At 52.6% G+C, this 55,629-nt stretch carries 56 protein-coding genes, 1 tRNA gene, 1 pseudogene and 1 riboswitch (2 of these 59 cut by a window edge); of the genes and pseudogenes, 22 read left to right on the top strand and 36 right to left on the bottom strand.

The genetic code is table 11. The annotated features are described in order from the left end of the window. The 3 genes from ACVLVH_RS17400 to ACVLVH_RS17390 form a co-directional block, all read left to right on the top strand. Window positions 1-22 carry the 3' end of a PTS fructose transporter subunit IIC gene (locus tag ACVLVH_RS17400; RefSeq protein WP_101763008.1) on the top strand. The gene continues 1,070 nt to the left of window position 1, outside the view, so 22 of the gene's 1,092 nt are visible here — the last part of the coding sequence; its start codon lies beyond the left edge, outside the window; its stop codon occupies window positions 20-22. Between the two features lie 9 nt (window positions 23-31). Beyond that, window positions 32-883, top strand: a complete 852-nt coding sequence (locus ACVLVH_RS17395; RefSeq protein WP_192412119.1) for a class II fructose-bisphosphate aldolase — start codon at window positions 32-34, stop codon at window positions 881-883. A gap of 128 nt (window positions 884-1,011) precedes the next feature. Next, a complete protein-coding gene (locus tag ACVLVH_RS17390; RefSeq protein WP_101763006.1) occupies window positions 1,012-1,875 on the top strand; it encodes a ketose-bisphosphate aldolase in 864 nt (287 codons plus the stop codon). Between the two features lie 61 nt (window positions 1,876-1,936). Here ACVLVH_RS17390 and ACVLVH_RS17385 read toward each other — a convergent pair whose 3' ends face one another. Next, window positions 1,937-2,698 (bottom strand): transporter substrate-binding domain-containing protein, encoded by a 762-nt coding sequence (locus ACVLVH_RS17385; RefSeq protein WP_192412120.1) that lies wholly within the window; start codon window positions 2,696-2,698, stop codon window positions 1,937-1,939. Between the two features lie 163 nt (window positions 2,699-2,861). Here ACVLVH_RS17385 and ACVLVH_RS17380 point away from each other — a divergent pair, with 163 nt between their 5' ends. Together ACVLVH_RS17380 and ACVLVH_RS17375 are read left to right on the top strand one after the other, a co-directional pair. Beyond that, window positions 2,862-3,440 carry an NAD(P)H-dependent oxidoreductase gene (locus ACVLVH_RS17380; protein WP_192412121.1) on the top strand — a complete coding sequence of 193 codons (579 nt, stop codon included), beginning with the start codon at window positions 2,862-2,864 and terminating at the stop codon, window positions 3,438-3,440. Between the two features lie 31 nt (window positions 3,441-3,471). Then, the gene (locus tag ACVLVH_RS17375; RefSeq protein WP_008103384.1) at window positions 3,472-3,780 is read left to right on the top strand and encodes a putative quinol monooxygenase; all 309 of its coding nucleotides are present in this window, start codon (window positions 3,472-3,474) and stop codon (window positions 3,778-3,780) included. Window positions 3,781-3,862: 82 nt separating this feature from the next. Here the strand turns inward: ACVLVH_RS17375 and ACVLVH_RS17370 are convergent, their stop codons facing one another. The 4 genes from ACVLVH_RS17370 to ACVLVH_RS17355 all read right to left on the bottom strand — a co-directional run bounded on the left by ACVLVH_RS17370 (window position 3,863) and on the right by ACVLVH_RS17355 (window position 11,495). Further along, the gene (locus tag ACVLVH_RS17370; protein WP_498949895.1) at window positions 3,863-6,991 is read right to left on the bottom strand and encodes an Ig-like domain-containing protein; all 3,129 of its coding nucleotides are present in this window, start codon (window positions 6,989-6,991) and stop codon (window positions 3,863-3,865) included. A 205-nt stretch (window positions 6,992-7,196) separates the two neighbouring features. Then, window positions 7,197-8,069 carry an OmpA family protein gene (locus ACVLVH_RS17365; protein ID WP_312464158.1) on the bottom strand — a complete coding sequence of 291 codons (873 nt, stop codon included), beginning with the start codon at window positions 8,067-8,069 and terminating at the stop codon, window positions 7,197-7,199. A gap of 67 nt (window positions 8,070-8,136) precedes the next feature. Beyond that, a complete protein-coding gene (locus ACVLVH_RS17360; protein ID WP_312464157.1) occupies window positions 8,137-10,329 on the bottom strand; it encodes an Ig-like domain-containing protein in 2,193 nt (730 codons plus the stop codon). A gap of 266 nt (window positions 10,330-10,595) precedes the next feature. After that, entirely contained in the window at window positions 10,596-11,495 is a 900-nt protein-coding gene (locus tag ACVLVH_RS17355; RefSeq protein WP_101763001.1) for a LysR substrate-binding domain-containing protein, read from the bottom strand. Window positions 11,496-11,644: 149 nt separating this feature from the next. On the opposite strand from ACVLVH_RS17355, the gene ACVLVH_RS17350 reads away from it, so the two are divergent. Next, window positions 11,645-13,063: a tetratricopeptide repeat protein gene (locus tag ACVLVH_RS17350; protein ID WP_498949893.1), complete on the top strand. Its 1,419-nt coding sequence runs from the start codon at window positions 11,645-11,647 to the stop codon at window positions 13,061-13,063. Between the two features lie 30 nt (window positions 13,064-13,093). On the opposite strand, the gene parE is transcribed toward ACVLVH_RS17350, so the two are convergent. Genes parE through nudF form a run of 5 tightly spaced genes read right to left on the bottom strand, consistent with a single transcriptional unit; the run spans window position 13,094 to window position 17,550 of the window. Beyond that, window positions 13,094-14,989 (bottom strand): DNA topoisomerase IV subunit B, encoded by a 1,896-nt coding sequence (gene parE, locus ACVLVH_RS17345; RefSeq protein WP_101762999.1) that lies wholly within the window; start codon window positions 14,987-14,989, stop codon window positions 13,094-13,096. Window positions 14,990-15,035: 46 nt separating this feature from the next. Further along, the gene (gene yqiA, locus ACVLVH_RS17340) at window positions 15,036-15,617 is read right to left on the bottom strand and encodes an esterase YqiA (protein WP_101762998.1); all 582 of its coding nucleotides are present in this window, start codon (window positions 15,615-15,617) and stop codon (window positions 15,036-15,038) included. Between the two features lie 3 nt (window positions 15,618-15,620). Continuing rightward, window positions 15,621-16,448, bottom strand: coding sequence for a 3',5'-cyclic-AMP phosphodiesterase (cpdA, locus tag ACVLVH_RS17335; protein ID WP_101762997.1), 828 nt, complete (start codon window positions 16,446-16,448; stop codon window positions 15,621-15,623). A 44-nt stretch (window positions 16,449-16,492) separates the two neighbouring features. Beyond that, complete coding sequence (locus tag ACVLVH_RS17330) at window positions 16,493-16,918, bottom strand: DUF1249 family protein (RefSeq protein WP_008103400.1); 426 nt, start codon at window positions 16,916-16,918, stop codon at window positions 16,493-16,495. After that, complete coding sequence (gene nudF, locus ACVLVH_RS17325) at window positions 16,915-17,550, bottom strand: ADP-ribose diphosphatase (RefSeq protein WP_101762996.1); 636 nt, start codon at window positions 17,548-17,550, stop codon at window positions 16,915-16,917. Before nudF ends, ACVLVH_RS17330 begins: the two co-directional genes overlap by 4 nt. A gap of 25 nt (window positions 17,551-17,575) precedes the next feature. Here nudF and ACVLVH_RS17320 point away from each other — a divergent pair, with 25 nt between their 5' ends. The 4 genes from ACVLVH_RS17320 (at window position 17,576) to ACVLVH_RS17305 (ending at window position 21,223) form a co-directional block, all read left to right on the top strand. After that, window positions 17,576-17,767, top strand: a complete 192-nt coding sequence (locus ACVLVH_RS17320) for a hypothetical protein (protein ID WP_225614418.1) — start codon at window positions 17,576-17,578, stop codon at window positions 17,765-17,767. Continuing rightward, on the top strand, window positions 17,764-19,236 hold the full coding sequence (gene tolC, locus ACVLVH_RS17315; RefSeq protein ID WP_277974123.1) for an outer membrane channel protein TolC: 1,473 nt from the start codon (window positions 17,764-17,766) through the stop codon (window positions 19,234-19,236). Before ACVLVH_RS17320 ends, tolC begins: the two co-directional genes overlap by 4 nt. A gap of 140 nt (window positions 19,237-19,376) precedes the next feature. Further along, window positions 19,377-20,051 (top strand): DUF1190 family protein, encoded by a 675-nt coding sequence (locus tag ACVLVH_RS17310; protein ID WP_061720467.1) that lies wholly within the window; start codon window positions 19,377-19,379, stop codon window positions 20,049-20,051. 8 nt (window positions 20,052-20,059) lie between these two features. After that, a complete protein-coding gene (locus ACVLVH_RS17305) occupies window positions 20,060-21,223 on the top strand; it encodes a glutathionylspermidine synthase family protein (RefSeq protein WP_210081101.1) in 1,164 nt (387 codons plus the stop codon). A 38-nt stretch (window positions 21,224-21,261) separates the two neighbouring features. Here the strand turns inward: ACVLVH_RS17305 and ygiD are convergent, their stop codons facing one another. Continuing rightward, complete coding sequence (gene ygiD, locus ACVLVH_RS17300; protein ID WP_312464406.1) at window positions 21,262-22,047, bottom strand: 4,5-DOPA-extradiol-dioxygenase; 786 nt, start codon at window positions 22,045-22,047, stop codon at window positions 21,262-21,264. Between the two features lie 273 nt (window positions 22,048-22,320). Here ygiD and ACVLVH_RS17295 point away from each other — a divergent pair, with 273 nt between their 5' ends. Continuing rightward, window positions 22,321-22,704 carry a cell wall hydrolase gene (locus ACVLVH_RS17295; RefSeq protein WP_110867311.1) on the top strand — a complete coding sequence of 128 codons (384 nt, stop codon included), beginning with the start codon at window positions 22,321-22,323 and terminating at the stop codon, window positions 22,702-22,704. Between the two features lie 59 nt (window positions 22,705-22,763). Here the strand turns inward: ACVLVH_RS17295 and ribB are convergent, their stop codons facing one another. Beyond that, complete coding sequence (ribB, locus tag ACVLVH_RS17290; RefSeq protein WP_312464405.1) at window positions 22,764-23,420, bottom strand: 3,4-dihydroxy-2-butanone-4-phosphate synthase; 657 nt, start codon at window positions 23,418-23,420, stop codon at window positions 22,764-22,766. Between the two features lie 105 nt (window positions 23,421-23,525). After that, window positions 23,526-23,675, bottom strand: a riboswitch (FMN riboswitch). A gap of 171 nt (window positions 23,676-23,846) precedes the next feature. Here ribB and ubiK point away from each other — a divergent pair. Beyond that, entirely contained in the window at window positions 23,847-24,152 is a 306-nt protein-coding gene (ubiK, locus tag ACVLVH_RS17285; protein WP_110867312.1) for a ubiquinone biosynthesis accessory factor UbiK, read from the top strand. A 37-nt stretch (window positions 24,153-24,189) separates the two neighbouring features. On the opposite strand, the gene hldE is transcribed toward ubiK, so the two are convergent. From hldE to ACVLVH_RS17270, 3 genes are read right to left on the bottom strand one after another with little or no spacing between them, the layout of a single operon-like run. Continuing rightward, window positions 24,190-25,614, bottom strand: a complete 1,425-nt coding sequence (gene hldE / locus ACVLVH_RS17280; protein ID WP_210081099.1) for a bifunctional D-glycero-beta-D-manno-heptose-7-phosphate kinase/D-glycero-beta-D-manno-heptose 1-phosphate adenylyltransferase HldE — start codon at window positions 25,612-25,614, stop codon at window positions 24,190-24,192. 59 nt (window positions 25,615-25,673) lie between these two features. Beyond that, window positions 25,674-28,532, bottom strand: a complete 2,859-nt coding sequence (gene glnE, locus ACVLVH_RS17275; protein ID WP_312464403.1) for a bifunctional [glutamate--ammonia ligase]-adenylyl-L-tyrosine phosphorylase/[glutamate--ammonia-ligase] adenylyltransferase — start codon at window positions 28,530-28,532, stop codon at window positions 25,674-25,676. Between the two features lie 25 nt (window positions 28,533-28,557). Continuing rightward, window positions 28,558-29,868 (bottom strand): CYTH domain-containing protein, encoded by a 1,311-nt coding sequence (locus tag ACVLVH_RS17270; RefSeq protein WP_110867315.1) that lies wholly within the window; start codon window positions 29,866-29,868, stop codon window positions 28,558-28,560. 204 nt (window positions 29,869-30,072) lie between these two features. On the opposite strand from ACVLVH_RS17270, the gene ACVLVH_RS17265 reads away from it, so the two are divergent. Beyond that, on the top strand, window positions 30,073-30,696 hold the full coding sequence (locus ACVLVH_RS17265) for a TIGR04211 family SH3 domain-containing protein (RefSeq protein WP_101762988.1): 624 nt from the start codon (window positions 30,073-30,075) through the stop codon (window positions 30,694-30,696). Between the two features lie 142 nt (window positions 30,697-30,838). After that, window positions 30,839-32,071: a multifunctional CCA addition/repair protein gene (locus tag ACVLVH_RS17260; RefSeq protein WP_192412132.1), complete on the top strand. Its 1,233-nt coding sequence runs from the start codon at window positions 30,839-30,841 to the stop codon at window positions 32,069-32,071. Window positions 32,072-32,089: 18 nt separating this feature from the next. Here the strand turns inward: ACVLVH_RS17260 and bacA are convergent, their stop codons facing one another. Beyond that, window positions 32,090-32,908, bottom strand: coding sequence for an undecaprenyl-diphosphate phosphatase (bacA, locus tag ACVLVH_RS17255; protein WP_101762986.1), 819 nt, complete (start codon window positions 32,906-32,908; stop codon window positions 32,090-32,092). A gap of 191 nt (window positions 32,909-33,099) precedes the next feature. Beyond that, complete coding sequence (gene folB, locus ACVLVH_RS17250) at window positions 33,100-33,459, bottom strand: bifunctional dihydroneopterin aldolase/7,8-dihydroneopterin epimerase (RefSeq protein ID WP_192412133.1); 360 nt, start codon at window positions 33,457-33,459, stop codon at window positions 33,100-33,102. Between the two features lie 107 nt (window positions 33,460-33,566). Here folB and plsY point away from each other — a divergent pair, with 107 nt between their 5' ends. After that, window positions 33,567-34,166, top strand: coding sequence for a glycerol-3-phosphate 1-O-acyltransferase PlsY (gene plsY / locus ACVLVH_RS17245; protein WP_061720459.1), 600 nt, complete (start codon window positions 33,567-33,569; stop codon window positions 34,164-34,166). 29 nt (window positions 34,167-34,195) lie between these two features. Here the strand turns inward: plsY and tsaD are convergent, their stop codons facing one another. Continuing rightward, on the bottom strand, window positions 34,196-35,209 hold the full coding sequence (gene tsaD, locus ACVLVH_RS17240) for a tRNA (adenosine(37)-N6)-threonylcarbamoyltransferase complex transferase subunit TsaD (RefSeq protein WP_192412134.1): 1,014 nt from the start codon (window positions 35,207-35,209) through the stop codon (window positions 34,196-34,198). Window positions 35,210-35,490: 281 nt separating this feature from the next. On the opposite strand from tsaD, the gene rpsU reads away from it, so the two are divergent. The 3 genes from rpsU (at window position 35,491) to rpoD (ending at window position 39,791) form a co-directional block, all read left to right on the top strand. After that, window positions 35,491-35,706: a 30S ribosomal protein S21 gene (rpsU, locus tag ACVLVH_RS17235; RefSeq protein WP_008103436.1), complete on the top strand. Its 216-nt coding sequence runs from the start codon at window positions 35,491-35,493 to the stop codon at window positions 35,704-35,706. A gap of 118 nt (window positions 35,707-35,824) precedes the next feature. Then, window positions 35,825-37,570 carry a DNA primase gene (gene dnaG / locus ACVLVH_RS17230; protein ID WP_192412135.1) on the top strand — a complete coding sequence of 582 codons (1,746 nt, stop codon included), beginning with the start codon at window positions 35,825-35,827 and terminating at the stop codon, window positions 37,568-37,570. A 379-nt stretch (window positions 37,571-37,949) separates the two neighbouring features. Next, complete coding sequence (rpoD, locus tag ACVLVH_RS17225; protein WP_064738465.1) at window positions 37,950-39,791, top strand: RNA polymerase sigma factor RpoD; 1,842 nt, start codon at window positions 37,950-37,952, stop codon at window positions 39,789-39,791. A 63-nt stretch (window positions 39,792-39,854) separates the two neighbouring features. Here the strand turns inward: rpoD and mug are convergent, their stop codons facing one another. Both mug and ACVLVH_RS17215 read right to left on the bottom strand, forming a co-directional pair. After that, a complete protein-coding gene (gene mug / locus ACVLVH_RS17220; protein WP_101762980.1) occupies window positions 39,855-40,370 on the bottom strand; it encodes a G/U mismatch-specific DNA glycosylase in 516 nt (171 codons plus the stop codon). Next, window positions 40,367-40,954 carry a TetR/AcrR family transcriptional regulator gene (locus ACVLVH_RS17215; protein WP_192412310.1) on the bottom strand — a complete coding sequence of 196 codons (588 nt, stop codon included), beginning with the start codon at window positions 40,952-40,954 and terminating at the stop codon, window positions 40,367-40,369. Before ACVLVH_RS17215 ends, mug begins: the two co-directional genes overlap by 4 nt. Window positions 40,955-41,088: 134 nt before the next feature. Here ACVLVH_RS17215 and ACVLVH_RS17210 point away from each other — a divergent pair. The 3 genes and pseudogenes from ACVLVH_RS17210 (at window position 41,089) to ACVLVH_RS17200 (ending at window position 42,707) form a co-directional block, all read left to right on the top strand. Further along, a pseudogene (locus ACVLVH_RS17210) lies at window positions 41,089-41,879 on the top strand (SDR family NAD(P)-dependent oxidoreductase). A 187-nt stretch (window positions 41,880-42,066) separates the two neighbouring features. After that, window positions 42,067-42,142, top strand: a tRNA-Ile gene (locus tag ACVLVH_RS17205). Between the two features lie 157 nt (window positions 42,143-42,299). Further along, window positions 42,300-42,707, top strand: a complete 408-nt coding sequence (locus tag ACVLVH_RS17200) for a hypothetical protein (protein ID WP_498949885.1) — start codon at window positions 42,300-42,302, stop codon at window positions 42,705-42,707. Between the two features lie 49 nt (window positions 42,708-42,756). On the opposite strand, the gene ACVLVH_RS17195 is transcribed toward ACVLVH_RS17200, so the two are convergent. The 14 genes from ACVLVH_RS17195 to ACVLVH_RS17130 all read right to left on the bottom strand — a co-directional run bounded on the left by ACVLVH_RS17195 (window position 42,757) and on the right by ACVLVH_RS17130 (window position 53,745). Beyond that, window positions 42,757-42,984, bottom strand: a complete 228-nt coding sequence (locus tag ACVLVH_RS17195) for an ogr/Delta-like zinc finger family protein (RefSeq protein ID WP_091003483.1) — start codon at window positions 42,982-42,984, stop codon at window positions 42,757-42,759. A gap of 68 nt (window positions 42,985-43,052) precedes the next feature. Continuing rightward, window positions 43,053-44,225 (bottom strand): phage late control D family protein, encoded by a 1,173-nt coding sequence (locus ACVLVH_RS17190; protein ID WP_498949883.1) that lies wholly within the window; start codon window positions 44,223-44,225, stop codon window positions 43,053-43,055. Continuing rightward, window positions 44,222-44,749, bottom strand: coding sequence for a phage tail protein (locus ACVLVH_RS17185; RefSeq protein ID WP_498949882.1), 528 nt, complete (start codon window positions 44,747-44,749; stop codon window positions 44,222-44,224). The genes ACVLVH_RS17190 and ACVLVH_RS17185 overlap by 4 nt, the downstream gene beginning before the upstream one ends. Before the next feature lie 3 nt (window positions 44,750-44,752). Next, window positions 44,753-47,215 (bottom strand): phage tail tape measure protein, encoded by a 2,463-nt coding sequence (locus ACVLVH_RS17180; RefSeq protein WP_498949880.1) that lies wholly within the window; start codon window positions 47,213-47,215, stop codon window positions 44,753-44,755. Then, window positions 47,205-47,330, bottom strand: coding sequence for a GpE family phage tail protein (locus tag ACVLVH_RS17175; protein ID WP_498949878.1), 126 nt, complete (start codon window positions 47,328-47,330; stop codon window positions 47,205-47,207). The genes ACVLVH_RS17180 and ACVLVH_RS17175 overlap by 11 nt, the downstream gene beginning before the upstream one ends. A 32-nt stretch (window positions 47,331-47,362) precedes the next feature. Continuing rightward, window positions 47,363-47,638, bottom strand: coding sequence for a phage tail assembly protein (locus tag ACVLVH_RS17170; protein WP_091003471.1), 276 nt, complete (start codon window positions 47,636-47,638; stop codon window positions 47,363-47,365). 63 nt (window positions 47,639-47,701) lie between these two features. Next, window positions 47,702-48,211, bottom strand: a complete 510-nt coding sequence (locus ACVLVH_RS17165) for a phage major tail tube protein (RefSeq protein WP_222210631.1) — start codon at window positions 48,209-48,211, stop codon at window positions 47,702-47,704. 12 nt (window positions 48,212-48,223) lie between these two features. Then, window positions 48,224-49,393 carry a phage tail sheath protein gene (locus tag ACVLVH_RS17160; RefSeq protein WP_498949877.1) on the bottom strand — a complete coding sequence of 390 codons (1,170 nt, stop codon included), beginning with the start codon at window positions 49,391-49,393 and terminating at the stop codon, window positions 48,224-48,226. A 123-nt stretch (window positions 49,394-49,516) separates the two neighbouring features. Continuing rightward, window positions 49,517-49,990, bottom strand: a complete 474-nt coding sequence (locus ACVLVH_RS17155) for a tail fiber assembly protein (protein WP_255606562.1) — start codon at window positions 49,988-49,990, stop codon at window positions 49,517-49,519. 5 nt (window positions 49,991-49,995) lie between these two features. Continuing rightward, window positions 49,996-51,297 carry a phage tail protein gene (locus ACVLVH_RS17150; RefSeq protein WP_498949875.1) on the bottom strand — a complete coding sequence of 434 codons (1,302 nt, stop codon included), beginning with the start codon at window positions 51,295-51,297 and terminating at the stop codon, window positions 49,996-49,998. Beyond that, window positions 51,294-51,902, bottom strand: coding sequence for a phage tail protein I (locus ACVLVH_RS17145; RefSeq protein WP_498949874.1), 609 nt, complete (start codon window positions 51,900-51,902; stop codon window positions 51,294-51,296). The genes ACVLVH_RS17150 and ACVLVH_RS17145 overlap by 4 nt, the downstream gene beginning before the upstream one ends. Further along, window positions 51,895-52,803, bottom strand: coding sequence for a baseplate assembly protein (locus ACVLVH_RS17140; protein WP_498949872.1), 909 nt, complete (start codon window positions 52,801-52,803; stop codon window positions 51,895-51,897). Before ACVLVH_RS17140 ends, ACVLVH_RS17145 begins: the two co-directional genes overlap by 8 nt. 4 nt (window positions 52,804-52,807) lie before the next feature. Next, a complete protein-coding gene (locus ACVLVH_RS17135) occupies window positions 52,808-53,158 on the bottom strand; it encodes a GPW/gp25 family protein (RefSeq protein WP_498949870.1) in 351 nt (116 codons plus the stop codon). Beyond that, window positions 53,155-53,745, bottom strand: a complete 591-nt coding sequence (locus ACVLVH_RS17130) for a phage baseplate assembly protein V (protein WP_498949868.1) — start codon at window positions 53,743-53,745, stop codon at window positions 53,155-53,157. The genes ACVLVH_RS17135 and ACVLVH_RS17130 overlap by 4 nt, the downstream gene beginning before the upstream one ends. Window positions 53,746-53,835: 90 nt before the next feature. Between ACVLVH_RS17130 and ACVLVH_RS17125 the strand changes: the two genes are divergently transcribed. Beyond that, on the top strand, window positions 53,836-54,957 hold the full coding sequence (locus ACVLVH_RS17125) for a hypothetical protein (protein ID WP_498949866.1): 1,122 nt from the start codon (window positions 53,836-53,838) through the stop codon (window positions 54,955-54,957). On the opposite strand, the gene ACVLVH_RS17120 is transcribed toward ACVLVH_RS17125, so the two are convergent. Together ACVLVH_RS17120 and ACVLVH_RS17115 are read right to left on the bottom strand one after the other, a co-directional pair. Continuing rightward, a complete protein-coding gene (locus ACVLVH_RS17120; RefSeq protein WP_498949939.1) occupies window positions 54,954-55,403 on the bottom strand; it encodes a phage virion morphogenesis protein in 450 nt (149 codons plus the stop codon). The genes ACVLVH_RS17125 and ACVLVH_RS17120 overlap by 4 nt on opposite strands. After that, window positions 55,400-55,629 carry the final stretch of a phage tail protein gene (locus tag ACVLVH_RS17115; protein ID WP_498949864.1) on the bottom strand. Its footprint extends 238 nt past the window's final position, so only the last 230 of its 468 coding nucleotides appear in the window; its start codon lies off the right edge, out of view; its stop codon occupies window positions 55,400-55,402. The genes ACVLVH_RS17120 and ACVLVH_RS17115 overlap by 4 nt, the downstream gene beginning before the upstream one ends.

The following is a 55,629-nucleotide window of genomic DNA, read 5'->3' as shown; positions in this document are numbered from 1 at the left end:
GATCAAATTCACTCTGGAATAAGGAGCCACCATGTTTGCCATGATGAACGACCTGATTCAGGCCGCCGCCCAACAGCGCTATGCGGTGTTAGCGATCAACTGCTTCAACCTTGAAACCGCGCGCGCCGCCATTCAGGCCGCCGAGCAGCAGCGCGCTCCGCTGATCCTCAATGTTTATCAGGGACACAGCGCGCACTTCCCGCCTGCTGTCGCGGTGCCGTTAGTGCGTGCGCTGGCCGAGACTGCCAGCGTGCCGGTGGCGCTGGCACTCGATCACGGCAAAGCCTTTCCGCTGATTGGTCAGGCGTTTCGCGCCGGTTTTACCGGCTTAATGATCGATGCCTCTTCTGAACCGCTCGCCGAGAACATTCGCCAGACCGCCGCCGTGGTGAAGATGGCGCATACCGCCGGCGTGTGCGTCGAGGGCGAGCTAGGACATATTGCCGATGCGCCAACCTACGAACTGGCTGATGCCTCAGTGAAGATGACGCAGGTGGCCGATGTGCTGCCGTTTATCGAGCAAACCCACATTGATTTGCTGGCGATTTCGGTCGGTACCGCGCACGGGCTCTATCCGGCGGGCGTGAAGCCAAAGATCGACTTTCAGCGCTTGCAGGAGTTGCAGGCGGTTTCTTCGCGACCGCTGGCGCTGCACGGCGGATCGGGCACGCCCGCTGAGGATATTCGCCGCGTTAGTGAGTTTGGCGTTGCCAAGATCAACGTCGGCGCGGCGGTGTTTGATGCCGGAAAAATGGCGGTGGAACAGGCCTTGAAGCAGCATCCTCACGCTGAGTTAGCCGATGTGCTTGGGCTGATGGAGTCCGCCTGCCGCGAAGTGGTGGCGGAGTACCTAAGCTGGTCGGGATCGGCGGGCAAGGTTTAGTCATCAGGTTGGTTAGTGTTCGCCATGAATGGCGACACAAGGTCGCATTATCAATTTCACATTCATATCCACTATCGGGTCGGCGCATGCGTCGGCTCCGGTAAACATCACGCTGAGGAAATATTAACATGTTGATTTCAATGAAAGAGATGTTGGCACCGACTCGTGAACACCGTTACGCGATTGGCGCTTTTAACGTGGCCGACAGCTGCTTTATCCGCGCGGTAGTTGAAGAAGCTGAAGCTACCCATACGCCGGCGATCATTTCCATCCATCCAAGCGAGCTGGAGTTTGTCACTGATGAGTTCTTTGGCTATGTGCGCGAACGCACGCTGAAAAGCAAAGTGCCGTTCACCATCCACCTCGATCACGGTGCGTCCATTGCTCAGGTGCTGCGCGCTATTCAATGCGGCTTTACCTCAGTGATGATCGATGGTTCATTGCTGCCTTATGAAGAGAACGTAGCGCTGACCAAAGAAGTGGTGAAACTGGCGCATGCGGTGGGCGTTTCGGTGGAAGGTGAACTCGGCACCATCGGCGATACCGGCACTTCAGTGGAAGGCGGCGTGAGTAAAGTGATCTACACCGAACCGGCGCAGGCAGAGGATTTCGTGCAGCGCACCGGTGTAGATACGCTGGCGGTAGCGATTGGCACCGCGCACGGCATCTACCCGAAAGATATGAAGCCTGAGCTGCAGATGCATATCCTCAGAGACATTGCGCAGCGCACCACTATTCCGCTGGTGCTGCACGGCGGTTCAGCAAATCCGGATGCCGAGATCGCGGAAGCGGTGACGCTGGGCGTGGGCAAAATCAATATTTCCAGCGACATGAAGTTCGCCTATTTCGCTAAGCTGCGCGAGATTCTGGCACGCGAAACCTGGTGGGATCCGAATGTGATTTATCCCGATGCGATTGCGGCGGCGAAGGAAGTCATTCGCTACAAAATGAATCTGTTTGGCGGGTTGGGTAAAGCGAGTTTGTATCGTTGAGTTCTGTTATCTGGTGCGCGTTATGGCGCACCAGAAACTCAGATCGCCAGGAATGGCGTCGCTACTTCGCGCCTAACCATTTCTTCGTAATCTGGGCGTATTCGCCGGTGGCGGTGCTGAGATGCAGCCACTGATCGACATACAACTTCCAGCTCATATCATCGCGCGGGATCATGTAGGCCTTCTCGCCGTACTGCATCGGTTTGTCCGGATTGATGGCGCACAGCGTGGGATAATGCTGCTGCTGGAACAGCGCTTCAGACGCATCGGTGATCATTACGTCCGCTTTGTTATCCACTAACTGCTGGAAAATCCCCACGTTGTCAGCCAGCTGCAGCGTTGCCTGCGGCAGATGGCTGTGCACGAAGGCTTCGTTGGTGCCGCCTGCCGGTTCGATCACGCGCACGCTCGCCTTGTTAATCTGCTCAACCGTCTGATATTTCGCTTTATCAGCACAGCGCACCAGTGGAATTTTTCCATCGATGCCGAGCGGCTGGGCAAACCAGGCGATCTGCTGACGCTTGAGGGTGACCGATACGCCGCCCAATGCGATGTCACACTGCTTGGCCACAAAATCATCGCTCAGGGTTTTCCATGTGGTTGGCACCCACTGCACTTTTGCACCCAGGCTTGCCGCCAGCGATTGCGCCATGCTGATATCCAATCCTTCGTATTGGCCATCGCTGCGCAAATAGCTATATGGCTTGTAATCACCGGTGGTACAGACTTTTAAGGTTTTGCTTGCGCGGATGTCATCGAGGTGGGATTGCGCCTGAGCAGCGCCCGTCACCAGAAATAATACACTCAGTATCGGGGTTTTCATGTTTTCTTCTTTTATGGGAGTTGATGTTGGTTTGCTCACGGATTGTTTCATAACCCTGCGTATTATTGCTTTATTAGCAAAAGTGTTGTGATCAATCACGCATTTTTCTCGCTGCTGCGCGCGCGTAGAGTGTGCGGCATCAACGAGAAACGGAGCGGATGACATGAACTTTTTAATTATCGATGGTGGCAAAACCTTCGCCCATTCGAAAGGCGAACTGAACCATACCTTAACTGACGTCGCAGCCAGCCAGTTGCGCGATCTTGGTCATCAGGTACAGGTAACGATTGCTGACAGCGACTACAACGTGGCAGAAGAAGTGCAGAAATACCTCGACAGCGATGTGGTGATTTATCAAATGCCAGGCTGGTGGATGGGCGAGCCGTGGACAGTAAAAAAGTATATCGATGATGTCTTCACCGAAGGTCACGGTTCACTGTATGCCAGCGATGGCCGCACACGCAGCGATGCCGGTAAAAAATACGGCTCCGGCGGCCTGATTCAAGGTAAGAAATACATGCTGTCATTGACCTGGAACGCTCCGCTGGAAGCCTTTAACGATCCTGAGCAATTCTTTGAAGGCGTGGGCGTGGACGGTTTGTATCTGCACTTCCATAAGGCCAACCAGTTCCTCGGCATGGAAGGTTTACCGACCTTTATCTGTAACGATGTAATTAAAATGCCGGACGTACCGCGCGATATCGAACGTTATCGGACTCATCTCAACCAGATCTTTGCTTAACTGTAAGCACCCAGGGAAAAGAGGAAGCATTATGTTAACCGTCGTTGCAGAGATTTGTGTCAAACCGGGCCGTCGCCAGGTGGTTTTGGATGCGATTAACCAGCTGATTCCTACCGTGCTGGAAGAAGATGGCTGTCATCAATATGACGCATTAGTTGATCATCAGGCGCAAGTGCCGTGGAAACAGAATTCACCCGATTCCATTTTCATGCTGGAGCTGTGGGAATCACTGCGTCATCTGGAGCAGCATCAGCAGATGCCACACATGGATGCGCATCGCGCGTTGATTAAAGATGAAGTGGTCGATGTGAAGATCCTGGTGCTGGAAGCGGCTAAGTAAGCCGATTTTTTCTCGTTCATCATCATGCATAAAAAAGCCCCGGTCTTTCGATCGGGGCTTTTGTTTCGCAGCTAATCAGAAATTAGTGCTGTTGTTCCTGCAGCAGGTGCTGTGGAACCATCACTTCAGCATCGCCACCGTTGTTCTGGTAAACGTTATATTCAACGCCTGCCACGGTTACGGTGCCATTTGCCTGGCTCCAGTTATTTACGTCTTCACCTTCCGGCAGGATGTCTTGCAAGGTCACTTCCTGCGCAGAATCCGAAATCATCAACTGCGTTTTACCGTTGTCGATGAATAACGAGTCATCGCTCATGGACAGAATATCCGTCAGTGACATGCTCATCAGCGCTTCGTTGAATGAGTCTGGGAACAGGTCGCCTGGATCGATAGGTTCTGGTGGCGTAACGTCAACGTTAACGTCGAACGATTCTGCACCGGCTACTTCATTGCCCGCTGCATCACGGAAACCGAAGGAGATATGGTAGCTGCCTTCAGCCAGTTCATTGGTATCCAGCGTCCATTTACCGTTGGTCACCACCGCGCTGCCGATGATTTCGGTACGCGCCGCATCGCCATAGACCACTACCACGGTGCCATCTTCTTTACCGGTACCGTTCAGCTTCATGACCCGACCGTTGATATCCGACCCGATCGGGCGGGTAAAACCTTCTACATCAAGGAATGTACCACCGGTGTAAGTACCAGCCTGTGGCGCGGTCAGATCCACATCAAAGTTGATGCCGTCATTGATAGGGCCTTTCACACCTGAAGCGCTGACAGGTTGAACGCGGATATTATGCGCACCTTCCGTCAGGGCAGGCAGATCAATACTCCATTTACCATCAACTACGGTTGCTGAACCGATCTGTTTTTCGCCATCATAGATAATGACTTTAGAACCGTTTTCACCGGTACCGCGTACGGTTGGTGATTTGTCATCAGTGATGCCGCCATCAAGGATCTGACCAGTGATGACGCCCACGTCATCCCACAATTCGAAGTCCGTGATTTCGTCCGGCACTTTGGTATCGATAATCAGTTCAATTGGATCGGAACGATCGGAGGTGTTGCCCGCCGGATCGGTAATTTCAACCACCACGTCGTAATCACCATCACCGATTGGATCGGTTGGGGTGACTGTCCAATCACCTTTCTCGTCAACGACGCCGCTACCAATGACCTGCTCTTTGCCGTCTTTATCAATGATGATGATTTCTACAACGTCACCCGGCGTTGCACCGCCACCGGTGAACTCCGGCTGGGTTTCGTCAGTTGGCGTGCCTGGCTGGATGACGCCCTGCTCATCACCGGTGTTGTCGATAATGCCCGGAGCGACCGGTTTTTCAGGTGCAGTTAAATCCACCACGATGGTGACCGGATCTGAGAAGTCTGAACTTTTGCCAGTTTTTGGATCTTCGACTTTGATCTTCAGCTCATGAGAACCTTCTTTCAGTGGATCAAGCTCGATTTCCCATTTGCCATCTTTGCCTACGGCAGCAGAACCAATGACTTTGTCTTTATCGTAAACATAAACAATTTCACCCTCTTCACCTGAACCGCGCAGCACTGGGGTGTCATCGTTGGTTGCATCACCGCTCACCAGTGGACGCTCTTCTGCACCGTTGTTGGCGACGATCTCTTCAATCTGTGCCGGAGGCAGCGTTTGGGTATCAACAATCACAATGAACTCTTCTGATGGAGTAGAAGCAGCACCACCTTTGGAGACGGAATCTACGCGCAGCGCATGTTTGCCTTCGGCCACATCCAGTTCGTAAGACCATTGACCACGTGAGTTGGCAATAACGGTTGCAACTAATTTTTCGCCATCCCAGATACGTACAATGGAGCCGGCATCCGCTTTACCCGACAGCGGCAGAGTGGTGTCGTCAGTGGTATCGCCTGATTTCAGCTGACCGGTTACGCGGCCTACGTCATCGTAAACACCTTCCAGTGAAGGCGCTTCAGGTGCAGTAGCATCCAGTTTCAGGATGAAGTTGTCTGATTTCGGACTCATACGACCGTAGCGATCCTGATACGCTACGTTGAAGATATAGGTATCATCCGTGGTCAGTTCCGGTGTGAAGGTCCAACGTCCATCACCGCCAGCGGTCACGCTGCCGATCGGTGCTGAATCAACGCCGTAAATGAAGACCAGCGATCCCGGTTTAGCCACGCCTGACAGCGTTGGGTTTTTATCATCAGTGTATTGACCCGAAGTTAAGTGATCAACATTACCTTCGTCGTCAATGACGCGCAGGATCTGTGGTGCTTCCGGAGCGCCTGCTTCGACATGCAGAATGATTGAGGTAGCGGGACCCCAGTTATTAGCGCTATCGCGAACACGCGTCTGATAGTAGTAGGTCCCATCTGGCAGTTCATCAGACTTGAAATGTAAATTGCCATCCTTATCTGCGGTAACAAGATACACTTCATTGTTCAGCGTAATTTGAACCTGTGCGAAAGGCTCGACTTTAGGTGATATCTCGATAAAGCTTTTATTGGTATATTTTTCAATAGCATTACCATGAGTACGAAAATTATTGGTATTTGCAGTCGCATCCTCAGACGGCTGCGACTCTGCAGTTGGGCCTTCGGCCATCACTACTGCGCCCGCTTCAACTTTCACAATGAATGGCGCTGAGACTGGGCTTTCATGTTTGCCAGCATCTTTAGCCACTACGGTCAGGCTGTGTTCGCCATCAGCCAATTCTGGAGTAATGGTCCATGCCCCCATGCTATTAGCTTTGACTGAAGCAATCGGATCTTTTCCACCGTTGTCATACAGGTAAACGATCGCGTCCGGCTCCGCTACGCCTGAAATGACAGGCTTGTGTTCATCGGTAATTTCGCCCGGATTCAAATTACCTTTATTACTACCGGTGTTATCTACCACACGCCAGATTTCTGGCGCTTCTGGAGCTTGGGTATCCAGATTTACAATGAAGGACGTTGGTGGTGCACGGTTACCCGCTTTATCGATGGTGATCAACTGCACGGTATGTAAGCCTTCGTCCCAGCCCGTTGGCGGTGTAAATGACCACTTACCATTTTCATCGATAGGTGCTTTGTAAACCACACCATCAATAAGAATTTCAACACGACCACCGGCATTTTTGAGATCGACTTGTTTATCTTTCCAACCAAACTTTCTGTCGGTAATAGTACTGATTTTCATTTCTTTAATTTCATTAATGCTGTTATTCGCCATGAATATATTCCTTTAAATATTTAGATTCGTGTTCCGGTTTCCTCCCGGAACGCAAGCATTCTCGACCAGTTAGTGAAATAACCAACACAGGACATGTCTTAATTAATGGTTTTTAATAGAATCATTAATTGTAAAGTGAAGTTGAAAAAAATGGCCTAAATTATAAAAAATCAGACCATTGGTTAATTTTTAGAAAGTGATAAAACTATTTATTCTCTACACTGATAATTACACGACGTTCGCCTTGATAGCATGCTTTCTGCTGCTTCAGGGAGCCCGCGCACTGCGCAGTGACCTGGCTTTCACCCATACTTTGCGATTGAATATAATCACTCGCGAGCCCGTTATTGACCAATAATTTCTTAATTGCATCCGCGCGGCGTTGGCCTAACTTGATGTTGCTTTCCTCCTCCCCAATTGGATCGGTAAAGCCGGTGACGATAATGCGCTGATCGGCTTTATTTTTGCTTTTCAACAAGGTTGCAAATTGTTGAATGGCGCTATGACCCTGAGCGGAAATATCGGCACTGTTCGCGCTACCAAAATTAAACAGCAAATCCGATGAAAACTCATAATTATCATAAGACTGTGTAGTTCCAGCCTTGCACGGCACCACCGCTGAAGCGCGGGAAAGCAAATGAGTTTGCTGACGTGTTCCCACTAATTGCTGCTGAGCCTGTTCGCTATCCATCACCAGAGGACGGCCGGAACCGTCAAGGCTGGCAATGATATAATAGGTTTTGCCCGCCGCCAGATTATCGCGCCATGGTTGTTGCTGCTTGCCCTGATAACCTGGCGCATCATCGATATAACTTCCCAACGAATGTACACCCGGTTTCAGGCAAAACACCGTGTAGCCGCCGGTTAATAATGCCGTTTGGAATTCGCCATCAACATAGATGTGTGCTGCTTTATTATTATTATCGTCTGTAGCTCGATAATAAACGATGCGGGTTTGCTCTGAGGCCGCTGCCGGCATGGATTGCCAGGCTTTGCCAAAATTCGATTGCGCTTGAAGAGTTGCGCTGATGGACAATGTCGCAAGCACCGTGGCAATAGCATATTTTTTAAGTTTCATTATAACTCCAGAAAACAGGCGCCAGACGACGCCTGTTTTTATTCTATTAATCGCAATGATGTGATAATTATTCAGATAAATAATGAATATCTAAATCCTTCAAAGCTGTAATATCGAGAGACATCACACCGTCCACTGCAGAACTCTTAATATCCGCATCAAAAACCATATTACTTAAAATGCTTTCATCAATATTATTGAGTGATGCAGATTCTTCCTGCGCTTCATTGAATAACGTGTCACCGTTTGCCGAGAGCAGCTCAGATAATTCAACATGGCTGAGTAGATCAGGGAAGAGATCGCCCGGATCGATGGGTTCTGGTGGAATCGTATCGATCTCAACTTCAAAAGCTTCGGTTTTGGCTGTTACTACGCCTTCAGCATTTTTAAATGCCGCTTCAATCTTGTAAACATCATCAGATAACTCTGGCGTGGCGATACTCCACTTCCCGTTCTCATCTACGACAGAGGAGAGGTAATAATGGTTATTGCTCCCACTGAGCCAGATATAAACGATATCGCCCGCGTTGCCGGTTCCACCCACAAAAATCGTTGAATCATTCACCGCATCGCCGTTAGCAATAGGCTGTTTGCCGATGAAATACTTTTCGCCGTTATCCAACATTTCATCACGATACACGTCGTCAACCGCGCCAGTTACCGGTACATCGGGATTCGGAATCACTTCCTTGCCGGGATCAATAGGGTTATTCGGATCGTTAATTTCGATAATGACTTTTTCTGAAGGCGCAGATTCATTACCTGCTGGATCCACTTCAATAATCTGGAATTCATGATCGCCATTACCAATGGCTTTTTCTGGGGTGAATTGCCACTTTCCTTCGTCATCGACAACGGTGCTGCCGATAACCTGGCCGTTATCAATGATTTTAATGATGTCGCCTTTTTCACCGACGCCAGAGAAGGTTGGTGTGCTGTCTTGCGTTTCGCCACCATTTTCAATCAACTTACCTTCATCATCAGCGATGGCACCAATGCCTTTATTTTCTGGTGCTACGGTATCAACCTCGATAATCCAGGCTTCGGAAGGCAGCGATTTATTCCCGACTTCATCTACGACGACGATGCTGAAATCATGTTTACCCTCTGACAGCTTCGGGCTGGTGTAGGTCCAGTTACCCTCGCTGTCTACTTTGGCAGTGCCCAGCAACTGGCCATCTTTCCAGATTTCAACGGTAGCGCCCGCTTCGGCCTTACCCGCCAGCGTCGGCGTGTTGTCTTTGGTGATGCCATCTTTCACGATCTCTTTCGGCGGATTTACGCTGTCATCCACCATGCTACCAATGGTGCCCTTGGCAGGGGCGGTCAGATCGATAACGAAGCTCCAGGCCTCGCTTGAATCGCCTACTACGCCACTTTCATTGCGTTCACGTGTGGTGATGCTGTGGCTACCGGCGCCCAATGCTTTACCGGGTGTAAAGGACCATGTGCCGTTTTCACCAACCGTGGTTTCACCAATTTTTGTGCTGCCATCCCAAATTTCAATGACATTCCCTTTGGTGCCCGTGCCGTTCAGTGTCGGCGTGGTGTCATCGGTACGGCCGCCTTTCGCGATCAATCCGGTAATGCTGCCTACGTCGTCATACAGGCCGTTAACTACCGGGACGTTTACATTGCCGCCGCCGCTGTCGCCGCCACCTTTACCGCCGTCATCACCGCCCTTCCCGTTGTCCCCACCGTTCTGATCGCTACTGCCGTTTTCGTGAGCGTTTTTATCCTGATATTGCTCTTTGGCTGCCACGTAGCCCAGGCCGGCGGCCGCAGCGATAGCCGCCAATCCGCCTAAAGCGATCAACGCCGGGGACCATTCAAATCCCGAGGCCAGCATGAAACCAGAATCGGTATCAACCGTGCTCTCTCCAAGCGCTAATGCGGTGGTTTCGCCATCAGCCAATGCGGCAGCATCGTGATCGGCATTACCATCGGTAGCGACGTATTCATGCATGGCGCCATCTTCAGCTTTACCAACTAAAGCACCTGATTTAGCAAAAAAGTCTTCGATAATCAGATCCGGTTCGCTGGCGTCGGATCCCTCCAGCATCACCAGCAGATCTTTCCCGACACGCTTAACGGTAATGTTTTCTGGTGCAACGCCGTCATTACCTTGGGTCAGCAAATATTTGCCGTTGGTAATAGCCTGAACTTTTGCAGCTTTACCGTCTTTACCTACACGCAATGCTTCCGCTTTCGTTATTGTTTTTTTATCAATAACCGCAACACTCACGGGCGAAACGTTCATGTTTAATCCCTTCCGTACATTAGATTTTGATTGTGCGATTGCGTACAAACGCAGCAATCTCCCTGGCTTAACCCACCTGTGCGGGCTCAAAGTGAGCGACATAATCGGGAAAGAGAGATTTCCGAGACATAAGAAACGTCCCGTTAGGAAAGAAAAAATTTCCCAACATTGACAGAAAAGTTATTAGTTAATTAACTATATGAATTAAAGCGTTTTTATAAATAAAGATATGAAGATGAAGGGTAAATTATTGAGCAGGAACAAGACTATAACAGATGATTTTCCTGAATTTTTTCGCGTAAAAAACTCAGAAAACAGGTAATGCGCGAGGTAAGGGATTGATTGCGATAATAGACCGCGTGGATGGGTAAACGCTGTTCACGGGTTTCCGTTGCTAAAACCTGTACCAGACGCCCACTTTCGCGATCTTCACGGCTGACAAAATCGGATAAACGTACGATACCTTGCCCAGCTAAAGCCAGTTGACGCAATGTTTCACCACTGGAGGCGGACAGCGTAGGTTTGATGCGCAGGAACTCGCCTTCGCGCTGCCAAACCGGCCAGACGTTGTGTACATCAAGTTGACTGAACCCCAACAGCTGATGGTTCGCCAGTGCATCAACGTTTTCCGGTACACCAAACTTTTCAAGATAATCTGGGCTGGCTAACAGGCGTATGGCGCTGCTTCCGAGCACACGCGCACGCAGCGTCGAATCGCGCAGTTCGCCGATGCGAATGGCGATGTCCGTTTGCTGCTCCAGCAGATCGATCACAATATCGTCGGTGTTTAATTCCAGCTGAATCAGCGGGTAGCGCTGACGAAACTCCGCCACCAGCGGCACAATGACGTGCAGGGTAAAAGGCGTATTGGCATTGACGCGTAAGCGTCCAGAAGGAATGTCCCGGCGCTGCGCGATCAGTTCTTCCGCCTGTTCAACCGACGCCAGAATCTGCCGCGCATGATCGAGAAAAATCAGCCCCTCTTCGGTCAATGCCAGGCGACGCGTGGTGCGATGCATTAAGGTGGTTTGCAGCTTACCTTCCAGCCGGCTAAGCGCACGGCTCACGCCAGAGCTGGTTTGATCTAACTGCTCCGCAGCTGATGTGATTGATCCGGTATCCACCACCGCAACCCAGGCACGTAACTCTTCCAGTGTTATTTTCAAATTCCCATCCTTAAAGATCGAGACCTGTCTTAGCGCGGTTTCTGACACTTTTGGCTTAAATTACGCCACTTTATTAGCGGCAGGATATCACAATGCGCCATAAACCTCGGGTGGCTAACGATTTACGTCAGCAACAAGCGGTAACCCAGTTGCTGCAGCAAGGGCGACAAGAAGAAGCCTGGCGTAAGATTCGGGCGCACCTGACGCTTGCTCCCTACGATGGCTGGTTCCTTCATGAAGCCGCACGGCTTGCACGGCGCAACGGCGATCTGGATACGGCGCAGCGCTATTATCAGCGGGCGCTAAAACTTGCGCCTACAGATGCGGGATTACTCAACGGTCTTGGTCTAACCCATTATGACGCCGGGTGCTGGAGCGAGGCGGAAGCCTGTTATCAGGCTGCGCTGCAATCACATATGGGCTATGCCGCCTGTCACAATAACTACGCTATTTTGCTGCATAAACAGCAGCGCTATCACCTTGCTTTAGATCAGTATCGATTGGCGCTGCAGAGCCAGCCTGATTATACCGAAGCCCGCTATGGCATAAGTACGTTGCTAGCGCACATGGGCCAGCTACAAGAAGCAGAAAGTCAGATGCAGCAAGTGCTGCAAGTGCGTGACGCCGATCAACGTTGCCGAAATTCGCTCGGCATGGTTCAGCTACAACAAGGCAACTTCGCTGCTGGCTGGTCTAACTATCAGGCGCGTTATGCGTCCGATAATCCCGATCGCTTCTTTACCTTACCGAAACTCCCTATTCGCTACTGGCAAGGAGAGGATCTGCGCGGTAAAACGCTGTTGGTAAGGACCGAGCAAGGCATGGGGGACGAAATTCAATTCTGTCGTTATCTCACACGCGTTAAAACTGAAAAGCATGCGGTAAAAGTGATCATGCTGGGTAGCAAGTCCTTAAAATCATTGATGGTTACGCTGCCGCACCTCGATAATTATCTGACACGGGAAGATGTACAACACACGTTGCCACCGGCAGATTACTGGTGCTCTCTACTGGATTTACCGCAGCACTTCCTCAACTCAACACAGCCCTTTAGCGCGCATCATCCCTATCTGTTTAGCTCTGCAGAACAACAGGCGAGGTGGCCGATTGAGGGGAACGGGAAAAAAATTGGTATCGTATGGAAAGGCTCTAGCGGGCATAAGAATGATAGCCAACGATCGCTTGCGCACCTTTCACAGTTTGCACCTTTATTTGACCTGCCTGATATCAACTGGATTAGCTTGCAAAAAGGTGCAGGTGAAGAGGAAATCGCTGACTTTCCACACATACAGCCGCTTGGTGCCCAATTCACTGATTATCAGGATACCGCCGCGGTCATTTCACAACTGGATTTGGTGATTGGTGTAGATACGTCGGTGATCCACTTAGCAGGGGCGATGGGGATACCTTGCTGGGTATTACTTCCCGCCTGGGCGCGAGACTGGCGCTGGTTGGAAAATCGCGATGAATCGCCGTGGTATCCGCAAATGAGATTGTTTGGGCGCGGGCAGGATGAAGAGTGGAGCACGGTTATTACGCGGATTAAACAGGCATTACAGCAGCAATAAAACAGGGACGCCGCGGCGTCCCTGTTTTTTTTACACTTCGAGGTCGGCTAAATCGCCTTTCTCTTGAAGCCAGTTGCGGCGGTCTTCCGAGCGTTTCTTCGCCAGCAGCATGTCCATCACGCGTAGGGTTTGATCGACATCCTCATCGCTGATCGTCAATTGCACCAGACGACGCGTATTCGGATCAAGCGTGGTTTCGCGCAGCTGCAGCGGGTTCATTTCACCCAAGCCCTTAAAACGCTGCACATTCGGCTTACCTTTCTTGCGCTTCAACTGGTCCAGCACGCCCTCTTTCTCATCTTCATCCAGGGCATAATAGACTTCTTTGCCGAGATCGATGCGATACAGCGGCGGCATCGCCACGTACACATGGCCGTGTTGCACCAACGTACGGAAATGCTTCACAAACAGCGCGCACAGCAGCGTGGCAATGTGCAGACCATCGGAGTCCGCATCCGCGAGGATACAGATTTTGCCGTAACGCAGCTGGCTCAGATCTTCGCTGTCAGGATCGATACCGATCGCCACTGAAATATCATGCACTTCCTGTGAGGCCAGCACTTCGTCCGAAGAGACTTCCCAGGTATTAAGGATCTTACCTTTCAGCGGCATGATCGCCTGATAATCACGATCGCGCGCTTGCTTGGCGGATCCGCCCGCAGAATCCCCTTCGACGAGGAACAGCTCGGTTTTGTTCAAATCTTGTGCGGTGCAGTCAGCCAGTTTGCCCGGCAGCGCCGGGCCGCTGGTGAGTTTTTTACGCACCACTTTCTTCGCGGCGCGCATGCGGCGCTGCGCGCTGGAGATCGCCAGCTCGGCCAGCATTTCAGCCGCCTGCACGTTTTGATTCAGCCACAGGCTGAAGGCATCTTTGACCACCGCTGAGACGAATGCCGCACACTGACGCGACGACAGGCGCTCTTTAGTCTGCCCGGCAAACTGTGGATCCTGCATCTTCACCGACAGCACGTACGCACAGCGATCCCAGATATCTTCTGCCGACAGCTTCACGCCGCGCGGCAGAATATTGCGGTATTCGCAAAACTCGCGCATGGCATCCAACAAGCCCTGACGCAAACCGTTGACGTGCGTGCCGCCTTGCATGGTTGGGATCAGGTTAACGTAGCTTTCTGTTAGCAGCTCTCCGCCTTCCGGCAGCCACAGCAGCGCCCAATCCACTGCTTCCACATCGCCTGCAAAACTGCCTACAAAGGGTTTTTCCGGCAGCGTGGGTAAGCCGTCAACCGCTTCACACAGGTAATCGGTCAGGCCATCCTGATACATCCAGGTTTGTTCGGTGTCGTTGACCTTGTCTTTAAAAACAATTTCAACGCCCGGACACAGCACGGCTTTGGCTTTTAACAGATGTGATAAACGAGAAACCGAGAAACGCGGGCTATCAAAGAAGCTTTCATCTGGCCAGAAATGCACGCTGGTACCGGTATTGCGTTTACCGACGGTGCCGGTAACCGTAAGATCCTGCACCTTGTCGCCATTTTCGAAGGCAATCTGGTAGATTTCGCCGTTACGTCGCACGGTAACTTCCACACGCTTCGACAAGGCGTTAACCACCGAGATCCCGACGCCGTGCAAGCCGCCTGAGAACTGATAGTTTTTGTTGGAGAATTTGCCGCCCGCATGCAGGCGACAAAGAATCAGCTCAACCGCTGGCACGCCTTCTTCCGGATGGATATCCACTGGCATGCCACGACCATCATCAATAACTTCCAGCGACTGGTCGGCATGAAGAATGACTTCCACGCGTTTAGCGTGACCGGCCAGCGCCTCATCGACGCTGTTATCGATCACCTCCTGGCCCAGGTGGTTCGGGCGCGTGGTATCGGTGTACATCCCCGGACGACGACGCACCGGTTCAAGGCCGGTCAGGACCTCAATGGCATCGGCATTATAGCTTGATTGGCTCATCGTAAATGTCTGATTAGCAATAGGAAAATGGCCCCACTTCGCAAGGTCACTGGGCGTTTAATCCCAGAAAATCAACGATCTGTGCGAAATGGCGTTCGAATCCGATATAGGCATGATTGCCGCCCTCTTCAACCGTCTGGCGGCATGCGCTGTAATACTCCAGCGCCTGGCGATAATCGAGTATTTCATCGCCGGTTTGTTGCAGCAGCCAGAGTAAATCGGGCGCTTCAAGAGGGTCAATCTGCATTACTTTCAGATCGTAAATGTGGCGAGACTCTAACACATATTGCTGGCCGGTGTAGGGATTACGGTTTTCGCCGAGGTAATCCACTAACAGCTCAAACGGCCGTACGGCGGGATTAACCACCACCGCTGGCAACATAAAACACTGCGACAGCCAGGTAGCAAAATAGCCGCCCAGCGACGATCCCACCAATCCCAGCGGTTCACCGGCATATTGCATCACCAGATCTTCCAGCATGCTGGCGGCTTCAGACGGAAACGTCGGTAGTTGCGGCACCATCACATTAATATGCGGATGCTGTTCGTTGAGCCACTGCTGCAGCTGCGTGGCTTTCGCCGATTGCGGGGAACTGTTGAAGCCATGCAGATAGATCAGCGCCGCCATTGCTTAGTAGCCCTCGGAATCAAGATCGGGGCGGAACATGTCACTTTGCAGGCGGTTCACTTCGGTCTGCAGCGTGCCGTCGGGCTGCAAGGTAAACCAACGCCAGCCCGGCGCCAGCGTATCAATGGTGAAGTTAGTGCAATGCGGTTTGAACTGGACGCAGGTTGATGGTGAAGCCATCACACGGCGACCATGCCAGTCGAGATCGAGCTCCTGATGAATATGGCCACATACCAGATTACGCGCGCGCGGGAAGTGCTGCAGTACCGCTTCCAGCTGATGCGGATTGCGCAAGCTGTGCTGATCTAACCAGGTACATCCGGAAGCCAGCGGATGATGATGCAGCAGTACCAAAGTGTGGCGTTCTGGGTACTTGCTAAGTGCGGTGTGTAGCCACTCCAGCTGGTATTCGCTCAACATGCCGTGTGGCACACCAAATACCTGGCTATCCAGCAGCACCAGTTGCCAGTGATCGCCCAAAAGAACGTGCTTGTCAGATTTGATGCCCGCGTCGGCCAGCGTATCCACCATTGCCGGCTGAAAATCGTGATTCCCCGGCAGCCAGACGCAAGGTTTTGGCAGACGATTAATGCCTGCTACAAAGTGTTGGTAAGCTTCGACGGTGTGATCCTGAGCGAGATCGCCAGTGGCGATAATCAGATCATACTGACGCTGTTGTACTTCAATAGCATCCAGTACCGCATCAAAACTCGACCAGGTATTTACCCCAAGCAGCGATTGATGTTTTCCGGCGAAAAGATGGGTATCCGTGATTTGTAAAATCCTGATATCAGACCCATCTTGCGCAGGAAGAGTTAGCAGGCTATCCAAAGCGTTTCCTTAATCTCCACGCCATCGTTGCGTTTTTTACGCTATCAGCAAACCGGTACTGCCACAGCGCCGTGCGCTAAGCAGTAACGTAACCAATCCGCAAGGAACTGGTTAATCTGATGTTTTTCATCGCGCTGATGCAGTTTTTTATTAGGATAATCATAGCGCGCTTTAAATCGGTAGATCTGTTTAGTGGAACACACTTCAGCGACCATCGCATCATGGTAGAGCCGCACCGACATAGAAGGCAGGCTCCAGTAACTCACTGCGGGCGCCACCTGACGCACTTCCACCAGCGTGGTGTAACGCGTCGATTCTTCGATGGTGAGCTGATAGCTGGCGCCATTCACCTGATAAATCACCGATGCGCCTGCCTCGTCATTACGCGGCAGCAGGCGACGCAGCTGGGCGAAATTGGTTTCGCACAGGCGCATCATTTCGGGAAAGTCAGGGGTATAGCGCTGTTTCATTTTAGCTTCCACTCTTGTCGTAGTTTTTCATGGTGCAACGCCAGCCATTGCAAGGCGATGACAGATGCCGCGTTATCAATAATCCCCTCTTCCACCCAGCGATAAGCTTGTTCGCGGCTCACCACATGGACAAGAATATCCTCATTCTCTTCCTCCAGCCCGTGATTTCCCTCTGCCAGGCTGGCATCCACTTCGCCCACCAGCACCGATAAACGTTCAGACGTTCCGCCGGGGCTGGCTAAGTAATTCACTATCGGTTTGACGCGGCCAACCTTAAGGCCAGCCTCTTCTACCGCCTCACGTCGTGCGACATCTTCTGGTGTTTCGCCAGGTTCGATGATGCCAGCCACCATTTCCAGCAGCCAGGGCGTTGGGCTGGAATCAAAAGCGGGAATGCGGATCTGTTCGATCAGTACCACTTCATCACGCAAGGGATCATAGGGTAGCAGCACGGCGGCGTGTCCGCGCTCAAAAACTTCGCGCACCACTTCACCACTCATTTCGCCATTAAAACGACGGTGGCGGAAACGGTAGCTGACGATGGAAAAAAAACCATCGTAACGCGTTTCGCGTGCAATAATTTCTACATCGTTTTTTGTGAAAGTCACAGGGGATTTTTTTTCACTCGCCATCGTCTGATTCCTTATGCAGATTGGGATGGAGCAAAGAAAAGCCAAGTCTACCGCTCCGTCCGAGTGGTTCTTTTTGAATTATTTACGTAAATTAGGGGAAGAAGGCACGTTCAGCCAACTTATCTCTGACGCCGCCTCTGTAGAATCGGCGATTATTTTTTTGGCTTACCTGCAGCACTACCAGTGCATTTTGCTGCAACAAAAGGAATGCAAATGAAAAAACTGCTCCCACTTTTTATTGGGCTGACTCTGGGCGGATTCAGCCTTGCCAGCCAGGCAGAAAACCTGTTGCAGGTCTATCAGCAGGCGCGCCTTAGCAACCCCGATCTGCGATCTTCTGCCGCTAACCGCGACGCTGCATTTGAGAAAATCAATGAAGCGCGTAGTCCATTATTGCCGCAGTTAGGCTTGGGCGCAGATTACAAATATGACAATGGCTACCGTGACAGCAGCGGACTTCATTCCAACACGACCAGCGCCTCTCTGCAATTAACTCAAACTATTTTCGATATGTCGAAATGGCGTGCGCTGTCGCTGCAGGAAAAACAGGCCGGTATTCAGGATGTTACCTATCAGGTTGCTCAGCAAGACCTGATTCTTAACACGGCGACTGCCTATTTTAACGTGTTAAAGGCAATCGACACGCTTTCTTACACCGAAGCACAGAAACAATCTATCTACCGCGAACTGGATCAAACCACGCAGCGCTTTAACGTGGGTTTGGTCGCGATTACTGACGTGCAAAACGCCCGTGCACAGTATGACACCGTGCTGGCTAACGAAGTGACCGCACGTAACAACCTCGATAATGCGGTGGAATCGCTGCGTCAGATTACCGGCATGGATTATCTGTCGCTGGCTTCATTGAATATCGATCGTTTCAAAACCGCGCGTCCAGATGCTGTGGCCAGCCTGCTGAAAGAAGCGGAAAGCCGCAACCTGACCTTGCTGTCTGCGCGTCTGAGCCAGGATCTGGCGCGTGAACAGATTCGTTCAGCCGAAACCGGCCACATGCCGACGCTGGATTTGACCGCCTCAACCGGTATGTCGAATAGCAAATATGGCGGCAGTCGCGCCAATCAGAGCGCTGGCAGCACCGATTCCATCACCGGTTCTAACCAGGTTGGCCTGAGCTTCACCATGCCACTTTACAGCGGCGGTTCGGTCACCTCGCAGGTGAAACAGGCGCAGTACAACTATGTCGCGGCCAGCGAACAGCTGGAAGGCGCGCATCGTAGCGCGGTTCAGACGGTGCGTTCATCATTCAATAACGTGAATGCCTCAATCAGCAGCATTGATGCTTATAAGCAGGCCGTTGTCTCTGCACAAAGCTCGCTGGATGCGATGGAAGCCGGGTACCAGGTCGGTACGCGTACTATCGTTGATGTGCTGGATGCGACCACCACGCTTTTCAATGCTAAACAGCAGCTTTCTGATGCGCGTTATAGCTATCTGATCAACCAGCTGAATATCAAATATGCGCTGGGTACGCTGAACGAGCAGGATCTGCAGCAGCTGAACAGCACGCTGGGCAAAGAGATCACCACGACACCAGAAGTGGTGGCGCCGGAGAATAACCAGCAGGCCGCGCGTGTGGATAACGGTCCGAAAGCTTCATCGCCTTCAACTGCCGCACAAGCCCGTCCAGCTGCCGCACGCAGCAGCGGAAATCCATTCGGTAATTAATTCCCCAGGGGGCCGTATGCGGCCCCTTTCGCATTCAATCGTATAGCTACGTAAAGATCCTTTCCCCATCTGGCTTCGCGCTTCATTTTCCACCGCTCATCCCCTATCCTTACCCCACCTTTGGGCACAGGATGAAAATAATGAAACGGACGAAAAATATTCGCCATGCCGCTTTTCGTAAAAGCTGGCAGGCACGCCACTTAACGCCAGTCGCCTTTGCCGTAAGCGCAGTGTTTATGCTGGCAGGCTGCGAGCAGAGTGACGAAACGGTGTCGCTCTATCAAAACGCGGATGATTGCGCCAAAGCCAATCCAGGCCAGAGCGCGCAATGTACCACTGCGTATAACAACGCACAGAAAGAAGCCGAACGTACCGCGCCAAAATACGCTACACGCGAAGATTGTGTGGCTGAGTTTGGTGAAAACCAATGCCAGCAAACGCCTGCACAAGCGGGTGTAGGTACCACCGCAAACAATGCTGAAGCTCAGCAAAGCGGTAGCTTCTGGATGCCGTTGATGGCCGGTTACATGATGGGACGCATGATGAGCGGTGGTGCAGGCTTTGCCCAGCAGCCCCTGTTCTCGCCAAAAAATCCGAACAGCCCGGCAAACGGTAAATTTGTTGATGCTGCGGGTAAAAACTACGGTAATGCCACATCGGGCCGCACCATCAACGTGCCGAAAACAGCAATGGCGCCGAAACCCGCGACCACTTCCACCATTACGCGTGGCGGCTTTGGTGACAGCGTGGCAAAACAAAACACCATGCAGCGCAGTAGTGCTTCTGGCACCGGCAGCCGCTCGCTAGGAGGCTAAGCCGCAGCATGCAACGTATTGCAATCCCCGAACGTCCAGACTGGCGTGAAAAAGCCGCGGAGTATGGTTTCCAGTTTCACACCATGTATGGTGAACCTTACTGGTGTGAAGATGCGTACTACCAATTCACGCTAGCGCAGGTTGAACAGCTTGAGGATACCACCGCCGAACTGCACCAGATGTGTTTGCAGGCGGTGGAAAAAGTGGTGAACAGTGACGAGCTGCTCACCCGTTTCTGTATTCCTAAGCACACCTGGGACTTTGTGCGTGATTCCTGGAAGTTGCGCCAGCCTTCGCTCTATTCGCGCCTCGATCTGGCATGGGATGGCAAAGGTGACGCTAAGCTGCTGGAAAACAACGCTGATACACCAACCTCGCTGTATGAAGCCGCCTTCTTTCAGTGGATTTGGCTGGAAGACCAGGTCAAAGCGGGCAATCTGCCGCAGGGCAGCGACCAGTTCAACAGCCTGCAAGAGAAGCTGATTGAGCGCTTCGCCACGCTGCATCAGCAGTTCGGTTTCAACTGGCTACACTTCTCCTGCTGCCGTGATACTGAGGAAGATCGCGCCACGGTGCAATATCTGCAGGACTGCGCCACTGAAGCCGGATTGCCGAGCGAGTTTCTCTATATTGACGAGATTGGATTGGGTGAAAGAGGCCAGTTCACCGACGTAAACGATCAGGTTATCAGCAATCTGTTTAAGCTCTATCCATGGGAATTCATGCTGCGCGAAGTGTTTTCTACCAAGCTGGCGGATGCGGGCGTGCGTTGGCTGGAGCCGGCCTGGAAAAGCATCATTTCCAATAAAGCGTTGTTACCGCTGCTGTGGGAAATGTTTCCTAATCATCCCAATTTGCTGCCCGCTTACTTTGCCGATGATAAGAACGCGCCGCAGATGGATAAGTACGTGGTGAAACCGCTATTTTCACGCGAAGGTGCCAATATTCGTATCATTGAAAACGGTCAGGAGATCGCCCGCGCCGATGGTCCGTATGGCGAAGAAGGCATGATTATCCAGCAGTTCTATCAGCTACCGAAATTTGGTGATAGCTATACCTTGATCGGCAGTTGGCTGATTGACGATCAACCTGCGGGCATCGGCTTACGCGAAGATCGTGCCTTGATCACACAGGATCTGTCGCGCTTCTATCCGCATACCTTCATTGAATAAAAGCTGTGCCGCCCGCACCCTTCGGGCGGCCTTGCGCATTAGCCAATCTGCACTGACATCATGCTGATCGCGCCCATCTCCATCCCTTCCACAGGAATGCTGATCGCTTCATCAGCGGCACGCGCGCCAAGAATATAGAGCAGCGGTAGATAGTGTTCAGGCGTTGGGTTCGAAAGCTGTGCATCCGGATGCTGCATAAAGTTCACCAATGGGTGATCTGCTGCCTCACCGTGGAAATCCAGATTCTCACGTACAAACTGATTAAAGCTCTCCGCCCACGGATACGCGGTTTCTGCGCCCTGCCAGCGCAGCATACGCAGATTGTGCACCACGTTACCGCTGGCCACGATCATCACACCCTCATCTCGTAATGACGCCAGCTTTTGCCCCAATGCGTAGTGCCATTCAGCAGGTTTAGTGCCGTCGATACTCAGTTGCACCACTGGGATGTCGGCATCGGGATACATTTTTGCCAGCACCCCCCAGGAACCATGATCAAAACCCCACTCCTGATCGGCATGAACGGCGATCGGAGCCAGTAAATTCATCACTTGCTGAGCCAGTTCTGGCGATCCCGGCGCGGGATAGCGCACATCAAATAGCGCCTGCGGGAAACCACCAAAATCATGGATAGTGCGCGGATTATTCATCGCCGTCACCGCCGTGCCGCGTGTGTACCAGTGCGCCGAAACCGCGAGAATCGCACGTGGACGCGGCAAGGTTGCGCCCAATTGCTGCCAGGTTTGGGTATAACGATTATCTTCCAGTACGTTCATCGGGCTGCCGTGACCAAGGAACAGCGCAGGCATGCGTGTAGTGCTCATGATTAATCCTTTGACGAAGTGTCGCTTTGTTAACCGCTACGATACGCGCTTTCACCAGGGGATTAACGCTGATAAGTATGATGATCTCTGTCAGAGAATTTGAATGATATAGGGCGGATAAATTCGACACAGGTTAGGTCTTAATATTGCACGCGAGCCTTTTAGATATCAGTGATATAGCCCGCACCTAAGACCGAGCGAGACCAGTCTTGTTACATCCAATCAATCTACTTCTTAAACTCCCCTCGGTTTTAGAAAGATGAGTTGGAATTTATGTTAATTCAGGGAGCAATATTGTGCCTGGCGATGAATATCTACCATGAAGCGCGTGGCGAACCGATTAAAGGACAAATAGCCGTTGGTACGGTGACCATGAACCGGGCCAATTGGGATGTCAAAGAGATCTGTCCTGTGGTGTATGCACCTAAGCAGTTCTCCTGGACGTCTCTCAAAAAGCATCCTTATCGTTATCCACCACATGAAGATAAAAGCTGGCAACGCGCCAGAAAGCTGGCACAGAAGATTGTTGAAGGGGAATTACAGGACGTAACGAAAGGCGCGACCTTTTTCCATGCACATCATGCTAAACCGGCCTGGCGTCATACCTTTCAGCGTACAGTAGTAATTGGCAATCACGTGTTTTATGCCAATCGTTAAAACAAAAAAAAGAGGCCAGATAGATATCTATCCGGCCTCTTTCTTCTGTATTAATTCAGTTAGCTGGCGTGACGCGTTTCACGCTGACGGCGATACGCCACCAAATCTTCAATGGTGACGACCGGCATATCATGTTGCTTAGCAAACACGATCGCTTCTGGCGCGTGCGCCATGCTGCCATCATCATTGGTTAATTCGCACAATACGCCTGCAGGTTTAAATCCCGCCAGCGTCACCAGATCGATAGTCGCTTCGGTGTGTCCATCACGTGACAGAACACCGCCTTCACGCGCACGCAGCGGGAAAACATGGCCCGGACGGTTAAGGTCTGAAGGCTTCGCGCCATCAGCCACCGCAGCGCGAATCGTGGTGATGCGATCGGCGGCAGAAACGCCGGTGGTCACACCGCTTGCAGCTTCAATTGTCACCGTGAAACCGGTGCCGTAAGCGCTGGTGTTAGTTTCCACCATCATTGGCAGCTCAAGCTGCTGACGGCGCTCTTCGGTGATGCAGAGGCACACAATACCGCTGCCGTGACGGATGGTTAATGCCATCTGTTCAACGGTCATGGTTTCTGCCGGGAAGATCATGTCACCTTCGTTTTCACGATTTTCATCGTCGAGCACCATTACACCGCGGCCGTTGCGCAGCGCATCAATGGCGCGCTCTACACGCTGTTCAGGCGTGCCAAATTCAGAAAGAAGCGTCTGATTCATGGTAAAAAAACCTTATAAAATATGAGTTACCAGAACCAGGGCGTGCTTAGGAGTGCGTACAAAACACATGGCAAAAACGTGACGCGGGCAAAGCCCGGCTGATGTCGTTACCCTCTCCCATCCGGACTCTAACCGTCGGCTCCGGAATTACACCGGATCTGCTGACCTCTCACATTACTGTGAGAGCGCTCGCGGGCTTTCAGCGAGAGCTGATTTACCGCCGGTGGGGAATTTCGCCCCGCCCTGAGAATAAGCGAACAAACTATAACGCCAATCATCTGGTCGGGCAATCGACAAAAGTGCAAATGCTTTTGCATTTCCTGCGTTGCGGATTTCAGGTTTAACCTTTTCGTTTCAGGCATTACACTTAATAGCTATTGAGTCCGAACACGCGCAGCTATCGGCCACCGTAACCAGGAAATAATCATGATCGACACGAAAAAAATTGAACAACTGGCTCGCCAGGTACATGAAGCGATGCCGAAAGGGATTCGCGATTTTGGCGATGATGTCGAAAAGAAAATCCGTCAGGTATTGCAGGCGCAGTTGACGCGCATGGACCTGGTTAATCGTGAAGAGTTTGATGTGCAGACGCAGGTACTGCTGCGCACGCGCGAGAAATTAGCTGCGCTGGAACAGCGCCTGGCGAAGTTAGAAAGTGAAAGTCCAGCGGCACCCGCGCCGGCGATCGTCACGCCAGATCCCGCTGGGAAAATCGATACTCCGCAGTAAGCTAATGGGCGGGAGTTTTCCTCCCGCCCATTCACACTTAATGACTGCGAATCGTTTTGATGATGTTGCTGGTTGAGATGCCATCTTCGAAGTTTAATACGCGCACGTCACCACCGTTTGCCCACACTTCTTTGCTACCCGCGATATCTTCCGGCTTGTAGTCGCCGCCTTTTACCAGCAGATCTGGCAGCACTCCCGCAATCAGACGCTGTGGCGTATCCTCTTCAAACAGCACCACCCAATCCACCGCTTCCAGCGCACCCAGCACAATCATACGGTTTTCTTGCGGATTGACCGGACGCGTTTCGCCTTTCAGACGCTTCGTCGAGGCATCACTATTAACGGCCACAATCAGGCGATCGCCCAGCTTGCGCGCATTCGCCAGATAAGAAACATGGCCAGCGTGCAGGATGTCAAACACGCCGTTGGTCATTACCACTTTCTCACCACGCTGACGCGCCAGCGCAACAGCGGCTTTCAGCTCCGCTTCGGTCATCACACCAAATCCCGTTTCCGGACGGGCGTGAATGGCATTTTCCAGCTCAACAGTGCTGACAGTGGAAGTACCGAGCTTCCCGACGACGACGCCAGCCGCAGCATTCGCCAGGAAACAGGCTTCTTCCAGGCTGTCGCCAGCCGCCAGCACTGCGGCTAGCACGCCAATCACCGTATCGCCCGCACCGGTCACGTCATACACTTCCTGCGCCTGCGTAGGCAGATGCAGCGGCGCTTTGCCCGGCTGCAGCAGCGTCATACCGTTTTCAGAACGGGTTACCAGCAGCGCGGAAAGCTCATAATCAGCGATTAACTGCATGCCACGACTGACAATCTCTTCCACGCTTTTGCATTTACCCACAACCGCTTCGAATTCAGACAAATTCGGCGTCAGCAGCGTTGCACCGCGATAACGTTCAAAATCAGTGCCTTTAGGATCAATCAGTACCGGCACTTTAGCTTCACGCGCTAATTGAATCATGGTCTGCACGCTGTTCAGCGCGCCTTTGGCGTAGTCAGACAGCACCAGCGCACCCGCTTGCGTCAGCGATTGACGCATACGATCGTGAATCGGCTGCGGATCAATCTGCTCAAAACCCTCTTCGAAATCGAGGCGAATCAGCTGCTGATTGCGCGAAAGCACGCGCAATTTGGTGATGGTTGGATGGCTTTGTACCGCCACAAAATCACAGTCGACGTTGACCTTTTGCAGGGTTTCGCTCAACACGCGCGCGGCATCATCGGCGCCGGTCAAGCCAATCAGCCGTGATGCTGCACCGAGCGCAGCAATGTTCATGGCGACGTTTGCCGCGCCGCCTGGACGCTCTTCAATGGTATCCACTTTCACCACCGGCACCGGCGCTTCCGGGGAAATACGGCTGGTTGGGCCATACCAATAGCGATCTAACATCACATCGCCGACGACCAGCACAGTGGCCTTGCCAAAAGTGGGCAGTGTTACTTTCATTCAGAGACTCCAACACGGTCAAAATAATGCGCGGGATATTACCACATAAGCCATCAGGCTCACTGTTCCGCGCTGTCAGATTGGGTACCGCTTAACCAACGCTGCCAACTGTTGTTGACCACCGCGCGTTCAGCGACAAAGGCTTCAGGCGCCACATGGCCCGGTAATTCCTGCAATGCCAGATGGTGCAGCGCATCACGCAGCGTGACGTACGCATGCGTCAAAGCCTGCGCCTCTTCATCCGGCATAATGCCATGACGCGCCATCAATTCGAAAATGCGGACATTATCCGACCAACGCGTCAACGCTGGCTGATCGGCCGCGTAGCTTAAGACAAGGTATTGCGCGATGAATTCAATGTCGGTGATACCGCCCTCATCGGTCTTAATTTCCCAGCGACCTTTCTGTTTGTTGCTGAGATGCGCCCGCATTTTTTCGCGCATTTCACGCACTTCTTTTTGCAACGTCTCAACGTCTCGCGGCAGGCAAAGAACGTTACGGCGGATTTCATCAAAGCGTTCACAGAGCGCAGGTTCGCCAAACACGATGCGCGCGCGCACCAGCGCCTGATGTTCCCAGGTCCATGCTTCGCTGCGCTGGTATTCGTTGAAAGCGGAAAAAGTACTGACCAGCATACCCGCCGCGCCAGAAGGACGCAGACGCGCATCCACTTCATACAAAATGCCGGACGACGTGCGCGTGCTAAACAGATGCATTACACGCTGCGCCAGGCGCAGATAGAACTGGCGACCATCAATGACGCGCTCGCCATCGGTTTCCGCATCATCCGGACAATCATGCAGGAACACCAAATCAAGGTCAGAGCTGTAACCCAGCTCCCAACCACCCAGCTTGCCATAACCGACAACCGCAAAACCGCGCTCACTGTCGCTAGTCAAATGCGATGGACGACCATATCGCTGCACCATCATCTGCCAGGCTTGCTGCACCACGGATTCAATAATCGCTTCTGCCAGCCAGGTTAAGTGATCGCTCACTTTCATTACGGGTAGCGTTTCAGCAATATCGGCAGCGGCGATGCGCAGATGCTGCGCCTGTTTAAACTGGCGCAATGCTTCCAACTGCTGCTCTTCGTCATCGGTGGGAATACGCAGCAGATATTGGCGCAGTTCGTCGCGGTAAGCGTCGGTTGCGGTAGGTTGATACAGCGTTGCGGGATCGAGTAACTCATCCAGCAGCAGCGGATAGCGCGCCAATTGGCTGGCAACCATTGGTGACGCGGCACACAGACGAATCAGATGACGCAGCGCGCCATGATATTCGGTGAGTAATTCCAGATAAGTGCTGCGCGTCAGCACGCCCAGCAACAACGGCGTCAGACGATTCAGCAGCACATCGGCATCTTCGCGCGGACAAACTTCACTGAGCAGACGCGGCATCAACTGGTCGAGCGCCAGACGACCACGCGGACCAATAGTCCGGCGGCTCACATCCTGGCGGAAGTTGTTCAACGCGTTGTAAAGCGCGTGACGCTGCGCATCGTCCAATTGCGGTACCACCGGGATGAGATCGCTCTCTTCCAGCGCGTCCTGCCACAGCCCGGCAAACTCGGCCAACTGCGGCTGATCGTCGACATCCGGTGCATCGTCGCCAATCAGCTCGTCAAAGATGGCGCGCACACCGGCCATTTGCAGCTCAAGCTGCGCCATCAGCGCGGTCCAGTCTGCCGCGCCCATCGCCCAGGCTAAGCGCTGGCGGTCGAGCTCGTTCTCTGGCAGCGTTTGCGTTTGCTCGTCATTAATGCTTTGCAGCAGGTTTTCCAGCCGACGCAGGAACAAATAGGCTTCACGTAGATGATCGACCTGTTTCTGACTTAACAAAGCCAGCTGACCAATTGCTTTGAGCGTAGGGAGCAAGGAGCGCAGTTGTAGTGAGCGCTCACGTCCGCCGCGAATCAGCTGGAACACCTGCACAATGAATTCCGTTTCACGAATGCCGCCGGCGCCGAGCTTAATGTTGTCTTTCAAGCCGCGTCGACGCACCTCGCGCGCAATCATGCCCTTCATGTTACGCAGCGATTGAATCACGCTGAAATCGATATAGCGGCGATAGACGAACGGCCGCAGCATTTGCTGCAATTCCTGGCTCCAGTGGCCGTGATCGTCGCCCATCAGCCGGGCTTTGACCATCGCATAGCGTTCCCAGTCGCGGCCTTGCTCCTGATAATAATCTTCCAGTGCCGCGAAACTCAGCACCAGCGGACCGCTATCACCAAACGGACGCAGGCGCATGTCCACGCGATAGACAAATCCATCCACCGTTGGTTGATCGAGCACTTTGATCAGCCGCTGCCCCATGCGCGTGAAGAATTGCGCATTGTCGAGCTCGCGCCGTCCACCTTGGGTTACGCCGTTTTCCGGCCAGGCAAAAATCAGATCGATATCAGAAGAGAAGTTGAGTTCACAGCCGCCGAGTTTACCCATGCCGAGAATCAGCATCGGCTGGGCTTCACCAGCTTCATTGCATGGCGTACCAAAGTCGCGGCTGCAATCCTGCCAAACCCAGTCGCGCGCGGCAGCGATGAGGATTTCCGCCAGCGTGCTGAGTTGCTGCAAACTTTGTTCGGTAGTGGCATGTTGCAGCGCCTGCATCCAGGCGATGCGCACCAGCATATGACGACGGAACAAACGCAGTTCACGCATCAGGGAGGTTTCATTTTCAACTGAGTGCAGCACGTCATTCAGCCAGCGGGCATAGTGCTGCCACTCATCTGGCGCAGGCGCTTGCTGTTGCAGATGATGCCACCATTCGGGATGCTGCTGCAGGTTATCGAGGATAAAGTCACTAAAGGTCAGCGCGCCCGCCTGTTCTGGCGTGAACGCTGAGGATGGCAAATTAAGTCGCTCTGCCACATTAGCCAACTGCGCCTGCATGAGCGCCGGTAACGGTAACAACATCTTCTCTCCCTGATTGGATTTTTCGTTAGCGTTTGATTCCGCTATTGAGCCAGAAAGGTGCGGGGCGCACGGCCAGGTTAACCAGATGCATTAAGCCACGTTCCTGCTTCTCTCGAATCGCATGCTGTAACTCCAGCCAACCGTCCAGCCAAACATTCACCTCTTCGGCCGGATAAGCACCCGCCAGCAGGTTCACCGCCAACAACTGGCGATTCAGGCGCGTCGCTTTATCCTGGAACTCATTGAACAGTTGAACATCAACGAATGTTTCTCTGAGATCGGCGGCAATACGACTCAGCATAATATCGCTGAAGCGTTTGAACGATCCCTGCAGCTTGCTTTTGCTCTTGTCGTCGAGCCATTTTTGCCACTGCGACTCAACCAGCCAGTGAGTAAGTGCTAACTGAGCTTCAACCGAGGTTAACGAAAAGCAGGTAGCTTCAGCATTGTTCTCATCATCGGCCAGCAACTCTTCCTGACGGGTTAATTTCTGGCGCAGATCGCTGCTGGCTTTGCGTGGCACCAACGCACCAAACAGTGAGAACGCCTGACGCAGCGTTTCCAGCGCATCAATTACCGCTGCTTTGGCATCTTTATTACCACGCAGCCACACTTCTTCGTGATATTGCCAATGATTCAGTGCCGCAGTCATTGCGTTGATCATGCCCTGCTCAACCGACGCTTTCGCGGCGATTTTCTGCAATGGCAACGTACGGATGGGGCGCGGTAAGTTACCCTGCGCCAGCTGATAGCCGCGCGCGGCTTTGCTCAGGCTGCCGAGACGTAATCCGCCCATCGTAACCAGCGCTTCAGCGAACTTCAGCATGTCATCGCGTTGACCACTTTTAAGCTCCAGCTCGACTTCATAAAGCGGTTCGCTGAATTCACCGGCAGCGACTTCGCCGCGGTCAAACGCCACTTCAATTTCGCTGTCGCCAAATTGCACCAACCAGGCTTCGCGCTGGAAATGAGTGCTGAACAGCGGCTGTAGGCGCGATTGCAGTGCAGCAATATCGGTGCCCTGCGGCCAAATCTCGGCTGGCAGGCGCGCGATATCCAGCTGCGGCTCCGTGAGATCAACATTGTATTCCGGACGCTGATGCAGACCGCCAACGGTTTTACCGGCCGCTTTCAGCGTCATTTCATAGCGTTGATCAACGCCACGAATGCGCAGGCCCATGTCCCAGCGACGCAGTTGGTTGTCGTCGGTTTCATAATAGATATTGGTCAGCTCGCGCGCGGCGAAATGCTGATGTGGCCACGCGGCAAGCTTTTCCGCCAGTTTTTCGGCGGCTTGCGGTGTAGCAATGAACTTTAATTCGATTTCGATGGTCATAATTTTTTATTCAATACGCTGCTGGCACTTACGAGTTTAATCTGGCGAAGAGTAATGCACCGGAAGCCCGCTGTCTCCGCTTTCTTGTGCTTTTACGACCCTTTTCGCACCGGATTGAGACCAGGATAGTTCTCATTCAGATTTTTGAGAAGCGTCTCCAGACTGTGCCGGTAATTTTACGCCATTAAGAAAAAACGACATCGAATGAAAAAAATCACACTTGCTGCCCTTTCTTTGCTGGCTTTCAGCGCCATCACACCTGCTCATGCTGCTGACGAAAAACGCTACATCTCCGATGAATTATCCACTTGGGTGCGCAGCGGTCCGGGCGATCAATATCGCCTAATCGGTAAGCTGAACGCCGGAGAAGAAGTGACCTTGCTGCAGACCAATAACGACTCTCAATATGGTCAGATTCGTGATGCAGAAGGCAAAACTAACTGGATTCCACTGTCGCAACTGAGCGCCAGTCCTAGCCTGCGTACTCGCGTACCACAGCTGGAGCAGCAGGTTAAAGATCTGACGGCCAAGCTAGCGAATATTGACAACAGCTGGAATCAGCGCACTTCTGAGATGCAGAACAAAGTCGCCAACAGCGACGGCACCATTGATGGCCTGAAAGCAGAAAATCAGAAGCTGAAAAATGAGCTGATTGTCGCGCAGAAGAAAGTCAGCGCCGCCAATGTGCAGCTGGATGACAAGCAGCGCACCATCATCATGCAGTGGTTTATGTATGGCGGCGGCGTGCTGGGCGTTGGTCTGCTGTTGGGTCTGTTGCTGCCGCATATGGTGCCGCGTCGTAAGAAAAACGATCGCTGGATGAACTAACGCGCCACGCAGATTTGTTCTTTTATTTAAGGGGATCGTAAGATGCCCTTTTTGGCGTGCCCGATATTTAGCCAAAGTATGCAACAATAAAGTAACAAGCGTGTTCAGCACGCAATTTTTGATCTGCCTCTGGAGTGGTTGAGTGAAGACGTTTCTGGTCGGTGGCGCAGTGCGCGATGCCTTACTGCGTTTGCCGGTAAAAGATAGAGATTGGGTTGTTGTAGGCGCGACGCCAGATGCGATGCTGGCGGAAGGTTATCAGCAGGTTGGCCGGGATTTTCCGGTTTTTTTGCATCCGCGAAGCCGTGAAGAGTATGCGCTGGCGCGTACGGAACGCAAAAGCGGCAACGGTTACACCGGCTTTGTGACGCAGTTCGCGCCGGATGTCACGCTCGAGCAAGATTTGCAGCGCCGCGATCTCACCATCAATGCCATCGCCCAAAGCGACAGCGGTGAGCTGATTGATCCGTATGGCGGTCAGCGCGACCTGGCGAAACGCCAGCTGCGCCATGTTTCCGCCGCCTTTAACGAAGATCCGCTGCGTGTACTGCGCGTGGCGCGTTTCGCCGCCCGCTTTGCCCATCTGAATTTCCGGATTGCTGATGAAACCCAGGCGCTGATGCGCGAAATGGCGGTCAGCGGCGAACTGGCGCATCTCACCGCAGAACGAGTGTGGAAAGAGACGGAAAAAGCGTTGCTGACGCGCAATCCACAGGTCTATTTCCAGGTATTACGTGATTGCGGCGCGCTGCAGGTGCTGTTCCCGGAAATCGATAATCTTTATGGCATTCCGGCCCCGATCAAATGGCATCCCGAGATTGATACCGGCATCCATGCGCTGATGACGCTGGCGATGTCCGCTGCGCTCTCGGATCAGCTTGATGTGCGTTTCGCTACGCTGTTCCACGATGTCGGTAAGGCGCTGACGCCAGCAGAAAAATGGCCGAGCCATCATGGTCATGGCCTCGCGGGCGTGCCGATTGTTGAAGCGCTGTGCCAGCGCCTGCGCGTGCCGAATCAGGTGCGTGATTTGGCGTTAGTGGTGACCGAATTTCATGACGTGGTGCACACCATTGAGCGCCAGCCAGCTGACGCGTTAATCGCGCTTTTTGATCGAATTGATGCCTGGCGCAAGCCCGATCGCGTGGAGAAGATGGCGCTGACCAGCGAAGCGGATGCGCGCGGGCGTGCGGGTCTGGAAAGCATGACTTATCCGCAAGGCGACTATTTGCGTCAGGCGTTTGCGCTGGCGCAAGCGGTGCCAACCAAAGACGTGGTGGCAGCAGGTTTTAAAGGGGCGGAAGTGCGGGAAGAGTTGACGCGTCGGCGTGTGGCGGTGCTGCAGGCGCAATTGATTAACGCGCGGCCAGTGTAACCAGCCGCGCGGGGTAACTTACATAAAGATGGCGTAAACCACGGCCGCAACAATGAAGCGGTAGATAGCGAAAGAGACGAACGAGATACGCTTGATCAGCTCAAGGAACACCTTGATCGCCAGCAGCGCCACGACGAAAGCCGTTACAAAACCGACGGCAAACATTGGGAAATCCTGCATCGTCAGGAAGCCGAGGCTCTTGTAGAGATCCAGTCCGGTGGCGCCAATCATCATCGGCACCGCCAGAATGAACGAGAACTCTGACGCCGCATAACGGCTCACGCCCATCAGCATACCGCCAGAAATCGTCGCACCTGAGCGCGAGAAGCCCGGCCACAGCGCCAGACACTGGAAGCAGCCAATCATAAATGCCTGACGGTAGGTGATATCGTCAACGCCAACCGCTTTCGGCTGCTTCGGCTTGAAGTATTCCGCCACCAGCAGCAGCACACCGCCGACCACCAGCGCATACATCACGTTGATCGGGTTAAACAGCGTTTTGATTTGGTCGTGCAGCAGCAAACCAATCACCACCGCTGGCACCATACCCAACAGAATATGAATCAGGGTTAATTTGCCCGTACCCACGCCTTCATGTTTGACCTCACCGAAGTGAATGCCGATCAAACCAAACAGGCGGCGCCAGAACATCACGACCACAGCCAGAATCGAACCGAGCTGAATCACCACTTCGAAGGTTTCAGCGGTCTGGCCTTCAAAACCCAACAGATGGCCAACAATAATCATGTGGCCCGTGGAAGAGACCGGCAGGAATTCCGTGAGGCCTTCTACAACCCCCAGGATTGCAGCTACCCAAAGCTGGTGAATGTCTGCCATCAAAATATTTCCTCTATCCGTTTTAAACAGTAAAAAGGCGGTCGCAAAGGGCTACCGCCTGAAATTATGCCTGCGTCACGCTGAAGGAAACCTTAAGAAATTCGGTCACTTCCTGCTGGTTAGCGCAACGGCCTCAAGTGAGACACACCATAATTTGGTTTGGTTTCATTGTGATGGCAATCACGGAAGATTTATTTCGGAATAGTCCCGCGCTCAATACGTACGCCAACGCTGGCCGCCTGCGCTACAGCGCCCGGTTTGCCTACCTTTATGCGCACGCCGGGGGTTTTGAAACGATTCATCAACAGATCGGCGATTTCTTCTGCTACCCTTTCGACCAGGGCGAAACGCTGGCCTTGCAGATGATTGAGGATCATTTCCGTGACATCGGCGTAGCTCAGACAATCATTCACATCGTCGCTGGCGGCGGCGTGACGGTTGTCCCACGCCATTTCGACATCGAGCACCAGCTTCTGCTGCATGCCTTGTTCCCAGTCGTAAACGCCAATAGTTGTGAACACGGTAAGCTGCTCGATAAATACGATATCCATGATGTCAGTCTCTGTTTTTGGCTAAGCCGGATACCACTTCCGGCGGATTATGCGTATTATCCACGCTTATCGAGAACAAAACGACCCAAAAGGAACGGTACGACGCTATGAGTGCTATCGCGCTTGGTATGATTATTTTCGCGTATCTTTGCGGCTCGATTTCCAGTGCGATATTGGTCTGTAAACTGGCTGGTTTACCCGATCCGCGCTCGCAAGGCTCAGGCAATCCTGGCGCGACCAACGTTTTGCGCATTGGTGGCAAAGCCGCCGCTGCGGCGGTGCTGATTTTTGACGTGGCAAAAGGCATGCTGCCGGTGTGGATCGCTTATCTGCTGCACGTTGCCCCGCTCTATCTTGGCCTCACGGCGATTGCCGCCTGTCTGGGCCACATCTATCCGGTGTTCTTTCGTTTTCGCGGCGGTAAAGGCGTGGCGACGGCCTTTGGTGCGATTGCGCCGATTGGCTGGGATTTGACGGGATTGATGACCGGAACCTGGCTGCTGACGGTGCTGCTAAGCGGCTATTCATCACTTGGCGCGATTGTCAGCGCGCTGATCGCACCGTTTTACGTGTGGTGGTTCAAACCGCAATTCACTTTCCCCGTTTCGATGCTCTCGTGTCTGATTCTGTTGCGGCACCACGACAACATCCAGCGCCTGTGGCGCGGCCAGGAAAATAAGATCTGGAAGCGGAAAAAGAAGAAATAAAAAAACCGGCGCAAGGCCGGTTTTTTATTTTAGATGGCGGGCAATTCTGCCAGCGGCCAGCGCGGCCGCACGCTGACGCCGAGCCCACCGCTGGTGCCGCCTTTGAGGCGCACCATGCCCGCGTAAGCAATCATCGCGCCGTTATCGGTGCAAAACTCAGGGCGCGCGTAAAACACTTCGCCGCCACGCTTTTGCATCATCTCGGCCATGCGCTCACGCAACGTGCGGTTCGCGCTGACGCCACCCGCAATCACCAAACGTTTAAAGCCAGTTTGCTCAAGCGCGCGTTTGCACTTAATCATTAAGGTATCAACCACCGCATCTTCAAATGCGCGGGCGATATCCGCGCGAGCTTGCTCGTCGCCCTGATTCTCGCGAATGGTATTCGCCGCAAAGGTTTTCAGGCCGGAGAAGCTGAAATCCAGCCCCGGACGATCGGTCATTGGCCGCGGGAAGCGGAAACGGTTTGGCGTGCCTTGCTGCGCCATACGCGACAGCATCGGTCCGCCGGGATAATCCAGCCCCAGCAGCTTGGCGGTTTTATCGAACGCTTCGCCAGCCGCATCGTCAATCGATTCGCCCAATAAGGTGTATTCACCAATGCCGGTCACGCTGATCAATTGCGTATGCCCGCCGGAAACCAGCAGCGCGACAAACGGGAATTCCGGCGGATTCTCTTCCAGCATCGGCGCCAGAAGATGCCCTTCCATATGATGCACCGGCACCGCCGGCACATTCCAGGCGAACGCCAACGCTCGGCCAATGGTGGCGCCAACCAGCAGCGCGCCCACCAATCCGGGCCCGGCGGTGTAGGCGACGCCGTCAATCTGTTGTGGCTCAAGGCCCGCTTCTTTCAGTGCCGCCTGAATCAGCGGCACGGTTTTACGGACGTGGTCACGCGATGCCAGTTCCGGCACCACGCCGCCGTAATCGGCATGCAGTTTCACCTGGCTATATAGTTGATTTGCCAGCAGACCGGACGCATCGTCGTAAATCGCGATGCCGGTTTCATCGCAGGACGTTTCAATACCCAGAACTCGCATAGCTTTTATCACCCTCTTCGTGCGGCGCGCAGTGTAACACAGGCAATTCTCACGCCAGAGACTTTGCCCCTGAAAAAGTGTTTTTCTGTCGCACAAAGAGTGCGCTATACTCCACGGCCTGAAAAAACCGGCAGCCGCGATGGCATATGCCCCTGTTGGTTCTAAATTATACATGGTGCTTTACAAGTCGGCCGCGGCTGGAGTAAAATGCTGCACCATTTTGAAATGTGCTGGCGCCGCAGTCAGCAGCAAAAACCGAATTTTATCGAGGTAAGAGTTACATGCCGGTAATTAAAGTACGTGAAAACGAGCCGTTCGACGTAGCACTGCGTCGCTTTAAGCGTTCATGCGAGAAAGCAGGTGTTTTGGCAGAAGTTCGTAGCCGTGAGTTCTACGAGAAGCCTACCACTGAGCGTAAGCGCGCTAAAGCATCTGCAGTTAAGCGTCATGCCAAGAAACTGGCTCGCGAAAACGCACGCCGCACTCGTCTGTACTAATTTCTTGCGGAAGCTTGCTTCCGCCGCGTGATAAACGCAGACAGAGTCAAGTAAAAGGCCGTGCTTTCCGAAAGGAAGCGCGGCTTGTTGTCGTTTATGAGCTGAAAAATCGGGGCTTATGGCTGGACGAATTCCACGCATATTTATCAACGACTTACTTGCCCGCACGGACATCGTGGATATTATCGATGCCCGCGTTAAGCTGAAAAAGCAGGGTAAGAACTATCACGCGTGCTGTCCTTTTCATAACGAGAAAACCCCCTCTTTCACCGTAAGCGGTGAGAAGCAGTTCTATTACTGCTTCGGCTGTGGCGCCAAAGGCAACGCCATCGACTTCCTGATGAATCACGATCGTCTGGAGTTTGTTGAGAGCGTTGAGGAGCTCGCCACGCTTCATGGCTTAGAAGTGCCGTATGAAGCGGGCAACGGTCCTAGCCAGATGGAGCGCCATCAACGTCAAAGTCTTTATCAGTTGCTGGATGGCCTGAACGGCTTCTATCAACAGAGCCTGCGTAATCCACAAGCGCAATCTGCACAGAACTATCTCGCCACGCGCGGTCTTAGTCAGGAAGTGATCGATCACTTCGCTATCGGCTATGCGCCTGCGGGTTGGGATAATGCTCTGAAGCGCTTTGGACAGCAGAAAGACGATCGCGAATCGCTGATGGAAGCGGGCATGTTGGTCAGCAATGACTCTGGCCGCACCTACGATCGCTTCCGCGATCGTGTGATGTTCCCTATTCGTGATAAGCGTGGCCGCGTGATTGGTTTTGGTGGCCGCGTGCTGGGCAACGATACGCCGAAGTATCTGAACTCACCGGAAACACCGATTTTCCATAAAGGCCGCCAGCTATACGGACTTTATGAAGCGCAGAAAAATCATCCGCAACCCGCGCGTTTGCTGGTTGTCGAAGGTTATATGGACGTGGTGGCGCTGGCGCAGTTTGGCATCGATTATGCCGTAGCTTCGTTGGGCACTTCGACCACCGCTGAACACGTTCAGCTGCTTTATCGCTCAACGGATACCGTGATTTGCTGTTACGACGGTGACCGCGCCGGACGTGAAGCGGCATGGCGTACGCTCGAAACCGCATTGCCTTACATGAATGATGGTCGTCAGCTACGCTTTATGTTTTTGCCCGATGGCGAGGATCCGGACACGCTGGTACGCAAAGAGGGCAAAGCAGCCTTTGAAGCGCGGATGGAGCAGGCTACACCGCTCTCCACATTTTTGTTCGACAGCCTGATGCCGCAAGTGGATTTGAGTACACGCGATGGCAAGACCAAGCTGGCGACCTTGGCGTTACCGCTGATTAGTCAAATTCCCGGTGAAACGCTGCGCATTTATATGCGTCAAACCTTGGGTAATAAACTCGGGATTCTTGACGATAACCAGTTAGACAAGCTGATGCCGAAGCTGGCAGAAAGCGGAGTGCTGCCAACTGCCCCACCGTTGAAGCGCACCACCATGCGCGTATTGATCGCGTTATTAGTGCAGAATCCGCAATTTGCCTCCATCGTGCCTACACTGGATGGACTGGAGCAGTCAAAAATGGCGGGTTTACCGCTATTTGTGGAGTTAGTCAGCCGTTGTACAGAGAATCCTGGCCTGACCACCGGACAGCTACTAGAGTTATATCGCGGAACAAATTTTAGCCAGCCCCTTGAAACACTGGCCACCTGGAACCACATGATAGTGGATGAAGAGGCGGAAGAAGTGTTCCAGGATTCACTGGCGAGCATTTACGATTCCGCACTCGAACAGCGCCTTGAAGCGCTGATCGCACGCGAGCGAACGGAAGGCCTAAGCGCCGTCGAACGCCGTGAATTCTGGGCTTTAAGCCAGGCATTAGCGAAAAAATAAGATTTTAACGGGATCAGAACTGCAAGTACGTTAAAAACAGCATTCTGGTTCAGTGATTTCCGGAATGATAGACGCGATAAGCGAAGCCGGAAACACACAGCACAAATTTAGAGGCGTCAACGTCGCAGCCAGTTTCAGTGCTGCCAGCGCACAGCAACCGGAGCGTACTGAAGTACGTGAGGATTGCGAGCACTGCCTGCACTGAAAATGGCAAGTAAGTTAGCCTCGGAAAGAACACAAGCGGCTTAAGTGCCGATTATAGATGGGCTTCAGCCCTGGCCGCGATGTAGGCAGCGGCAAAAACACAACGCCTTCACTGTTATAGTTGGCTCGCGCCGACCGACACCAATCTAATTAACAGAAGTGTGGATACCGTCTTATGGAGCAAAACCCGCAGTCACAGCTTAAGCTACTTGTCACCCGTGGTAAGGAGCAAGGCTATTTGACCTATGCTGAGGTCAATGACCATCTGCCGGAAGATATCGTCGACTCCGATCAGATCGAAGACATCATCCAGATGATTAATGACATGGGTATTCAGGTTGTTGAAGAAGCGCCTGATGCTGATGATCTGATACTGAATGAAAACAGCTCCGATACTGACGAAGATGCCGCAGAAGCCGCCGCTCAGGTTTTATCCAGTGTTGAATCTGAAATTGGCCGTACCACCGACCCGGTGCGCATGTACATGCGCGAAATGGGTACCGTTGAACTGCTGACGCGCGAAGGCGAAATTGACATCGCTAAGCGCATCGAAGACGGTATCAACCAGGTCCAATGCTCTGTAGCCGAATATCCGGAAGCGATCACCTATCTACTCGATCAGTATGATCGCGTTGAAGCGGGCGACTATCGCCTGTCTGACTTGATCATCGGCTTCATCGATCCTAATGCGGAAGAAGATATCGCGCCGACCGCCACGCACGTGGGTTCTGAGTTATCTCAGGAAGATCGTAACGACGATGAAGAAGAAGATGAAGAGGATGACGACAGCTCTGACGACGATAATTCTATCGATCCAGAACTGGCTCGCGAGAAGTTTGGCGACCTGCGTACGCAGTATGAAACCACGCGTACCGTCATCAAAGCGAAAGGTCGCAGCCATGCTGACGCCGTAGCCGAAATCCAGAATCTCTCTGAAGTGTTCAAGCAGTTCCGCCTGGTACCGAAGCAGTTCGACTACCTGGTAAACAATATGCGTGAAATGATGGAGCGCGTGCGTACGCAAGAGCGCCTGATCATGAAGCTGTGTATTGAACTGTGCAAGATGCCGAAGAAAAACTTCATCACGCTGTTCACCGGCAACGAAACCAACCCAAGCTGGTTCAAAGCCGCGCTGGCGATGAACAAGCCTTGGTCTGAGAAGCTGCTGGAAGTTGAAGATGATGTGAATCGTTCGCTGTACAAACTGCAGCAGATCGAAGAAGAAACCGGCTTGACCATCGAGCAGGTGAAGGACATTAACCGTCGCATGTCTATCGGCGAAGCGAAAGCGCGCCGTGCGAAGAAAGAGATGGTTGAAGCAAACTTACGTCTGGTTATCTCTATCGCCAAGAAATACACCAACCGTGGTCTGCAGTTCCTCGATCTGATTCAGGAAGGCAACATCGGTCTGATGAAAGCCGTTGATAAGTTTGAATATCGTCGTGGTTATAAGTTCTCAACTTACGCCACATGGTGGATCCGTCAGGCTATCACCCGCTCTATCGCTGACCAGGCGCGCACCATCCGTATTCCGGTGCATATGATTGAGACCATCAACAAACTCAACCGTATTTCGCGTCAGATGCTGCAGGAGATGGGTCGCGAACCGACGCCGGAAGAGCTGGCTGAACGTATGCTGATGCCTGAAGATAAGATCCGCAAAGTGCTGAAAATCGCTAAAGAGCCGATCTCTATGGAGACGCCGATTGGTGATGATGAAGATTCGCATCTGGGCGATTTTATCGAAGACACTACGCTGGAGCTGCCGCTGGATTCCGCAACCTCGGAAAGCCTGCGCTCAGCGACCCACGACGTGTTGGCTGGCCTGACCGCGCGCGAAGCGAAAGTGCTGCGTATGCGTTTCGGTATCGATATGAACACCGACCACACGCTGGAAGAGGTTGGAAAACAGTTTGATGTAACGCGTGAGCGTATTCGTCAGATCGAAGCCAAGGCGCTGCGTAAACTGCGTCACCCAAGCCGCTCAGAAGTACTGCGTAGCTTCCTCGACGATTAATCGTTGTCTAGACGAAAAATCCCTGGCTTGCCGGGGTTTTTTATTGCCTGAAGAATAGCTCTTTCACGCGTTGTTCTGCAGCCAATCATGCAGTTGGCGATAGGATGCGGCCATCTCTTCCAGCGTCGCACGATTTAACCCGCTCGGATTAGGCAGCACCCACAAACGCGTTTCACCCAGCGTTTGCGGCTGCTCGCCCCACTCAACTTTGCGCTGACGAAACGCTTTCTGAAAAGCATCCTTGCCCAACACCGCCAACGCACGCGGCTGATAGTGCAGAATCTTTTGTTGCAGGCGTGAACCACCGTCGCGTAATTCATCGCCGTCCAACTCGTTAGCCTGCACCGTTGGACGCTCCACCAGCATGGTGATGCCACAGCCAGTTTCCAGCAGCCGCTGCTCCTGCTCGGGCTTAAGTAACTCGCGCGTAAAGCCGGCCTGATAAATCACCTTCCAAAAGCGATTACCGGGATGCGCAAAGTGAAATCCGGTGTGCGCCGACGATTTGCCCGGATTGATGCCACAAAACAGCACCTGTAAATCAGGCGCAATAATGTCGCGGATATCGTGCTCGCTCATGCCATCTCCAGTCCGGCGCGTTGTTTTACCGACCGACGACTGCTCGCCAGCATCGTACGTGCTTCCTCGTCGTCCGGACAAGCGCGTGCCATTGCCACCGCGCCAACCATCTCAGCCAACATGGTGGTCGCGGCGTCATCCGCATGCGGATGGTTAAGTTCATGTAGCGTCAACGCCAGGCGCTGCCGCATCGCTTCTCGGCGCTGGGAAAATAGTGTGCGCGCCTCAACCGATAAATGTGCCATTTCACTCACCAGCGCAGGCAGCGGACAGCCTTCACCCGGCGTGTTGCAATGATGCTCGGATAAATAGCTATCGATTAACTGACTCAGTCGTTCAGCGGGATCGTTAATTGAGGTGATATCCGCAAAGCGGCGCGCCGAATCGGCAAACATCTCAGCGATCACCGCTTGCACTAAATCTTCGCGCGAGGCGAAGTGGGCATAAAAGCCGCCGTGCGTTAAGCCCACGCGCTTCATCAGCGCCGCGACACCGATGCTTTCAGTGCCGTTCTCGCGCATTACCACAGAGGCTTCATCCAGAATGCGCTGTCGCGTACGCGCTTTATGGCTCAGCTTTTCCATCTTCATTGACTCCGATATCGTTGATAGCAATCAGTGTAATTATTACAACCATCATATTCTAGCTTGACGACAAATATTATGGTCGTCATATTAAACCTCGTAAATATGATAACCATCATTTAAAGGAATACACCATGTCACAACACCTGGCTTTAATCACCGGCGCATCAAGCGGAATTGGCGCGACCTATGCAAAACAGCTGGCAGCACGCGGCACAAACTTGATTCTGGTGGCGCGCGATGCAGCCAGGCTCAATCTGTTGGCGCAATCTTTGTGTGAATCACATGGCGTTGAAGTCAGCGTGTTAGCGGCCGATCTCACCAACCATGATGATTTGCAAAGAGTCGATCACGAAATCCAGCAAAATAAAGCGATTACTCTGCTGGTAAACAATGCGGGCATGACGGTTGAAGGTGAATTCATCGACGGTGACATCGCGAAAATTCAAACAATGCTGACGTTAAATATCGTGGCGCTGACACAGCTGGCCCACACTGCTGCGCAGGCGTTTCGTGCACGTCGCAATGGTACGATAGTGAATATTGCTTCAGTGCTAGCGCTAGTGAGCGAATCGGCGAATCGGCGAATGGCGCGTACAACGCCAGCAAAGCGTATGTGCTTTCCCTGACCCGTAATTTGCATCGTGAATTAGCCGAAAGCGGTGTGCGTATGCAGGCGGTGTTGCCAGGCTTAACGCGTACCGAGATCTTCGAGCGCGCAGGAAAATCCATTAACGAAATTCCCGCTGAGATGCTGATGGAAGTGGATGATTTAGTCTCGGCTGCGCTACGTGGACTTGATGCCGGCGAGTTGGTGACCATCCCATCCGTTGAAGATGTGCAGCTTTGGCAGAGCTATGAAGAAGCACGCATCGCCATATTGCCGTTCATCTCGCTTAACAAGCCTGCATCACGCTATTTGTAGCATAAGCAAACTTTCGAATGAGCCTGGTCTCAAAAACCAATGCTGGTTGGGCGCTTAATAAGCGTAGAGCGTGGGACGATAGAATTTTCTTTTGAGATCAATGAGTCAGCTATTGCTGTAATTTTCACCATCCAAATGGCGAACTCTGGATCACCCTAACAAGATACTCTATAATCCCCGCTCCGCTGGCCCCTTAGCTCAGTGGTTAGAGCAGGCGACTCATAATCGCTTGGTCGCTGGTTCAAACCCAGCAGGGGCCACCAAATTTAGTGATTAAAATCATGCATTTAAGCCACCCTTAGCGGTGGCTTTTTTGTTTCCTCATTTCAAAGTGGCGATGAAATGGCGATGGAAATTTACTGCTAGCACTCTCAGTCCAGCAATCGAGGCCGGGCTGCAACTGATTTAGAGGGACTCTAGATGAAATGCTTGAACGTCGTTTTGATTAGCACGTCTTTACTGTTTGCCTCATCTGTTACGGCAAAAGAAACAGACGCCGCCGTTCTGAAAAGTAAACTCAAACCTTGGCAACCTTCAGAGATCACAGTCAGCGGTGAACAAATCACAGTGGTTACACCGAGTGCAGATATCAATTCAGAGATTTACAGCGCAATTATTTCCGGCGGGGTATGTACACCAATCTGGACAAAGGATGTGCCTTCGAGCTATCTGAAAGATATTAAGCAAATCAACGTGACCAATAAGTTTAAGACTATTGGTTTCTCTTTCGAAAATCCGCTTAACGTCTGTAAAGAAATGGGGGACTTGATGGAAAAGCCCGCTGCAGCATTGATGCTCGGCAACACCCATACCTACAACGGTAAGTAGTTGGTAATAAAAAACCCCGTGTAAACGGGGTTCTAGTTTGAATTCACATTTAGTGAAGCAATGATGGTTGGCTTGTATGTCCGCCGTTACTTGCGAAAACAGGTACTCTATTTACTTGCCCCGGACTAACGATAATCATTGCCAGTGTCTCATGCGTTTTAAACGAGCAGCTGCAATTGATGTTTTGGCACTGGTGGTAACGTTCTTTAGTTTCTTTCGATATGTATCTGCTGCTTTTGGCGTGTGCGGCGGTCTGGCATAGCGGGCAATGCATCATCGGTATCGTCTCCCTGTTGGCTCGTAGGTTTAATACTCCACATTCACAAAAAGAGCAACAAAATTCACTTATTGTGAATCACCATTATCCGATTCTGCCTCGAACTCTATATCGGAAAGTAGCACCTCGAACTCAAGCTGTGTTGTGTATCCGCTATTGCTCAAGTTATGTGTCACCTTGCTGATAATCCAAGGCTGTACATCGATCACCGATTTAAACCCGTTTACTCTTACTGGCGTTTCTGGGTAGAGATCAGCACGCCCCATAGCCAGCGTAAGCGAGAATTCAGCGACACCGCGTTGCAGCTTTTCCCATTTAGCTTTAGCGGCGCGCATCGCTGTTGCTTTGCTGGAGTAGACCGTCGTCAGTATAAATACATTATCTTCGTTACCGGCTAGGTAATCCCCCTCCTTTGCCTCTGGTGTCTTGACTGCTTTCGCCTTGATCTTTTTCGCGGCGGGATGCTGGAGCGCGCGCAGGTGCTGTACTTTAGGCTTTCGCTGCAGCTTTACTTTCTTCGGTTTCGGGTCTTTAGTATGCAGCCAACTCGCCGACACGCCGGTGTAAGCGCCGCGATCAGCAATAGTGAAACTATGCCGATCGCCATCTTTGCGCGTGATGGTCATCTGAGGAATGGGCTTACCACCGATAGTGACGCCGTTACCCGGTCGGATGAATAACAACCGCCCGGCCTTGACTGCTGCCACCGCGCCATAAAGTGTGGCGAGGCGTGTCAGAAACTTAGCATCGGTTTCCTGCGTCTGGTCAATGTGAGCAACAGCGATTCCTGCGAAACCATCTGCCAGCATGGGTTTCAGGTTATTCCGCCCGGCAATCTGCGTAACGATATCGCCCAATGTGGTTTCATGATACGAAGCTTCACGCCGGGAATTCAGAGAACCGCGAAAGTCTGCACTACGCGCACGAATGGTCATGGTATCCGGCGCGCCGTGATGTTCCACCTCATCAACAGTAAAATTACCCTTGCCGATTAATGCCTGCCCTACCCAGCCAAGAAACAACGTCACGAGAGCACCTCGAACCGGCATCGCCAGTTGACCGTCAGCGTCATCCAGCTCGATATCGAGCTGGTCAGCTTCAAAGCCACGGTTATCGGTCAGCGTAAGCGATATCAGGCGATCACGAATGTTCGCTGTGACATCCTTTGAATTGACCGTCAACATGAAATCAGGTGTTAACCGCGCGCCCATCTGCACCGGCAGGCCACTGATACCGGTCATCCGATCAACCCTCCCGCCTGTGAAATGAGACTGCCGGCCGCTGACTTAACGCTACCGATGGCCGATGTGATTTGCCCTGGCAGATTTCCCACCCCGCTAATAAGTCCGTCAGCCTGCTTTTTCAGATCACCAAACATCGAGGTGAGGGATTCATCCACTCGCAGAAGGCTAAGGGTGAACATGATTTTACTGGCGGCACCGTTGGGGAAAAATTCGCTGTGCGTATTGGAAATGCTCTCAATTACATACATGCCGTAAATCATGCCGCTGCCACCAATCAAAGGCCATGCCATTCCCTGATCGGCAAGTAGTCGGACGGTCATCAGTGATACAGCGCCGCCGGTAATTTCCGGGCGAAGCTCGCCCGACAACGTAATTTTTTCATCGCCCGGCCCGATAAATTGAGCTGCCGGGCGCTGACCAAAGCGGCTGTTAGTCGGCCAGCGATAATCGATGTTCTGCTGCAGTTCGCCATAGGGCAACGTCTGGCGCATAAACGGCATCATGCCGTAAATCATCATCATCGTTTAATCCTCCCAGCCCATTTTACTGCGATTTTTAGCCTGTTGATTACGCTGCTCACGCGCCTGATGCTGCGCCATAAGTGCAAGCGCATCATCTTTGGTCATGCCCGGATGCATGTGAATATCGTACTGATAACTGTTCTGACTGCTGTCGATATAACCGCCTGCCGCTGAAGGTGCGGAGACAGGCCGATAAGGTGCGCCACCTGTTGCCAGACTGTATTGCAACCCGCCCGTATTAACGCCAGCGCCGCCGGTCGCCATCGGATCAGGTGAAGGCACCTTATCTTTGAGACCGTCGGATTTCGTGTCGATGATGCCGAGTTTTTCCAGCACCCAATCAATGCCGTTACGGAGTTGATCGAGTGCATGGCTCGGAATCTTCAAAGCCTCGGCTAGCATGTTGCCGAACTTTTTGCCCATCTCACCGGCAGAGGCCAGTTCTGATTGGGTGGACTTAACCGGCTCCAGCAGCTTTCCAAACCAGTCCCATAGCCATTTAATTTTGTCACCCACGGCTGCAAAAATTGGCGTAAGCGTACCGAATGAATCACCTATCGGCCCCATCGCCGCAGTGACCCCCTCAGCCATTCCAGAAATGAATGCGCTGATTGGCTCCCAATATTTTCGAACCAGCAATGCACCGGCCACGATTGCCGCCGCCACCGCGACAACTGGTAATGTGATTGTGCCCAAAGCTGCAGCTATCGAGCCGCCCGCGATACTGAATGCCGTGCCCAGCAAGCCAGCTCCCGCAATCAATAGATTGACGCCAGCTATTACAGGCCACGCAACCAGACCAATTGCTCCCAGCACGCCGACGATGATCAGACCAGCACCTGCAATTTTCCCTAACCCACTTGCCACTTCAGGGTTAGCTTTAATCCAGTTATCAATTTTCAATAGATAATCAGCCGTTCCCTGTGTGAGCTTACGAAGGCCGCTATCCTGCTGGTCGAATAAGTCTGTACCGATTGCTTCATAGGCCGACTGAAGCTGTTTAAGATCACCACCGAGGTTGTCCTGCATTACCTCGACCAGCTCTGCCGTTTTGCCGTCTGAAGCCTTAAAGCTGACTGTCAGCTGATCAAGCTTGCCGGAAGATGCCGCAGCCATAAGAACCGCCGCCGAGGAGCTTGCCTCCTCACCGAAGATGGTTTTCATGTATTCCGCGCGCTGCCCGGTTCCCAGCTTGTTTCGGTCAAAGCTGGCTTGCATCTCTTTCAGGATGGTAAAGATTGGGCGTGTGTTACCTTTCTTGTCGGCGGTTTTAATTCCTAACTCTGATATCGCTTTATACGCCTGTCCGGTAGGTGCCTGCAGGCGACTCAATACCGCGCGGCTTCCTGTCCCCGCCATTGAGCCGGTAATCTTGGCATCATGCAGCGCACCGACCATTGCCGCAGCCTGCTCAATACTCACACCGGCATTTTTAGCAACCGGCGCAGCATAGGTGAGCGCATCACTCAACCCATCAAAATCAGCGGCCGTTTTATTCATGGTCATCGACAGCACATCGCCAATATGCGCAACCTTGTCATTGGAAAGCTGGAATGCTGATTTCATCCCCATTAACAGACCGGCGTTTTCTTCCATCGTGCGCTTGTTTGCCAATGCCATGTTGAGGGTAACCGGAGTTACTGCCTGAATTGCTGCAGCATCTCCGCCACCTTTGGCGATGATAATCTGCGCGCCTGCCGCATCATCAGAGGAAGCCGCAGTGGTATCGCCGAGCTGCCTTGCCTGTGCTCGCAGCGCTTTCATTTCTGCCGAATCTTTGGATAGTCCGAGCACAGCCTGTAGCTCAGAGTTTTTCTGTGCAAAATCAAAGCCCGGCGTAAGCAGCGTTTTTGCTGCCATTGCACCCACCGTTGCTGCACCGATTCCAGCAGCTCCGGTATTGCGCACTTTTGCCGACAACTCCTGCCCGCGCCGATAACGCTCGCTGGTTCGGTTTAGCCTCTCCTGCTGTGCGTTCAGCCGCTGCAATTCCTGCTTCTGACGACTAAGGCTGAGCGTTGCCATTGCTGAGGCAGATTTCAGCCGCTGCTGCTCACTGCTAAGGTTGCGTGTGGAAATGCCAGCAGCCTTAAGCGCCTCACGCTGCTGTTGAACTGACAGGCGCAAAGAGTTCGATTTGGTTTGTAACTCTGCTGCAGCCTGCCGCGCCTTTTCAAGAGCACGCGCCTGCTGTGCTGTTGGCCGCTCTGTGTTTCTGAAAGCCACAGCCAATGCAGCCGCTTCAGCTTTGGCATTTTTCAGGCTTTGTTGCGTGACGGCCAGTTGTGCGCTGGCTTTACGGAAGCCTTCAATCTTACCCGCCTGCGCATCCAGCTCCTTGATGTTGGCTTGCGTCCGGCGAATCTCAGAGGCAAGCCCTTTGGTCGCTTTCTCAACGGCTTTAAATGGGCGAGAGGCTTTGTCTACCGCGTTCAGCAGTACCTGCACTTTGAGGTTATTGCTCATCCGGTGTTGCTCCGCTACGGATAAAGGCTTTGTGCCGCCAGCCCATTAATTCAGACAGCGGCATGTCATACATTTCAGAGGGGGGCCAGTGGAATATCGTGGCAATATCGGCCATCAGATCATTAACCGTCAGGTCGGACGGCCAATCTATTCGTCCGACTTCGACGATAAAAAACCGATCACCTTACCCGCTAGCGCAATCAAATCAGCCGGATCAAGGTTATTGCATTCCGCTTTAGTCAGCGAGGGTGCGGTGATGCGCGGCAGCACGATAATTAGCGAGTCCACATCCGAACCTGCTAGGTCTGAAAGGCGCACTCCGCGCAGGCTTCCGGCAGTCGGTTTAATCAGCTCGACCTGCTTAATCTCGGTGTCGCCGCGTTTGAGTGGCGTTTCAAATACCACGGTGTTTTCGTTGTTCATAGTAGTGATCTCTATTCACTGTAGTCAGGGAAAGCCAGCGCCGGTCTGGCGCTGGTATTGGGTTTATACCAGGCCGATGTTTTTACGGCGCTGTTCAAGGCGATCAACGCCGTTAACCTTCTCCACCATGTTGATGGTGTCGATCTCGATCAGCTCTTTGCCGTTCCACGTCAGTTTGTAGTAGGTGCACTTCGAGGTGATTTTGGTCTCGGTATCCTCGCCCTGTTTGGCTTCACCAAAGTCAAAGCTCTGGTGCTTACCGCGCACCTCAACCTCTACCGCGATCTCTTCGCCGGTATCGTCGCGCTGATAAGAACCGGTGAAACGCAGCGGCACGGCGGATGCGCCCCACTGCGTGAGCACTAGTTCATCAAGCCCGCCTATGCTCCATTCAACATCAAGCGCGTCATCTTCCAGACCGTTGTCGATGTGCGCCGCGCCGCTCATGCCGCCCGCGCGGTATGGATCGAGCTTGCGCGCCAGCTTCGGCAGCGTGACGGCGGTAACGATGCCCTGATAGCTGTTTGCATCATTGAAAAGGTTCATCGCCTTTAGTTTGCGTGGCAGTGCCATTTATCCGGCTCCTTAGCTGTTAACGGATGCGGCGAAGTTCGCCAGATAGGTGTCGGTGATACGCTGGCGTAAAGTCAGGTCTTCCAGCGGCGGCACCGGCGTGTAGTCGTAATCGATAAAGAGCTTGCCCGCTTTCAGCGTGTCTTTATCATTGGCGCTTTCGTCGTACCAGGCGGACGCGCCCAGCAGATAACCGGCGTTGACCAGCTCGCGAAATTTCGCGTTGATGCCCGCAATAATTTCGCGCACCAGTACCGGCGTCAGCGGCTTATCTACCGCCCACATATGCGCCTCGGCCATCGTGTCAGCCAGCACCTGTGCGGTTCGGGTGTAGTTCTCAAACTGGAACAGTGGATCGTCGCTGCAGGTACGGTTGCCCCAGAAGCGGAAACCATCTTTGCGAATTAGTGTGGTGACGTCCGCCTCGTTGAGCAGGTCGGCATCGGTGCCGGTCTGCTGCAGATCCCAGAATACCGACGCGGAGATACCGGTCACGCCGTTTACGCCAACGTTCGACAGGGTTTTATGCCAGCCGGTATCGTTGTCGATTTTGGCGCGTAGGCCCAGCGCGCGGGCGGTGGCGTAAGCCACATCAGATTTATTTGCGGTGGTATTCCATGCGAGGAAATCCGGCCAGATCACCATCAGCTCACGCTGGCTGAAGTTTTCGCGATACAGGCGGGCTTCGGAAACGGTTTTGCACTCCCACGCCGACACATAAGCGAAGGCGCGCAGTTGCTGCGCGATACTGGCTAGCGCGGTGGCAACTTCCAGCGAGTCGAGGCCCGGCACGCCGAGAATACGCGGCTTAACGTCGAGCTGCGTCTGTGCGGCAAGCAGCGCTTTCATGCCGGTGTACTGGCCGTTTTGGTCAGTGCCGCCGATGATATTGGAAATGGTTTCAGCTTCGTCCGCGCCTTCTGCCACGCGCACCACCACGGTGACGGGCTTTGACTGATCGGCGATAGCCTGTAGCGAGGCAGAGAGCGTGCCTTTCACGCCAGCCTTGCCAACTGCGCCCTGCACGTTGGTGACTAGTACCGGCGTATTAAGCGGGAACGTTGCCGCATCCGCGTCCTGCGCCGTGCAGACCATGCCGACAATTGCGGTTGATACGGTGGAGATGGTGCGCGTGCCGTCGTTGATTTCGACGACGCGCACACCGTGATGATAATCTGCCATCTGTTACACTCCTGGTTAAAGGTGTGCTCAGGATGTCAGCTCAGGCGGGACGGTGCATGTCGTTGCGGTTTGCTGGCCAACTATCGGACAGAAAAGGAAACCCTCACAAGGGGTATTAATAAGTTATTCAGCATCAAAAGCGCTGGGGTCTGCTGGCCAGTTTTCTAAAGGCTGTGTAATATCGGACTGGCTCAGCAACACACGATATTTCTTCATCGCGGTTAACATCTCATTATCTCCGTCTTTTTCCATACCAAACTCAATTGCATCCTGTAATGTCTGAATTTTTTCGCCTGCATCTTTCAGACGCGCAGATAAAATCGCTTTGCTGGCCTCAGCCGACAGAACAGCCACCATTGGCTTACCATGAACTATTTTGCTTTTAACGTACTGACAGTCTGGCCCGATAGATTCAAATTCCTGCTGCGTAATCTCTGCGAGTTTGCTCTCCGAATATGCGTCAGCTTGTTCAGGAGTGAAGGCGATTAGCATCCCGACTATGTATTTTTGGTCGTTTAAAGCGATAAAGTAGCGGTTCTCGTATGCGTGCGGCAGCTGCGTTGCTGTATCAGTGATTACTTCATTTTCATCGTTCATAATTATCACCAGAATGCTAATAAGTTAATGTTTAAAGGCCCGTCATTATTGTTATAGATGCCGCAATTATTTGGCCCAACACCGGTCAGCCACACGGAAGGAGCGCCATTTATTGCCCCTATAAGTACGCAGGGTGCAGCTGAAAAACCTGCAGGAAACGTCCAGGTGGCATTGGATTTTGCCCCAATAGTCATATTTGTTCGGCACCACTGTCCTCCGCCGGGAAGCTTGTTCCAGGCACCATTACCATTTGAGCCAGACTGAAATTGATCAAGCCGCACGGCATGCGCCCATGATGAAGCCTGAGCGATATCAAAGTTTTGATATTGATTTCCTGCAAGGTTGGCTTTGCCCGCAAGCCCACTATTGAGAAGTGAAACAGGTACTGCTGCATTGACGTCGCCTGGTGCGCTAAGTACCCAGAACTTTTGACTGGCATTTCCTGTCAGAGCCGCATACTTGGAAAGTGCCTGAACAAGCTGCCAGTTAGCCACGGCGCTGTGCTCTGTCGTGCCACCCAGCACGGCGAAGTCCTGATTAGAGTCCCCGCCATACCATGCCCGCTTGCCAAGTCCCGTGTTCATCTGCCCCCGGTTGACGACGTGTGCATCAGCACTTGCATCTTTAGCTGCAAACTGCTCGTTTGCATTTCCGTTAAGTAGTGCTTTTTTGCTGACTTCTGTCATCACGGATTTAACAGCTTTAGAGGTTGCTGCCTGCGTTTCGCTGTCACTATCTGTCGCATTACTGAGCTGAATTTTTTTCAGATACTGCGTGTGTGGATCTGAATCATCTACGTGTTCTTTCAGAAGCTTATCGGAATACGCTTTGACCAAAATTACCGCGTCATCTACATATTTGCGCGTCGCCAGCACCACGGCGGGATCGATTTTCAACGTCACTGCACTGGAGCTGTTGACGATGATAATCATGCGTACCGTCTGCGTGCGCCCGCTGCCCTCGGCAAGCTGCGGCTTGTAGGTCTCGGCGCAGTTCGCCACCGCAATCAGCACGCCGTCTGCGTCATACAGCCCAATCTCACGAATCCAGAAACCGCCCTCGCTCTCCGGGATTATCTGCTCGGCAATAATCTGGCTGTTGTTCGCCGCGTCAATCGACAGTGAGTTAAGCTGTGCGCGGCGTTTCTCGCCGATAAGTTTCGTCTGCGCCGGGTCTGGCGTCGGCAGCGTGCCGCCGCCGTCACCAACAGCCATTTCCTTAAGGTCTACTTTAGTGCCGAGCGCGGCAGCGTTCGCCAGCTTAGCCGCGCCCTGATTGGTCAGCAGGGCAAAATATTTTGTCGTCATGCGCTCACTTCCGTCAGGTCGATAAGATGCACCGCCGCACCGGAATACACCGGCCCGCCGACGCTGATTAGTTCTGGGGTGTAGGGATAAACGGTCAACTCGTCGCCGCTGTAGCTGGCGACAGCAACCGGGATTGCGCCGTTTGCATCGAGATTGATAGACAGCCCGATCAGATGGCGGCTGCACGGCTTTGCATCCGTAATTAACCGTTCCAGCTCGTTGTACATTTCTTCGGTAATGCCGGTATCCAGCACACCCACATCAAGCCGGAATGTGCCTGGCGTTTCGTTAGTCTTCCACCATTCGATAACGCGGATCAGATAGCCCAGCGGCTCAACCACGCGACGGATTGCGCCGATGGTTCCTTTATGGCGATGCACGTATCGCGCTGCCGCCACAACTGCGCGCTTAGTTGATTCACTCCAGCCAGAATCCCAGCGGTCAACAGACCATGCCCACGCCAGATAGGGCAATAACTGCACCGGGCAGGTTTGCGGGTTCCATAGCTGGCGCAGTGGCACATTCATCGTGCTGAGAGTTGCCAGCGCTTCAGCGGCTGCAACTTCCAGTGACGACGAGCCAGTGGGCAACAGTCGATCATTCATCCGAGCCTCCCACGGTCAGCGTGTAGCCGGTGCAATATGCCGCCTGCGTTTTGTCGAGCACCACGTCAGCGACAGGTTGAATCAGGTTTACTCGCTGCACACCTTCAACATGGATAGCCGCATATAACGCCGACAGGCGAATATCGCGCCCCAGCCGTTTTTGTGCCGTCACGTAGGCCGCGAGCTTTGCCTCTGATGCCGCGCGGATGGGTTCAGCCTCCGGCCCCGGATAGAGATAAAGCTCAGCTTCGATGGCGTAATCAACGATCTGCGCCGACTGTACGCCTACGCGGTCAGCCACGGGGCGTACGTTCTCATCGTTTAGCGCGGCATCCACCACAGCCAGCAGGTCATCGGCAGCGGTGCCATTACCCTCGCGCGCCAGCACAGTTACCGTGACAACGGCGGGCGATGGACTGATGGCGGACGCATCCGCCACTCTGCCGTCAGCGCTTCTGGCGTGGTACTCATATGCTCCAGTTGGCCCGGCAACGCTTAAGCCTTCGAATGCAGCGGCGATACGGGCGCGAAAATCATCATTACTTTCCATCACCGCTGCCGTGGGCGGGATAGTCGTTTCATCTGCCGCTGTAATGGTCAGGCGTTCAACGCCGTTATTCGCACCGAGTTGGTCGAGGTCGTCGTCAAGTGCGTAAGCCACCATGACCGCCTTAGCCGCTTCGTTAATGCGCTGTCGCAGAATCACTTCGCGATAGGCATTTTCCTGCAGCAGTTTCACGATGGGTTCAGATTCAAGCGCCAGCGTGCGGGCGACTGCGGCCTGCTGTTCTTCCGGGTAGAGAGAAATCAACGTGGCTTTGCGCTCGGCCAGCAGGATTTCATAGTCCAGCGTTTCCACCACATCGGGCGCGGGTAGCTGGCTCAGGTCGATAGTTGCCATATTCTCAGCTCACAGGAACGGTTAAGGAAAAAGGTTGCGCCGTGTCGGCGCGGTTGCCGGTCAGCTCAACCACCATGCCGCCGTTGAAATCAAAATCGAAATTGATGCCGGTGAGTTTTACCCGCGGCTCCCACTGCAGGATCGCCATATAACAGGCGGACATAATCTGCAGACGGAGCGATTCGTTTTGCGGCTGGTCAATCAACGCCGACAGCAGCGAGCCGTACTTGCGCCGCATCACCCTTGAGCCAAGCGGCGTTAAAAGAATGTCGCGCACTGACTGGCGGATGTGGTCAAGGTCGTTAAGCGCCTCGCCGGTCTCCCGGTTCATGCCGACGTATTTCGCTGTCGTCATTCAGGGCCATCCGTTCTGCTTCCACCGCGCTGCACGCCGCCGTGATCGTGGTCATCCACAACAACGCCATTCGAATCGAACTTTCCGCCACTGTGCTCGACGTTGCCGGTCATCTTGCCGCCCTCTGAAAACTCAAACGTTTTTGCTTTCAGGTGCGCCGAACATTCAACTTCGGGCGTGCTCAGCAGAATTTTTACTGCCGCCTCAATGGTAGCGGTCTGTATGCCTGTTGCTTTGAGTGCGCCGGTTTCCGGCTCATACTCAATCACCGCGCCGTCAGGGAATGACCAGTGCAGAGCGTCAGCGGATGCAGATGGTGCGGGATTTTCATCAGAGAAGATCCCCGGCAGCACAAACCCGGTATCGAGTTCACCGCCGAGGCATAGAACGAGCACCTGCTCACCCACCGATGGCGCATTCCATGAACGGGTTTTACCCGCACGCGCAGACAGCCAGTGAAGCCAGCCGGTTGTGTTGCTTCCTGTATCCACGCGGCATAACCCGTCGTCCAGTTTTACGGCGGACACGGTGCCAATGCGGATCAGGTTGCGCAGCAGGCGCAGGATTTCAGTGATTTGCTCATTCATGTATGCATAATGAAAGCCAGAAACTCACTCAGCAATTACATGATGTTTGCTCTGCGATGAGCAAACGGAATCCATAATGGAAGGATTAAAATGAGAGTCTCATTTGCCGATAGCAAATTCAAAGATGCAATAAACGCATATGTCAGAATTTTGAACGGACAATCTCACTCAGGTGATTTCGAGAAATATCGAAATCAATATATAAGTTATATTTTAAAAAGCATTAGCAACAACCCATATTCATGGGATAAGAGAACCCCCTTCAATGGAGGTTACATCTCAGAGCAGCTTTTAATTAAATTAAATGAAGCAAGTATGGTTAACTCTGAAATAAATCAGATTTATTCTATGCTACTTCGTTTTTTTATAGAAGAATATATTAACAACCCTACAGATGTTTATCCTGAATACCAAAAAATCAGGTCATTTTCATACGACCACATGAACTTGTTTGGAGAGGAGCCTTCAGAGCAGATTCATTACGCTTTGTCTGAAATGAATACGTCGATACTTAGATCTCTGATGATAAGCGAAGACTTATCTTCAATCAAAGAGGCAGGGAATTTAAAGAAAATCATTGAAGACCTTCATTCTCAATGGAATGAAGATTTAGAAGTAAAGAGCAAAAAAATTCATGACCTTAATTTTGAATGGCAAAATGAACTTAATGAAAAAGAAGAGCGCGTTAGACAGCTACAGGAGGCTTTAGATTCACAAAGAAACGCATTTAACTTTGTTGGATTATACAGTGGGTTTGAATCGCTGGGACAAATAAAAAAAGGCCAATTGAAATGGGCGAAATTCTTTCTCATTCTTCTTGGTGTTTTATTACCTTTAGTGATTATTGCTGAATCAATAAGTTTTTACGGAAGCCAAAAGGAAATAAAATCCCTTTATGATTTCATGTCCCTCTTGCCCGCGGCATCCCTGACGATAATCTTAGTATATTACTTCAGGATATCATTAGGGAATTATAATTCAATTAGAGCACAAATAATGCAAATTGATTTAAGGAAAAGTTTATGCCAGTTCATCCAAAGCTATGCTGAATACAGTTCCGGCATAAAAAGCACCAATTCAAGTTTACTTGATAAGTTTGAAGATATTGTTTTTTCAAACATAATGTCATCTGAGGATAAAATTCCATCCACGTTTGATGGAGTAGAGCAAATAGCCACATTAATTACCGCGCTAAAAGGCAAAAGTAGTTAATTAGTAAGCTGTTCAATAATGACCTGTTGAATCATAAGCAGGTCATTTTCATTTACGCCCATGAGCGGACGTTCCTCATACTTTAAATCTTTGCCATTGCGCGATGGCCGGTCTCGCAGCCCATAATGATGCACCCGCGCCATTCTCTGCACGCGTCCGGTAAACTCAATTACCGCCTCATTTGAGGTTGCCTGCGCTTTCATGTATTTCGCGGTGCGGAGTTTGGCGAACATCTCACGCCTAACCCGCCCCTTTTTGCTGCGAATGGGCTGTGCCTTGCGCGGCTTAAAGGGCGTGCCGTCCGGAGCCTGCTGGCGCTTGATATTCTGCTGCTGACTGGCGCGCAGCTTCTTCGCGATGTTGCGCGCCATCTCTTTGCGTGAGGACGGTGAAAGATTACCAATCAACGCATTCAGCCTGTCATTGACCAGTTGTAAGTCACTCATGGTCGCCACTCACTAACCAGATCACCGCCTGCATAGAGCTGCAAGGGGCGCGAGTTGTTCTCCGGTATTGGATTTTCACCAACGTGATTAACGTGCAGTGCATCACCCACGCATTTGACGATCACCCGTTCGCTCAGTTGCAGGTCAATACTGATATCGCTGGCCGTGTCGCTGATGACGTCCGCCTTGAACGTGAAGCCGGTCTGCTGCTTTTCTTTTGTCGCCA

This window comes from Kluyvera sp. 1366, assembly GCF_054823405.1.
This window is presented reverse-complemented; position numbering and strand designations above follow the sequence as displayed.

What these genes read in the sequence shown, in the direction of transcription:
- ACVLVH_RS17305 (WP_210081101.1), top strand. Translation starts at nt 20,060, where the DNA reads ATGCAACGTATTGCAATCCCCGAACGTCCAGACTGGCGTGAAAAAGCC.
- ACVLVH_RS17130 (WP_498949868.1), bottom strand. Translation starts at nt 53,745, where the DNA reads ATGAATGAGCAAATCACTGAAATCCTGCGCCTGCTGCGCAACCTGATC.
- ACVLVH_RS17175 (WP_498949878.1), bottom strand. Translation starts at nt 47,330, where the DNA reads ATGGCCGATATTGCCACGATATTCCACTGGCCCCCCTCTGAAATGTAT.
- ribB (WP_312464405.1), bottom strand. Translation starts at nt 23,420, where the DNA reads ATGAATCAGACGCTTCTTTCTGAATTTGGCACGCCTGAACAGCGTGTA.
- ACVLVH_RS17380 (WP_192412121.1), top strand. Translation starts at nt 2,862, where the DNA reads ATGAACTTTTTAATTATCGATGGTGGCAAAACCTTCGCCCATTCGAAA.
- tolC (WP_277974123.1), top strand. Translation starts at nt 17,764, where the DNA reads ATGAAAAAACTGCTCCCACTTTTTATTGGGCTGACTCTGGGCGGATTC.
- ACVLVH_RS17170 (WP_091003471.1), bottom strand. Translation starts at nt 47,638, where the DNA reads ATGAACAACGAAAACACCGTGGTATTTGAAACGCCACTCAAACGCGGC.
- ACVLVH_RS17330 (WP_008103400.1), bottom strand. Translation starts at nt 16,918, where the DNA reads ATGAAACAGCGCTATACCCCTGACTTTCCCGAAATGATGCGCCTGTGC.
- ACVLVH_RS17215 (WP_192412310.1), bottom strand. Translation starts at nt 40,954, where the DNA reads ATGGAAAAGCTGAGCCATAAAGCGCGTACGCGACAGCGCATTCTGGAT.
- dnaG (WP_192412135.1), top strand. Translation starts at nt 35,825, where the DNA reads ATGGCTGGACGAATTCCACGCATATTTATCAACGACTTACTTGCCCGC.
- ACVLVH_RS17160 (WP_498949877.1), bottom strand. Translation starts at nt 49,393, where the DNA reads ATGGCAGATTATCATCACGGTGTGCGCGTCGTCGAAATCAACGACGGC.
- ACVLVH_RS17155 (WP_255606562.1), bottom strand. Translation starts at nt 49,990, where the DNA reads ATGAACGATGAAAATGAAGTAATCACTGATACAGCAACGCAGCTGCCG.
- ACVLVH_RS17185 (WP_498949882.1), bottom strand. Translation starts at nt 44,749, where the DNA reads ATGATGATGATTTACGGCATGATGCCGTTTATGCGCCAGACGTTGCCC.
- ACVLVH_RS17125 (WP_498949866.1), top strand. Translation starts at nt 53,836, where the DNA reads ATGAGAGTCTCATTTGCCGATAGCAAATTCAAAGATGCAATAAACGCA.
- rpsU (WP_008103436.1), top strand. Translation starts at nt 35,491, where the DNA reads ATGCCGGTAATTAAAGTACGTGAAAACGAGCCGTTCGACGTAGCACTG.
- ACVLVH_RS17180 (WP_498949880.1), bottom strand. Translation starts at nt 47,215, where the DNA reads ATGAGCAATAACCTCAAAGTGCAGGTACTGCTGAACGCGGTAGACAAA.
- bacA (WP_101762986.1), bottom strand. Translation starts at nt 32,908, where the DNA reads ATGGCAGACATTCACCAGCTTTGGGTAGCTGCAATCCTGGGGGTTGTA.
- ACVLVH_RS17375 (WP_008103384.1), top strand. Translation starts at nt 3,472, where the DNA reads ATGTTAACCGTCGTTGCAGAGATTTGTGTCAAACCGGGCCGTCGCCAG.
- parE (WP_101762999.1), bottom strand. Translation starts at nt 14,989, where the DNA reads ATGAGCCAATCAAGCTATAATGCCGATGCCATTGAGGTCCTGACCGGC.
- ACVLVH_RS17360 (WP_312464157.1), bottom strand. Translation starts at nt 10,329, where the DNA reads ATGAACGTTTCGCCCGTGAGTGTTGCGGTTATTGATAAAAAAACAATA.
- ACVLVH_RS17295 (WP_110867311.1), top strand. Translation starts at nt 22,321, where the DNA reads ATGTTAATTCAGGGAGCAATATTGTGCCTGGCGATGAATATCTACCAT.
- ACVLVH_RS17165 (WP_222210631.1), bottom strand. Translation starts at nt 48,211, where the DNA reads ATGGCACTGCCACGCAAACTAAAGGCGATGAACCTTTTCAATGATGCA.
- yqiA (WP_101762998.1), bottom strand. Translation starts at nt 15,617, where the DNA reads ATGGCGGCGCTGATCTATCTGCATGGCTTCAACAGTTCCCCGCAATCG.
- ACVLVH_RS17145 (WP_498949874.1), bottom strand. Translation starts at nt 51,902, where the DNA reads ATGAATGATCGACTGTTGCCCACTGGCTCGTCGTCACTGGAAGTTGCA.
- ACVLVH_RS17200 (WP_498949885.1), top strand. Translation starts at nt 42,300, where the DNA reads ATGAAATGCTTGAACGTCGTTTTGATTAGCACGTCTTTACTGTTTGCC.
- glnE (WP_312464403.1), bottom strand. Translation starts at nt 28,532, where the DNA reads ATGTTGTTACCGTTACCGGCGCTCATGCAGGCGCAGTTGGCTAATGTG.
- plsY (WP_061720459.1), top strand. Translation starts at nt 33,567, where the DNA reads ATGAGTGCTATCGCGCTTGGTATGATTATTTTCGCGTATCTTTGCGGC.
- ACVLVH_RS17385 (WP_192412120.1), bottom strand. Translation starts at nt 2,698, where the DNA reads ATGAAAACCCCGATACTGAGTGTATTATTTCTGGTGACGGGCGCTGCT.
- ACVLVH_RS17135 (WP_498949870.1), bottom strand. Translation starts at nt 53,158, where the DNA reads ATGACGACAGCGAAATACGTCGGCATGAACCGGGAGACCGGCGAGGCG.
- ACVLVH_RS17120 (WP_498949939.1), bottom strand. Translation starts at nt 55,403, where the DNA reads ATGAGTGACTTACAACTGGTCAATGACAGGCTGAATGCGTTGATTGGT.
- rpoD (WP_064738465.1), top strand. Translation starts at nt 37,950, where the DNA reads ATGGAGCAAAACCCGCAGTCACAGCTTAAGCTACTTGTCACCCGTGGT.
- mug (WP_101762980.1), bottom strand. Translation starts at nt 40,370, where the DNA reads ATGAGCGAGCACGATATCCGCGACATTATTGCGCCTGATTTACAGGTG.
- ubiK (WP_110867312.1), top strand. Translation starts at nt 23,847, where the DNA reads ATGATCGACACGAAAAAAATTGAACAACTGGCTCGCCAGGTACATGAA.
- nudF (WP_101762996.1), bottom strand. Translation starts at nt 17,550, where the DNA reads ATGGCGAGTGAAAAAAAATCCCCTGTGACTTTCACAAAAAACGATGTA.
- tsaD (WP_192412134.1), bottom strand. Translation starts at nt 35,209, where the DNA reads ATGCGAGTTCTGGGTATTGAAACGTCCTGCGATGAAACCGGCATCGCG.
- ACVLVH_RS17265 (WP_101762988.1), top strand. Translation starts at nt 30,073, where the DNA reads ATGAAAAAAATCACACTTGCTGCCCTTTCTTTGCTGGCTTTCAGCGCC.
- ACVLVH_RS17370 (WP_498949895.1), bottom strand. Translation starts at nt 6,991, where the DNA reads ATGGCGAATAACAGCATTAATGAAATTAAAGAAATGAAAATCAGTACT.
- folB (WP_192412133.1), bottom strand. Translation starts at nt 33,459, where the DNA reads ATGGATATCGTATTTATCGAGCAGCTTACCGTGTTCACAACTATTGGC.
- ACVLVH_RS17270 (WP_110867315.1), bottom strand. Translation starts at nt 29,868, where the DNA reads ATGACCATCGAAATCGAATTAAAGTTCATTGCTACACCGCAAGCCGCC.
- ygiD (WP_312464406.1), bottom strand. Translation starts at nt 22,047, where the DNA reads ATGAGCACTACACGCATGCCTGCGCTGTTCCTTGGTCACGGCAGCCCG.
- hldE (WP_210081099.1), bottom strand. Translation starts at nt 25,614, where the DNA reads ATGAAAGTAACACTGCCCACTTTTGGCAAGGCCACTGTGCTGGTCGTC.
- ACVLVH_RS17365 (WP_312464158.1), bottom strand. Translation starts at nt 8,069, where the DNA reads ATGAAACTTAAAAAATATGCTATTGCCACGGTGCTTGCGACATTGTCC.
- ACVLVH_RS17390 (WP_101763006.1), top strand. Translation starts at nt 1,012, where the DNA reads ATGTTGATTTCAATGAAAGAGATGTTGGCACCGACTCGTGAACACCGT.
- ACVLVH_RS17190 (WP_498949883.1), bottom strand. Translation starts at nt 44,225, where the DNA reads ATGACCGGTATCAGTGGCCTGCCGGTGCAGATGGGCGCGCGGTTAACA.
- ACVLVH_RS17195 (WP_091003483.1), bottom strand. Translation starts at nt 42,984, where the DNA reads ATGATGCATTGCCCGCTATGCCAGACCGCCGCACACGCCAAAAGCAGC.
- ACVLVH_RS17395 (WP_192412119.1), top strand. Translation starts at nt 32, where the DNA reads ATGTTTGCCATGATGAACGACCTGATTCAGGCCGCCGCCCAACAGCGC.
- ACVLVH_RS17320 (WP_225614418.1), top strand. Translation starts at nt 17,576, where the DNA reads ATGGAGCAAAGAAAAGCCAAGTCTACCGCTCCGTCCGAGTGGTTCTTT.
- ACVLVH_RS17310 (WP_061720467.1), top strand. Translation starts at nt 19,377, where the DNA reads ATGAAACGGACGAAAAATATTCGCCATGCCGCTTTTCGTAAAAGCTGG.
- ACVLVH_RS17150 (WP_498949875.1), bottom strand. Translation starts at nt 51,297, where the DNA reads ATGACGACAAAATATTTTGCCCTGCTGACCAATCAGGGCGCGGCTAAG.
- ACVLVH_RS17140 (WP_498949872.1), bottom strand. Translation starts at nt 52,803, where the DNA reads ATGGCAACTATCGACCTGAGCCAGCTACCCGCGCCCGATGTGGTGGAA.